Consider the following 56,201-nt stretch of genomic DNA (forward strand, 5'->3'; position numbering starts at 1 on the left):
AGGCGGAGATTTTTCGCGTGCTCGAAGGGCGTTATCTCTACGAGGTCGACGGGCGGCGCTTCTTCGCGCAGGCCGGCGACGTGGTGAGCATTCCCGGCTGGGCGGCGCATGGCTTCGTCAATGTCACCGACGCACCGGCCCGCCAGTATATCCTCATGGCCCCGGCGCTGGACGCGGTCGCCTTCTTCACCGAACTCGCCGGGGTGATGCGTGACGGCCTGCCCGACACCGCCGCGCTGAACGCTACACCTACTGCACGGTGGGTGTGACCGGGCTGCAGCCGCCGGCGGGACCAGCGGGAACATCTGTGCAGATCACCGGGGAGGGCTTTGGCACGAACCCCTCCGTGGCCTTCGGCGGGGTGGCCGCCACCGGCGTGTCCGTTAACAGCGCGGGCACGCAGATCGTCTGCACCGCTCCGGCCGGCAAGGGCGCGGTCAATGTGTCGGTGACGGCGAGCGGGGCGACCAGCCCGGCCGTCGAGGCCAGCCGCTACTGCTATGCCCCGGTTCTCACCGCGCTTTCCAACTACACCGGCAAGCCGCTCATCACCCAGGTCACCCTTATCGGCGAGGGCTTCATCGCGCAGTCGGTGATGTTCGGCGCCTTGTCTGCCCGGCAGGTCCAGCCCTCGACGACAAGCTCGGTCACCGTGTGGGCGCCGGTCACTCTCGGCCGGGTGCCGGTGGTCGTCATGACCCCGGGTGGCACAAGCAATGCGCTGGACTTTACCTATGTGCCGGCGGTGCTCTCGATCACGCCGAGCTATGGCACCCAGGGAACGGTCGTGCGGATCGTCGGGGCGGGGCTGAGCGTGGATGGCCAGCCGCTCAACGTGCAGAGCGTGACCTTCGGCATCACCCCTGCGCTCAATGTCTGGACCAAGGGCACCGATGAGGTATGGGCGGAGGTTCCCGCAGGGGCCGGAACCGTTCCGGTGGTCGTCAAGACCGCCGGCGGCAGTACCGCCAATTGGAGCGGGGCGCTTTTTGGCGGCGCGCCTGCCGGCGGCACGCCGCTGAAGATCACCGGCAGCGGCTTCACCGGCGCGACCGCCGTGATGTTCGACGGTGTCCCCGGCCTCTATCTGAACGTGCCGAACGACAATGAACTCACCGTCACCACCCCTCCCGGGACCGGGGAAGTGCCCGTCGTCGTCCGGCTCCCGCTGGCTGTGAGCGGGCCGCATGAAGGCGCGACCTTCACCTACGGGCCGGTGGTCAAAAGCCTCGATCCCAACAGCCTTTCCGTGCAGCGGAACGGGCGTGTGTGGATCACTGGCAAGGGCCTCGACAGGATCCTCTCCATCGACTTTTGCGGCACCCGCTATGGCGCGGAGACCTATGGCACCTGGTGGGCGCACGGTATGCTGAACGGCGCGCGCACCGTCCATCTGCAGGCGACGCCGCCGACGGACGGTCCCGGCACCTATGACGTCACCGTCACCACGCCGGAGGGCACCAGCGCGCCGGTGAGCTTCACCTGGACCACGTAGAGCTCTTCCCGATCAGGTGGAAGCACCTGATCCGGAAGAAAGTGAGCGTTAGTCAATAAGTTAAAGCGTTTTCTCGTCGCGAACGTCTGTCAATCTTCGCGGAAAACGCTCCAGACACCACAGGCGGCCGCGCCGCCCGCCCGGGGGGAGACCGCATGGAAAGCTATATCGGCGAGGTGCGTGCCTTCGCCTTCGGATTCGCTCCCCAGGGCAATGACGAGGAATGGGCAATCTGCGACGGCTCCTCGCTTTTGATTACCGAGCATGCCGCCCTTTACGCGGTGATCGGCGAAGCCTTCGGCACGGCGGGGCCCGGCACGTTTCACCTGCCGAACCTGATGGGGCGGGCGGTGGTCGGCGTGGGGAAGAACCCGAACACGCCCCGCTACGCCGTCGGCCGGCCGGTCGGGGCGGCGGCCCTGACGGTGACATCCGTGCCCGCCCACAACCATGTGCTCACCGGCGCGGTGGTGGTAAGCGCGCCCTATCCCGGCCTGACCGACACGCCGTCGCCGACCGCGCGGCTGTCGCGGGCGACGCGGCGAAACACGCAGAACCCGGCGAGCCCGGGCACGTTCTCGCGCGCCTATGCGCCCGATGATGGCGAGGACGACACCGTCCTCGGCGCCGCCACGCTGTCGCCGGTCGGCGGGACGGCACAGCCGCATGAAAACCGGCAGCCCTATCTCGCCGTCACCTATTGCATCTGCACGCAAGGCGCCTTCCCGGTGCCCCCGATCGCGCCGGAACCGCCGGCCGCCATCGATTCCTGACGCCCGCGCGAGACGGCCGGGCGAGGGTCTTGCCGGACTGCGGGAATATAGACCGCGGGGCGCGAGAACATATTGCGAACATCGAACAAAACGAGTACGTTCGCGGCAGTCCTTGAGCTATCCCCCTTTTCCCTTGCGTACAGCCCGGAGCCCGGCAATGACTCAGTCCTCACTGCGACTCGTTGAAGGATCTTCCATGGACAAGTCCAAGGCGCTCGACGCCGCCCTGACCCAGATTGAGCGCCATTTCGGCAAGGGCTCGATCATGCGGCTGGGCAAGAACGACAAGATCATGGAGATCGAGACGGTCTCCACCGGCTCGCTCGGGCTCGATATCGCGCTCGGCATTGGCGGCCTGCCGCGCGGGCGGGTGGTGGAGATCTTCGGGCCGGAATCCTCCGGCAAGACCACGCTGGCGCTGCACACCATCGCCGAGGCCCAGAAGAAGGGCGGCGTCTGCGCCTTCATCGACGCCGAGCACGCGCTCGACCCGATCTATGCCCGCAAGCTGGGCGTCGACCTCGACAATCTGCTGATCTCGCAGCCCGATGCCGGCGAACAGGCGCTGGAGATCGCCGACACGCTGGTGCGCTCGGGCGCGGTGGACGTGCTGGTGGTGGATTCGGTGGCGGCGCTGACTCCGCGGGCGGAGCTCGACGGCGAGATGGGCGACAGCCAGCCGGGCATGCAGGCGCGGCTGATGAGCCAGGCGCTGCGCAAGCTGACCGCCTCGATCAACCGCTCGCACACCATGGTTATCTTCATCAACCAGATCCGCATGAAGATCGGCGTCATGTATGGCAGCCCGGAGACCACCACGGGCGGCAACGCGCTGAAATTCTATGCCTCGGTGCGTCTCGACATCCGCCGCATCGGCGCGATCAAGGAGCGCGAGGAGGTGGTGGGCAACCAGACCCGCGTCAAGGTGGTGAAGAACAAGCTGGCCCCGCCCTTCAAGCAGGTCGAATTCGACATCATGTATGGCGAGGGCGTCTCCAAGATGGGCGAGCTGATCGACCTCGGCGTCAAGGCCGGCGTGGTCGAGAAGTCCGGCGCCTGGTTCTCCTATGACAGCCAGCGGCTCGGCCAGGGGCGCGAGAACGCCAAGTCGTTCCTGCGCCAGCACCCCGAAATCGCCGGCCGCATCGAGGCGACGATCCGCCAGAATGCCGGGCTCATTGCCGAGCAGATTCTCGCCGGTCCCAGCGAGAACGAGGACGACGACTCCGAGTGAGCCTGCGGCGGCGGGCTCAGATGGGGCGCGCCATGTGGGGGGGGGCGCTGCGTCTCGCCACGCGCGCCTGATGGCGCCGGTACGTAGCGGTAGGCGTGTCGGGCGGGTCGGCGCCTTGCCGCCAGCCTTGTGGCCAAGCCGTGTGACTTAGTCTTGTGACTAAGCCGTGCCGCGCCGCATTGCCGTCACCTCTTGGCGGCGGCGTTGGCCGGACGAGATGCAGCGCGGCCGGGGACGACGTCCTGCTGCTTTCTGGACAAGGTGTTGATGCGCCGTTAGAACCGTTGCGCCCGCGCCCGATGGTGCGGGCCGGCGCTTCTGCGGCGCCGGTATCTGGCATCGGCGGACCCGGGTTCATGAGCGGCGTAAACGAGATTCGCGCGACCTTCCTCGACTATTTTGCCCGCAATGGGCACCAGGTGGTCGATTCCTCCCCGCTCGTGCCGCGCAACGACCCGACATTGATGTTCACCAATGCCGGCATGGTGCAGTTCAAGAACGTCTTCACCGGCATCGAGAAGCGGCCCTATTCCCGGGCCGTCACCTCGCAGAAATGCGTGCGCGCCGGCGGCAAGCACAATGACCTCGACAATGTCGGCTACACCGCGCGGCACCACACCTTCTTCGAGATGCTTGGCAATTTCTCCTTTGGCGACTATTTCAAGGAGAACGCCATCGAGTTCGCGTGGAACCTGATCACCCGCGAGTTCGAACTGCCGGTCGAGAAGCTGCTCGTCACCGTCTACCATGAGGATGACGAGGCGTTCGGGCTGTGGAAGCGCATTGCCGGCCTGCCCGATTCCCGCATCATCCGCATCGCCACCTCCGATAATTTCTGGCAGATGGGCGATACCGGCCCCTGCGGCCCCTGCTCGGAGATCTTCTTCGATCACGGCCCGCACATTGCCGGCGGCCCGCCCGGTTCGCCCGACGCCGATGGCGACCGCTTCATCGAGATCTGGAATCTCGTCTTCATGCAGTTCGAGCAGCTGCCCGGCGGCGAGCGGGTGCACCTGCCGCGTCCGTCGATCGACACCGGCATGGGGCTCGAGCGCATCTCCGCCGTGCTGCAGGGCACGCACGACAATTACGAGATCGACCTCATGCGGGCGCTGACCGGCGCCGTGGAGGAACTCACCGACGTGCCCGCCACCGGCCCGCAAAAGGCGAGCCACCGGGTGATCGCCGACCATCTGCGCGCCGCCACCTTCCTGGTGTCGGACGGCGTGTTGCCGTCGAATGAGGGCCGGGGCTATGTGCTGCGCCGGATCATGCGCCGCGCCATGCGCCATGCCCAGCTGCTCGGCGCCCGCGACCCGCTGATGCACCGCCTGGTGCCGGTGCTGGTGCGCGAAATGGGCCGGGCCTTTCCGGAAATCGTCCGCGCCGAGGCGCTGGTGTCCGAGACGCTGCGGCTGGAGGAAACCCGCTTCCGCAAGACGCTGGAGCGCGGCCTCTCCATTCTGGAATCGGAGAGCGAGGGGCTCGGCGCCGGCGCCAAATTCTCCGGCGAGACCGCCTTCAAGCTCTATGACACGTTCGGCTTCCCGCTCGACCTCACCGAGGACGCGCTGCGGGCGCGCGGCGTCGGCGTCGATGTCGAGGCGTTCAACACCGCCATGGCGCGGCAGAAGGCCGAGGCCCGCGCCTCCTGGTCCGGTTCCGGCGAGGCGGCAACCGACACGGTGTGGTTCGCGGTGCGCGAGGAGGCCGGGGCCACCGAGTTCCTCGGCTATGACACGTTGAGCGCCGAGGGCACGGTGACGGCGCTGGTCGCCGAAGGACGCCAGGTCGCTGAGCTCGGCGCCGGTTCCACCGGCCTGGTGGTGCTGAACCAGACGCCGTTCTATGGCGAATCCGGCGGCCAGGCCGGCGATACCGGCCTGCTGACCGGCGAGGACGGGCTGCGGGCCCGCGTCATCGGCACCCAGAAGAAGCTCGGCGACATCTTCGTCCATGAGGTCGAGGTCGAGAGCGGCACGCTCAAGGTCGGCAGCGCGCTGGCGCTGGCGGTCGATGCCGAGCGCCGCGAGGCGATCCGCGCCAACCATTCGGCCACCCATCTGCTGCACGAGGCGCTGCGCCGGGTGCTGGGCGACCATGTCGCGCAGAAGGGCTCGCTGGTGGCGCCCGACCGGCTGCGCTTCGATTTCTCGCACCCCAAGCCGGTGGAAGAGGCCGAACTGCGGCAGGTCGAGGACCTGGCCAACCGCATCGTGCTGCGCAATGAGCCGGTGGTCACCCGGCTGATGGCGGTGGACGACGCCATCGCCTCCGGCGCGCGGGCGCTGTTCGGCGAGAAATATGGCGAGGAGGTGCGCGTCGTCAGCATGGGCACCGACCCTGGCAATGGCGCGCCCTATTCGATCGAACTGTGCGGCGGCACCCATGTCGGGCGCACCGGCGATATCGGCCTGATCAGCCTGGTTGGCGAAAGCGCCGTCGGCGCCGGCGTGCGCCGCCTCGAGGCGATGACCGGCGATGCCGCCCGCCACGCGCTGACGGCGGACCGCCAGGCGCTGCAGGCGGCCGCGGGCCTGCTCAAGGCGCCGGTCGGCGAGGTGGAGGCGCGCCTCGCGCTGCTGGTCGAGGAGAGGCGCAAGCTGGAGCGCGAGCTCGGCGAGGCCCGGCGCAAGCTCGCCATGGGCGGCGGTGCCGGTGTGGAAGAGCCGGTGCGCAGCGTCGGCGACGTCAAGCTGCTGGCGCGCGAGGTCACCGGCATTGAGCCCAAGGACCTCAAGAGCCTGGTGGACGAAGGCAAGAAGCGCATCGGCTCCGGCGTGGTGGCGATTGTCGGCATCACCGAAGAGGGCCGTGCCGGTCTCGTGGTCGGCGTCACCGAGGATCTGACCGGGCGCTTCGATGCGGTGGCGCTGGTGCGGCGCGGCGCCGAGGTGCTGGGTGGCAAGGGCGGCGGCGGCCGGCCCGATCTTGCCCAGGCCGGCGGGCCCGATGGCGCCCGCGCCGGCGAGGCGCTCGCGGCCATCGAGAGCGCGCTGGCAGGCTGATCGTCCCAAGCGGGCGGGGGAGTGGCCGTTGATGACGGCACACAGGCGCGAGGGCGGTTGGTTCACGGCATCGCGCTGGCTGGCGCGGCGCCGGCGCTGCTACGAGATTTTGGAGCGCGATGCCGCGCATGACCGCACGGCCTCCCGGGTCGAACTAGGCCTGATCGCGCTGATCGTGCTGAACGTCATCGTCGCCGTGCTGGAGACGGTGCCGAGCCTGTATCTGCGCGATTATGTCGCCTTCCTCGTCTTCGAGCGGCTGTCGCTTCTCGTCTTTGCCAGCGAGTACGCCCTGCGCATCTGGGTCGCGCCGGAAAATCCGCGCTACCGCGGCGTCTCGCCACTGCGGGCACGGCTGCATTATGCCCGCACGGCTGTTGCCATCGTCGATCTCATCGCCTGGCTTCCCTTCGTGGTGTCGGCGCTGTTCGGGGTCAATCTCGTGACCCTCGCCATCTTCCGCCTGCTGCGGTTCATCAAGCTGGTGCGCTATTCGCCGGGCATGCAGTCGCTGCTCGAAGTGCTGCACCGCGAGAGCCAGTCGCTGATGGCGTGCTTCTGGCTGCTCTCCGCCGCGGTGCTGATCGCCGCCTCGGCGATGTATGTCGCGGAAGGGCATATCCAGCCCGAGCATCTCGGCTCGATCCCGGCGGCCATGTGGTGGGCGATGGCGACAGTGACGACGGTGGGCTATGGCGACGTCTATCCGCTCACTGTGGCCGGCCGGATCATCGCCAGCCTGACCATGGTGACGGGCATCGTGATGATCGCGCTGCCGGTGGGCATCATCGCCACCTCCTTTGTCGATGTGATCAAGCGGCGCGACTTCGTCATCACCTGGGGGATGGTGGCGCGGGTGCCGCTGTTCGCCGATCTCGACGCCGCCGGCATCGGCGAGATCCACAAGATGCTCTCGGCCCATACCGCCCAGCCGGGCGAGGTGATCGCCCGCCGTGGCGAGGTGGCGCGCTCGATGTATTTCATCGCCTCGGGCGAGGTGGAACTGGAACTCGACGACGGCCTTCATCTGCTGGGCGAGGGGCAGTTCTTCGGCGAGATGGCGCTGCTGCATTCGGCCCGGCGTGCGGCAACTGCCCGGGCGCACACGCGCTGCATGCTGCTGATGCTGGAGGCGGACGCGCTGGCGGATGTGATCCGCCGCCACCCGGAAATCGGCAAGCGCATCCATGCTATGGCGCGGGATGACGAAGGCCCGCATCCGGTGCGGCGCAGCGCCGATATCGCCGATGATGAGCTGAGCGTCGGGCCGGGCGGCGCGGCGACCTGACCGGGGCGACGTCGTCGCGGCGCGGGAAAGCACGGCGATCAGGCCGGGGCGCCTAGAACAGTGCGGGCGCGCGGGATGGTCGTAGTGCCGGGCGCGCGCGGGCGCGCCTGAAACAAGGGTCGTCTCCGGGGCGCGCCGGCGCGCCCCGGTAACGGGCGAAGGCGGGGCGGCTCAGGCGAGCGCCTTGCTCAGGTTCTCCGAGATCTTGTCGAGGAAGCCGGTGGTGGAGAGCCACTTCTGGTCGGCGCCAACGAGCAGGGCGAGGTCCTTGGTCATGTAGCCGCTCTCGACCGTGTCGATGCACACCTTCTCCAGCGTGGCGCAGAAGGCGGCGAGTTCGGCATTGTCGTCGAGCTTGGCGCGATGGGCGAGGCCGCGGGTCCAGGCGAAGATCGAGGCGATGGAGTTGGTCGAGGTCTCCTTGCCCTTCTGGTGCTCGCGGTAATGGCGCGTCACCGTGCCGTGCGCGGCTTCGGCTTCCACCGTCTTGCCGTCCGGGGTCATCAGCACCGAGGTCATCAGGCCGAGCGAACCGAAGCCCTGTGCCACGATGTCGGACTGCACGTCGCCATCATAGTTCTTGCACGCCCAGACATAGCCGCCGGACCATTTCAGCGCCGAGGCGACCATGTCGTCGATCAGCCGGTGCTCGTACCAGATCTTGTTCTTCTCGAACTCGGCCTTGAAGTCGGCCTCGTAGATCTCCTGGAAGATCTGGCGGAAGCGGCCGTCATACTGCTTGAGGATGGTGTCCTTGGTGGAGAGGTACACCGGGTATTTGCGCATCAGGCCGTAATTGAGCGAGGCGCGGGCGAATTCGGCGATGGATTCGTCGATATTGTACATCGACAGCGCCACGCCGGCGCCAGGGTACTTGTAGACCTCGTGCTCGATCACCTGGCCGTCATCGCCGACGAACTTGATGGTCAGCGTGCCCTTGCCGGGAACGAGGAAGTCGGTGGCGCGGTACTGGTCGCCGAAGGCGTGGCGGCCGACGATGATCGGCTGGGTCCAGCCCGGCACCAGGCGCGGCACGTTCTTGCAGATGATCGGCTCGCGGAAGATGACGCCGCCAAGGATGTTGCGGATCGTGCCGTTGGGCGAACGCCACATCTTCTTGAGGTTGTATTCGGTCATCCGGCCGGCATCGGGGGTGATGGTGGCGCACTTCACGCCCACGCCCACGCGCTTGATCGCCTCGGCGGCGTCGATGGTGACCTGGTCGGCCGTCGCGTCACGATTCTCGACGCCGAGATCGTAATATTCCAGCGCCACGTCGAGATAGGGGTGGATCAACTTGTCCTTGATGTACTGCCAGATGATCCGGGTCATCTCGTCGCCGTCGAGCTCGACGACCGGATTCGCCACCTTGATCTTCGCCATGAATTGTCACCTCGCACGGAAATCGTTGTCGGAGGGGTCGCGGCGCGTGTCCGCGCGGGCAGACGCCGGATGCGCGGGTGATACCGCGCGGGGCGCAACAGGGGAAGCAGGTAACGGGCCAAATCGCGGAGAAAGCGGCGGCAAATGCGCCTTCTCCCCCCAAGCTGTTCTGGCATTCCGTATGCCTTGCGCGTGCCGTGGCGGCGAGACCGCGCCGCTTCGCAAGTGCGACCCGGCCGGCTATAGGAGCACACCCATCGCCACCCAGGAGAAAACCGCCATGTCCGGCACCGACAGCACCAAGCCATGGCTGGAAGGCGGGCCGGTGGTCATCCTGGTCGAGCCGCAGCTCGGCGAGAATATCGGCTCGGCGGTGCGGGCCATGGGCAATTTCGGCCTGTCGCGGCTGCGCCTGGTCAATCCGCGCGAGGGCTGGCCGAACCCGAAGGCCGTGACCTTCGCCTCCGGTGCCGACCGCATCCTCGACCATGCGCAGGTGTTTCCCGATCTGCGCGCGGCGCTGGCCGATCTCAATTTCGTCGTGGCCGCCACGGCGCGCGAGCGCGGCATGCAGAAATCCGTGCTCGGCGCCGATGAAGTCGCGCGCGAAGTGGTGGGGCGCATGGCCGGGGGCGAGGAGGTCGGGCTGGTGTTCGGGCGCGAGCGCACCGGGCTCTATACGGAAGAGGTGTCGCTCGCCGACGTGATCCTCACCTTGCCGGTCAATCCCGCCTTCGCCTCGCTCAATCTCGGCATGGCGGTCGCGGTGGTGGCCTATGAATGGTTCAAGCTTTCCTCTGGCGGCGCGCTGCCGTTCCAGCCGCCGGACCGCTACAAGAACGCCGACAAGGCCGATCTGCTGGCCTTTTTCGACCATCTCGAGCGTGAACTCGACGCGGCGCTGTTCTTCCGCTCGCCGACCAAGAGGCCCGTCACCATCCGCAACATCCGCAACATTTTCCACCGCATCGGGCTGACGCGGCAGGATGTGGCGACGCTGCACGGCATTGTGGGCGCGCTGGTGGAGGGCAGGGGCCTACGCGAGGCACGCACCGCCGCCCGGCTGGAGGGACGGCGCGAGGAGGGCACCGACGCGCCTGGCGAGGGCGAAGCGGACGCCTGATCGTCTGCAACGAAGCGTTCACCAAGATGCGCCACAATGATGCCTGGGATGGAGGACATCAGATGCGTATCGAGGCTTCTCCCGTAACCGCTGCCGGCGTGCACGGCGTCTCGTCACCCGCTTCGTCCACCGGGGCTGCCGCCGTGTCGTCTGTCCGTACGCCTGCCGCCCTGCGCGCGCCGACCATCCTCGTATTCGATTCCGGGCTCGGCGGGCTGTCGGTGTTCCGCGAGCTGGCGCGCACGCGTCCGGATGCGCGTTTCATCTATGCTGCGGACGACGCCGCCTTTCCCTATGGCGCGCTGAGCGAGACGGCACTCGTCGCGCGGGTGATGGCGGTGATGGAGCATCTGATCGCCCGCACCGCCCCCGATGCCGTCGTCGTCTCCTGCAACACCGCCTCGACGCTGGTGCTGCCGCCGCTGCGGGCGCGCTTCCCCATTCCCTTTGTCGGCACCGTGCCGGCGATCAAGCCGGCCTGCGAAAGCTCGCTCACCCGGCAGGTCAGCGTGCTGGCCACCCCCGGCACGGTGCGGCGCGACTACACGCAGAAGCTCATCCATGATTTCGCCGGCGATTGCCGGGTGACGCTGGTCGGCTCCACCCGGCTGGCGCCGCTGGCCGAGGCGGCGATGCGCGGGGACGCGGTGAGCGACGAGGAGATCGCCGCCGAGATCGCCCCCGCCTTCGTGCGCGAGGGGCGCGCGCGCACCGATACCGTCGTCCTCGCCTGCACCCATTACCCGCTGCTGCTCGACCGGCTGCAGAAGGTGGCGCCGTGGCCGGTGCGCTGGATCGACCCCGCGCCGGCGATCGCCCGCCGCCTGTCCTCGCTGATCGGCCCGGTCGCCTTCGCCGCCAGCCCGGCGCCGATGCGGCTGTTCTCCACCGGCCAGCCGCTCGATCCGGCGCTGGTCGAGCGCATTGGCGGGCGGCGCACGCGGGCGGGCGAGATCCTGGTCATGGACGCGCCCGCTCCCGCGTGATCCACTGGCGAAGGCGCCTTGTCGGCGCCGTGATCCCTGCCCAACATGCCGTAACGGCAGGAGCCTTGACGTGACGCGCGATCCTTTCAACGCCCCTCATCCGGCGATGCCTTCAACCCGCCGGGCCTTCCTTTTCGCTGCGGCGGCGAGCCTTGGCAGCCTCGCGCTCGGTGGCGACGCCGGCGCCCAGGTGGCCAAGCAGCGATTCGAGGCCTGGGTGGTGACGTTCCAGTCCCGCGCCCGGGCCAAGGGCATCTCCGATGCCGTCTATGAGCGGGTGATGGGCGGGCTGCGACCCGATACCTCCGTCTACGCCAAGGACAGCGCCCAGCCAGAATTTCGCGAGCAGCTCTGGCAATATCTCAACCGCCGCATTTCTGACTGGCGGCTGATCACCGGCCGGGCGGCGGCGAAGGAGAACGCCGCGCTGATGAAGCGCCTGCAGAAGGACTTCGGCGTCGAGCCGGACGTGCTGCTCGGCCTGTGGGGCATGGAAAGCGCCTTTGGTGAGCTGGTGCTGGACGAGGACCACATGAAGCCGGTCTTCCCCGCGTTGGCGGCGCTGGCCTGGGGCGAGCCGCGCCGGCGCGCCTATTGGGAAACCGAGCTGCTCAACGCCCTCGCCATCGTCCAGCGCGGCTGGGCCAGCGCCGACGAGATGCTCGGCTCCTGGGCCGGGGCGATGGGGCACACGCAATGGATGCCGGAAGTCTGGCTCAATCTCGGCGTCGACTATGACGGTAATGGCGCGCCCTCGCCCTATAGCGTGCCGGACGCGCTGGCGGGCTCCTCGCTCTACCTGATCAAGCGCGGCAAGTACCAGCGCGGCCTGCCCTGGGGCTTCGAGGTGCGGATGGACGGCGTGCCGGAGAAATACGCCGATGCCAAGGCGTGGCGCACCGTGGCGGAGTGGAGCAAGCTCGGCGTGACGCCGGCCGGCGGCGGGCGCTTTTCGCTGCCCAAGGCGCGCGCCCGGCTGTGGGCGCCGGTGGGGCCGGAAGGCCCGTGCTTCCTGCTGACGCAGAATTTCTACGCCGTGCGCAGCTACAACCCGTCGATGAACTACGCCCTCGCCGTCTGCCATCTCGGCGACCGGGTGCTGGGCGGCGATCCCTTTATCACCCCCTTCCCGGGCGGCGAGCGCCCGCTGACCCTGGCCGAAATCCAGGACGTGCAGCGCCGGCTGACCCGTGCGGGTTTCGACACCGGCGGCGTCGATGGCCGGGTCGGCAACATGACCATGCGGGCGGTGGCGAATTTCCAGCGCAAGATGGGGGTGGAGCCCGACGGCTATGCCAGCCTTGAAGTGCTCGCGGCGCTGCGCGGGGGACGGTAAGCGATTTGATCGCGTCATCCCGGCCGCAGCGAACCGGAGAGCCGGGATCTTTCCCATCGCGACGAGCGATCCCGGTTCGGCCTATCGGCCGTCCGGGATGACGGAATGGCGACAGGAGCTTGACCTCCAGGCCTTTTGTGCCTATGCACCCGACCACGCGCGGGGCTGGAAACGGCCCCGTGTCGTGTTTCACGCACCCGTGGGTCGGTCCGGCGCGTTCGGACCATCCTGTCGGCTCCCGAAATGGGGGTAGAGGAGGGGGCGCGATCCAACCCGCAACGATATGCGAGAGGACCAGCGCATGAGCAAGCGCATTTCGGCCAAGCACAAGCTTGACCGTCGTATGGGCGAAAACATCTGGGGTCGCCCGAAGAGCCCCATCAACAAGCGTGAATACGGCCCCGGCCAGCACGGCCAGCGCCGCAAGGGCAAGGTTTCCGACTTCGGCGTGCAGCTGCGCGCCAAGCAGAAGCTGAAGGGCTATTACGGCTCGATCGGCGAGAAGCAGTTCTATGCGGTCTATGTCGAGGCCTCGCGCCTCAAGGGCGACACCGGCGCCAACCTGATCGGCCTGCTCGAGCGCCGTCTCGACGCGGTGATCTACCGCGCCAAGTTCGTCCCCACCGTGTTCGCCGCCCGCCAGTTCGTGAGCCACGGCCACATCAAGGTGAACGGCCGCCGCGTCAACATCCCGTCCTACCAGGTGAAGGTCGGCGATGTGATCGAGGTCAAGGAAGCTTCCCGCCAGCTCGTTCTGGTGCTGGAAGCCGTTGCCTCCGGCGAGCGCGACACCCCGGACTATCTCGAAGTTGACCACTCCAAGATGACGGCCAAGTTCGTCCGCATCCCGGAGCTCAACGAGGTGCCCTATCCGGTCGTGATGGAGCCCAACCTCGTCGTCGAATTCTATTCGCGCTGATCCCTCATCGGATCGCGAGAAACGAAAAGCCGCCCGGTTGGGCGGCTTTTTTGTTGGGCGGGCGTCGGGGCGGCTTCCCCATGAGGATGCCAGCATCCGCCGCATGAGCGTCCTGCCGCTGGAGCCGAATGACGAGGGAGCCATCCAGCGTGCCCGCCACAGGACACTTGAAACCACCGCCCCGCTGTGGTCGATGGTGCCGGCGTCAGCATGCCCGCTGCGGCACCCTGATCAGCAAGGTCCGCGCCGGGCGGCACGCTGACGGCCAAAGACAGCCTCACCAGCTGGTGGGACACGATCTGGTTAATGGAAGTGAAGTGCACATGAGTGGAAATAAAGTGAGCGTCATCCGGAAGATCTGGCGCGCGCCGCAGCTGAAGGTCATCGGTCTGCCTGTCGCGACACTACAGTTTAACGGTGGCGCGGGGGATGCCACCACCGGCAGCTGAGGTGCCTCTGGCGCGTCTGCCCAAGGTCCCGGGCGGGTGTTCCACAGCCGCCCTTGTGTGTCACACGGTCGTCTTCACCGTGCCTCTGCGAACTTCCCGCAAGCTGGCCGGGTCACGCGGGCTGTATCCAGCTCTCTCGTACAAAAAGCCGCCCGGTTGGGCGGCTTTTTTGTTGGGCGGGGCGGCCAATATGTCTCACTCCGTGGCTGGCAACCGCGGCGCAGATGGAATGCGCCGCCGCTTTTGCCTGAGGTGGAGAGAGTGTTCCAACCCGCACAACACGAAGCTGTCTTCTTCCGCAATCGTGGTTCGAATGTTGCGAATGCTCTCTCCTGACCTTACACGCCGTGCAATGGCGAGCGCTCGATCGGATCGCTGAAGGGCCTCGGCCCGCCAGATGTCCAGCCATCGACGGTTAGAGGGCCTCGGTGTTGGTAAAGATAGGCCAGCCCCGGTGCTTACCAGCGTGCAGAAGTGGTCGAACGAGCCGGTGGGTGCATCTATCGCCCAACGGATGCTGCACAGCCGTACGGTCAAATCCCTATCGTGAAGGCATTTTGCCAACGCGTCGGCGATCCTCGCATCGTACAGGCGCGTATCTGTCACGAACTTTACGAAGGCGCGGCGGCAGTCGGAGAGGTTGTCATCGGCGAAGCCGACAATAGCCTCGTACAGCGCCTCGTGAGCGGTTGCGGCTTCCTCAATGAGGAAGGCTGCCCGGCTCCGCGCGGCACTGCTTTCCGATTGCATCAGCGCGACCAACAGCGGCAGATCGATGCCTGCCCTGCAGCGCTTGATGAGTTCCCAATCGGCTTCGTATCGCGAGTCGGGGTCGCACGAGGGCGACGCACCTTGGGCGATCAGTTCGGCGGTCGAAACGCCGGAGATTGCGCTGGGCATGCATACAGCCCGCGAGCGCACGGGCGATTAGAGCAAAAAGCCCCGCCACTCGAACACGAATGGCAGGGCTTTGCAATGTTTGGCCTCGGACAGCCCGCTGTCAGAAAGCTCCAGCCGCAGTAGAGTCAGAAACCTCAGGCCGTCGCCTTGCCCATCACCGGGACGCCCTTCTCTTCCAGCAGCGTCTGCAGCTCGCCGGACTGGTACATCTCGCGGACGATGTCGCAGCCGCCGACGAACTCGCCCTTGACGAAGACCTGCGGAATGGTCGGCCAGTTGGTGTATTCCTTGATGCCGGTGCGCATCTCGTCGGAATCGAGCACGTTGATGCCCTTATAGTCGACGCCGAGCAGGGCGAAGACCTGCGCCACCTGGCCGGAGAAGCCGCACATCGGGAATTGCGGCGTGCCCTTCATGAACACGACGACGTCGTTGCTCTTCACCTGGCTGTCGATGAAATCCTGAATGCTCATGGCGTGCCTTTCGCCCTTGCGGGCCTCACGAGAGGGGGTCGTGGCGGCGCGGGTGGGGGGCGCCGGCCGCCTTCAGTCGGGTACATTGGTCTGAAGGGCGAGGGCGTGCAACACGCCGCCCATCTGGCCCTTCAGCGTCGCATAGACCATCTGATGCTGCTGCACGCGGCTCTTGCCGCGAAAGCTCTCGGCGATCACGGTCGCGGCATAGTGATTGCCGTCGCCGGCGAGATCGCGAATCTCGACCGAGGCGTCCGGCAGGCCTTCCTTGATCAGCCTCTCGATTTCGGCTGCTTCCATTGCCATCAGACAGGCTCCCTCACATCAAGCCCGCGCCCATATAGATGGGCAGCCAGGCCTCGTGCCGCTCGCGCAGCGCGTCCACTACAATTGGGCGCTCGCCCGCGATATGCAATCGGTCGCCGCCTGTTGTGCCGAGCTTGGCGACGGGGATGCCGGCCAGTTCCGCCCGGCGCAGCACCAGCGCCTTGGCGCTGCTCTCCACCGTGACGATGTAGCGGGCCTGGTCCTCGCCGAACCAGAAAGCGAAGGGGTTCATGTCCGGCGGCGGGGCGGCGAGGTTGGCACCGATGCCTGACGCCAGCGCCATTTCCGTCAGCGCCACCAGCAGGCCGCCATCGGAGACGTCATGCACGGCGGTGACGAGGCCGTCATTGATCAGCCCGCGCACGAGGTCGCCGGTCTTGCGCTCCAGCGCCAGGTCGACGGGCGGCGGGGCGCCGTCCTCGCGGTCGAGGATTTCCGAGAGGAAGGCGGACTGGCCGAGCCAGCCCGTGGTGGCGCCGAGGACGAGAATGGTCTCGCCATTGGCCTTGAAGTCCAGCGTCGCCATCTTGGCGATGTCGTCGAGCACGCCGACGCCGCCAATGGTCGGGGTCGGCAGGATGCCGCGCCCATTAGTCTCGTTGTAGAGGCTGACATTGCCGGAGACGACCGGGAAGTCCAGTTCCAGCGCCGCCGCGGCGATGCCGCGCAGGCAGCCGACCAGCTGGCCCATGATCTCGGGCTTTTCGGGATTGCCGAAATTAAGGTTGTCGGTCAGCGCCAGCGGCCGGGCGCCGACGGCGGTGATGTTGCGCCAGGCTTCCGCCACCGCCTGCTTGCCGCCCTCGAACGGGTCGGCCTCGCAATAGCGCGGGGTGACGTCGCAGGTCATGGCGAGGCCCTTGGGGCCGTCTTCCACCCGCACCACCGCCGCGTCGCCGCCCGGGCGCTGCACGGTGTTGTTCAGGATCAGATGGTCATACTGCTCCCAGATCCAGCGCTTGGACGCGAAATCGGGCGAGCCGATCAGCCGCTCCAGCGCGCCGGGAAGGGTGGCGGTGATGTCGAGCGCGGCGGGGTCGATGCGCTGCTGCTTGGGCGTTTCCACCCAGGGGCGGTCATAGAGCGGGGCCTCGTCGCCCAGTTCCTTGATCGGCAGGTCGGCCTTGATCTCGCCCTTGTGGCGGACGACGAAGCGCAGCGTGTCGGTGGTGTAGCCGACGATCGCGAAGTCGAGGCCCCATTTGAGGAAGATGGCTTCCGCCTGTTCTTCCTTGCCGGGCGCGATCACCATGAGCATGCGCTCCTGGCTCTCCGAGAGCATCATCTCATAGGCGCTCATGCCGGTTTCGCGGCAGGGCAGCTTGTCGAGGTCGAGCTCGATGCCGAGGTCGCCCTTGGCGCCCATCTCCACCGCCGAGCAGGTGAGGCCGGCCGCGCCCATGTCCTGAATGGCGACGACGCAGCCCGCCTCCATGATTTCCAGGCACGCCTCCAGCAGCAGCTTCTCGGCGAAGGGATCGCCGACCTGCACGGTGGGGCGCTTTTCCTCCGCGCCCTCGCCGAACTCGGCCGAGGCCATGGTGGCGCCGTGGATGCCGTCGCGGCCGGTCTTCGAGCCGAGATAGACCACGGGCAGGCCGACGCCGGTCGCCTTGGCGTAGAAGATCTTGTCGGCGTCGGCGAGGCCGACCGCCATGGCGTTCACAAGGTTGTTGCCGTCATAGCGGGTGTGGAAGCCGACCAGCCCGCCCACGGTGGGCACGCCGAACGAATTGCCGTAGCCGCCAATGCCGGCGACCACGCCCGCCACGAGATGGCGGGTGCGTGGGTGCTTGGGGTCGCCGAAGCGCAGCGCGTTCAGCGCCGCGATCGGGCGCGCGCCCATGGTGAACACGTCGCGCAGAATGCCGCCGACACCCGTACCGGCGCCCTGATAGGGCTCGATATAGGAGGGGTGGTTGTGGCTCTCCATCTTGAACACGGCGGCCTTGCCGTCGCCGATGTCGATGACGCCGGCATTCTCGCCCGGGCCCTGGATCACCCAGGGCGCCTTGGTCGGCAGGCCGCGCAGATGCAGGCGCGAGGATTTGTACGAGCAATGCTCGTTCCACATCGCCGAGAAGATGCCGAGCTCGGTGAAGGTCGGCTCGCGGCCGATCAGCGTCAGGATGCGCTCATACTCGTCGGGCTTGAGCCCATGCTCGGCGACGAGTTCGGGGGTGATTTTCGGTTCGGAGGGGATCATGCGAAGGCCGTCATTCCGTTACGCGGTCGGGCAGGGCGGGCGAGGTCACGCCTTTTCCAGCGCGCCGACGAGGCTCTCGAACAAAGCGCGGCCGTCGGTCGGGCCGACCAGCGGGTCCACATGGTTTTCGGGGTGCGGCATCAGGCCGAGCACATTCAGCTTCTCGGAGACGATGCCGGCAATGGAATTGGCGGCGCCGTTCAGCACCTGCGCGTCGTCGCGGTGCCCGTCCGGCATCACATAGCGGAACAGCACCCGGCCTTCCTCCTCCAGCCGCTTCAGCGTGGTGGCATCGGCGGTGTAGTTGCCCTCGCCATGGGCGACGGGATAGCGCACGATGGCGCCCCGTGCGTAGCGGCGGGTGAAGGGGGTGTCGTTGCGCTCGACCTTCAGCAGCGCCTCGCGGCAGATGAAGCGCAGCCGGGCATTGCGCACGAGCACGCCGGGCAGCAGGCCGCTCTCGCACAGGATCTGGAAGCCGTTGCAGATGCCGAGCACCAGCCCGCCGCGCGCGGCATGGGCGCGCACCGCCTCCATGATCGGGGCGCGGGCGGCGATGGCGCCGCAGCGCAGATAGTCGCCATAGGAAAAGCCGCCCGGCAGGACCACGAGGTCGGTGCCCTGGGGGAGCGCGGTGTCGGCGTGCCAGACCATGGCCGGCTTGACGCCCGACACCATGTGGAGCGCGCGTGCGACATCGCCCTCGCGGTTGGAGCCGGGAAAGACGAGGACGGCGGATTTCATGGCGTCAGTCCACGAGCTCGATGCGGTAGGTTTCGATCACCGTATTGGCGAGCAGCTTCTCGCAGGCGTCCTTGAGGGTCGCCTCGGCCTTGGCCGCATCGCTGGTGTCCAGCTCGACATCGAAGACCTTGCCCTGGCGGACACTGGAGACGCCGGGGACGCCGAGCGAGCGCAGGGCGCCCTCAATGGCCTTGCCCTGCGGATCGAGCACGGCGGATTTCAGGGTGACGAGGACGCGCGCCTTCATGGATCACTCTCGGGCAGGTTCGTGCGACAGAAGCAGCGGAAAAAACAGAAACGGGGGCTTTGAGGCCCCCGCCTACCATTTGGCCGCGAACGGCTCAATGCTGGAATGCGGAATGGCTGACCCGAGGGCAGCGCATCGCGCATCCGGCATCATCACTCTTCGGGTTCGGACTTCACCAGAACCGGGCCGCCCGTCTGGACGCGCTCGTTCTCGGACATGATGCCGAGGCGACGGGCGACTTCCGAATAGGCTTCGACCAGCCCGCCCATGTCGCGGCGGAAACGGTCCTTGTCGAGCTTGTCGTTCGACTTGATGTCCCACAGCCGGCAGGAATCCGGGCTGATCTCGTCGGCGACGACGATGCGCATCATGTCGTTTTCCCATAGGCGGCCGCATTCCATCTTGAAGTCCACAAGACGGATGCCGACGCCGAGGAAAAGGCCGGAGAGGAAATCGTTGACGCGGATCGCCAGGGCGATGATGTCGTCGATTTCCTGCGTCGTGGCCCAGCCGAACGCGGTGATGTGCTCTTCCGACACCAGCGGGTCGTTGAGCGCGTCGTTCTTGTAATAGAACTCGATGATCGAGCGCGGGAGCTGGGTGCCTTCTTCGATGCCGAGACGGGTCGACAGCGAGCCGGCGGCGACATTGCGCACGACGACTTCCAGCGGGATGATCTCGACCTCGCGGATGAGCTGCTCGCGCATGTTCAGCCGCTTGATGAAATGCGTGGGGACACCGATCTCGTTCAGTCTCAGGAAGACATATTCCGAGATGCGGTTGTTCAGCACGCCCTTGCCGTCGATGACATCGTGCTTCTTGTTGTTGAAGGCGGTGGCGTCATCCTTGAAGTGCTGGATCAGGGTGCCGGGCTCAGGACCTTCATACAGGACCTTCGCCTTACCTTCATAAATGCGGCGGCGGCGGCTCATGGGTGGGTACCGTCGGTTGAGGAAGTCCATTAGGATGCCGGGGCTCCGGTTCCGGGTTCACGGCTGGGGGCGCCGCACGTCTGCGCGAACTCTCGGCGCTCTGACGATTCGTCTCGCATTGGTGCTGACACCCACGCGCGGACACTAGCCCATCGGGGGGGCGGATACAAACGCCGCCACGCGCTACCGCGCCAGAGGTGCCGGCCGGTGCGGCGTCATCCACCGCGAAGCGATGCCGGTGAGCGTCACATTGCCGTAGGGCAATGCGCGCGGCGTCGACGGCGTTGATTTGGAACCGGGGTCGCGATAATCAAGCCCACGCTTTTACCGAGACACGGGGCGATCACATGAGCACGTTCGACGAGCGCGGAGATGCGTTCGAGTCCAAGTACGCCCACGACCAGACCCTGCGCTTCAAGGCGATGGCGCGGCGCAACAAGGCCCTCGGCCTGTGGGCGGCCGAGAAGCTCGGCCTGACGGGCGAGGAGGCGAGCGCCTATGCCGGCTCCGTCGTCGCGGCCGATCTGGAAGAGGCCGGCGACGAGGACGTCTACCGCAAGCTGAAGGCCGACTTCGACGCCAAGGGCGTCGATGTTTCCGAGCACCGCATCCGCCGGACCATGGACGAGCTGCTGGCCGAGGCGATCGAGACACTGAAGAAGGACGGCTGACGCTTCGCTCCAGCTGCCACGAGGCACGAGCGCCGGCCGGTGACACCCGGCCGGCGAGGCATTACCGGCCGGCCCAGCTCGCGCGCCGTGCTGCCCATGGCGGGCCCGTTCGCCCCGCCCGGCAAGACCCTTTCCCTGTAGCTCTCTCCCGCCTGCCGCCCCGCTTCGGATGCGGGACGCAGGCGCCCGCCCACCGTCTCGCCGGCTGCGGCCCAGACGCCTGCGCGGCCCGCGCTGCCGGCAGTCGATAGGTAATGCAACCAATTTCGCCCGATTCGATTGGTACCGAGGATGGATATCGATCGGGTCCGCCGGGAAACGTGGCCTCAGGCGCTCCCGCAGGGAGGTTCACATGCAAAAAATCTTCAAGACGCTGGCACTCGCGGCCAGCCTGCTCGTCGGCGGAGCGGTGTTCACTGCCGCGTCGGCGGCCGTGGTGACGCGCGATCTCAATGTACGCAGCGGCCCGGGGACAAATTATCGTGTCATCGGCACGCTGCCGGGCGGCACGCGGGTCGCCGTGGGTGGCTGCCGCGGCAATTGGTGCCAGGCGGCCGGTGGCTGGGTGAGCGCCAACTATCTCGCCGGCGGCAACCAGACTGTGATGGTCAACCCCAACTATGTCGCTGACGATGTCGCGCTCGGCGTCGGCGCCTTCGCGCTCGGCGCGGTGGCCGGCTCGGCCTGGGGGCCGGGCTGGGGCGGTTATTATGGCCCCGGTCCCGGCTGGGGCTATTACGGTCCGGGCTGGCGCCCGCGTCCGGTGTGGTGGGGCCGTCCGGGCTGGGGTCCGCGCCCGGGTTGGGGGCCCCGTCCCGGCTGGGGTCCGCGTCCGGGCTGGAACGGCCCGCGCCCCGGTTGGGGACCGCGTCCCGGTCGTCCGGGCTGGGTGGGTCCGCGTCCGGGTCGCCCGGGCTGGGGAGGTCGTCCCGGCTGGGGCGGGCGCCCCGGCATGGGTCCGCGTCCGGTCATCGTTCGCGGCGGCGGCTTCGGTGGCGGCCCGCGCGGCTTTGGCGGGCGGGGCGGCTGGCGCTGAACGTCAGCCCTTAGCGTTCAAGAAAAAGGCCGGGGAAACCCGGCCTCTTTTTTTGGTGCGTTCAACTGCGGCCGAAAACCCGCTGGAAGATCGTATCGACATGCTTGAGGTGGTAGCCGAGGTCGAACTTCTCGGCGATTTCCTCTTCCGACAGATAGTTGCGCACATCCGGGTCGGCGGTGAGCAGCGTCTGGAACTCGCCCTCGCCGCGCCAGACCGGCATGGCGTTGCGCTGCACGAGGCGATAGGCGTCCTCGCGGCTGGCGCCCTTCTGGGTCAGCGCCAGCAGCACGCGCTGGGAATGTACCAGCCCGCCGAGGCGGTCGAGGTTCTTCTGCATGGTCTCGGGATAGACCAGCAGCTTCTCCACCACGCCGGCCAGCCGGTTCAGCGCGAAGTCGAGCGTCACCGTGGCGTCGGGGCCGATCATCCGCTCCACCGAGGAGTGCGAGATGTCCCGCTCGTGCCAGAGCGCCACATTCTCCAGCGCCGGCGTGACCATGCCGCGCACGAGGCGGGCGAGGCCGGTGATGTTCTCGGTCAGCACCGGGTTGCGCTTGTGCGGCATCGCCGAGGAACCCTTCTGGCCGGCGGAGAAGAACTCCTCGGCCTCCAGGACTTCCGTGCGCTGCAGATGGCGGATCTCGATCGCCACCCGCTCCATCGAGGAGGCGACGACGCCGAGCGCGGCGAAATAGGCGGCGTGGCGGTCGCGCGGGATGACCTGGGTCGAGACCGGCTCCACCGTCAGCCCCATCTTGGCCGCGACATGTTCCTCCACCCGCGGGTCGATCTGGGCGAAGGTGCCGACCGCGCCTGAAATGGCGCAGGTCGCCACTTCCTCACGCGCCGCGACAAGGCGGGCGCGGTTGCGCTGGAACTCGGCATGGGCCTGGGCGAGCTTGAGCCCGAAGGTGGTCGGCTCGGCATGGATGCCATGCGAGCGGCCGATGGTGGGGGTGAGCTTGTGCTCGAAGGCGCGGGTCTCCAGCGCCTTCAGCAGCCGGTCGACATCGGCGATGAGGATATCGGCGGCGCGCACCAGCTGCACCGAGAGGCAGGTGTCGAGCACGTCCGAGGAGGTCATGCCCTGATGGACGAAGCGCGCCTCCGGGCCGACGATCTCGGCCAAATGGGTGAGGAAGGCGATGACGTCGTGCTTGGTGACGGCCTCGATTTCGTCGATGCGCGCGACATCGAAGGTCACGTCCTTCGCCATCTCCCAGATCTTCGCGGCGGCTTCCTTCGGCACCACGCCGAGCTCGGCCAGCGCGTCGGTCGCGTGCGCCTCGATCTCGAACCAGATGCGGAAGCGGGTCTGCGGCTCCCAGATGGCAGCCATTTCGGGGCGGGTATAGCGCGGGATCACGGGCGGGCTCTTTCGTCGTGGGCCGGGGTCAGGCGCGGCATTAGCAGGGCGTCGGACCGCACGCAACCAAACCGGGCTGTCTGGGCGTCGGCAACTATTTAGTGTATTTAGTTACCCCTCAACTAGGGGGGGTGAAATGGGTTTCGACATAAAGGGACACAGGCTCCGTCGGGACGGCGAAAATGTGCGCTTTGTCAGCACGCCCAATCAGGGTGGCAAGGTGCAGCCGCTCTATCTCATCATGCACTACACGGCGGGGCCGGCCGCGGAGGGGGCGATCAGCTGGCTGGCGAATCCGGCGGCAAAGGCTTCGGCGCATCTCGTCATCGACCGCGACGGCACGGTCACGCAGATGGTGCCGTTCGACCGCGTTGCCTGGCATGCCGGCAAGTCGCGCTGGCAGGACCTGGAGGGCATGAACAGCTATTCGATCGGCATCGAGCTGGTGAATGCGGGCAAGCTGAAGAAGGTCGGGGGCAAATGGGTAAGCTGGTCCGGCAATGTCATTACCGATGCCGACGTGATGGAGGCCACCCACAAGAACGAAACCAGCCCGGCCGGGTGGCACACCTATCCGCAGGCGCAGATCGAGGTGGCGATCGACGTCGCGGTCGCGCTGAACAAAAGCTACCGATTTCTCGACGTGCTCGGGCATGAAGATGTCTCGCCCAAGCACAAGGTAGATCCTGGTCCGGCCTTTCCCGTGGGGAGTTTCGAGTCCCGCGTGATCGGCCGCGCCTGAAGGCTCACACCAGCTCGCCGCGCGCCCGCAATGCGGCGCTGCGGATGGCGTCGATATTGCCGGCATAGGCGTCCGCGCCGCCCTTGAACACGGCGGAGCCGGCGACCAGCGCGTTGGCGCCGGCCTTGATGCAGGCGGCAGCGGTGTCCTTGGTGACGCCGCCGTCGATTTCGATATGGATCGGCCGCTCGCCCACCATCGCGGCCAGCTGGACCACCTTGTCCATGACCGAGGGGATGAAGGCCTGGCCGCCAAAGCCGGGATTGACCGTCATCACGATGATGACGTCGATCAGGTCGAGCACATGTGCCACCGCATTCGCCGGGGTGGCGGGGTTGAGCGCGACGCCGGCCTTCTTGCCCAGCGCCCGGATCGCCTGCAGCGAGCGGTGCAGATGCGGCCCGGCCTCGGCATGGACGGTGATGTGGTCGGCACCCGCCTTGGCGAAGGCTTCCAGATACGGGTCCGCCGGCGCGATCATCAGATGTACGTCGAAGGGCTTGGTAGAATAGGGCCGCACCGCCTTCACCACGTTAGGGCCGAAGGAGATGTTGGGCACGAAATGCCCGTCCATCACGTCGATATGGATCCAGTCCGCGCCGGCGGCGTCGACCGCGCGCACTTCCTCGCCAAAGCGCGCGAAGTCGCAGGCGAGGATGGAGGGGGAGAGGATCAGCGGGCGTGTGGTCATGGCGCGGGGCTCCGGCTGTTTGCCGGGGCGTAGCATCAAGGCGCCGGGGCGGCAATGCCGTCCCGGCGTTCTCCAGGGCTCAGAGGCCGCAGGAGGCGGAGAGCGTGCCGGCCGGCACCGTGGCGCCGCCGATGGCGAAGACCTGCCCGCCGGTCTGGATCAGCTCGGTGCCGGACCATTGGCCGGCATCGGCCGAGCAGGGGGCGGGGACATCGGTGGTGGCGATGTCGCCGGAAATGTCCTGGATCGGGCCCGAGACATAGACGGCGGAGCTGCCGCTGCCGCTCACCTCGACATCGGTGAAGCTCACCCCCGTCACCGGGCCGCCGGCGAAGCCATAGGCGTCGCCGTAGAAATAGACGCCATAGCTGCCGGGATTGACGATGGTGACATTGGTGAAGCGGATGTCGCTCGACGGGTTGAGGAAGATGCCGGAGCGGTAGGTATCCTCGATCCAGGCATTGGACACCGCGATGTCGGTGGTCTCGCCCGGCAGGTTGAAGGAGGAGGCGAACATCAGCCCGTTAATGCCGCCCTTCAGCGTCAGGTCGTCGAGCGTGGCATGCGAGGTCTTCTGCAGCACGATCAGGTCCATCGAGCGCTCCATGGCGGAGTTGTCGATGCTGACCGAGCGCAAGCTGGCGCCGTCGACGCCGACCAGCAGGATGCCCTCGCGGCGGCTGTTGACGATGGAGAGGTTCTCCACGGTGAGGTTGCCGCTCTGGCCGGTGATGGTGTTCTCCCAGTCGATCTCCTCATACTGGCTGCCGACGAAGAGGCCGTAGGTGACATTCTCCATCGTCACGTCGCGGATCGTCAGGTCCTCCACCGCCAGCGCGGCGATGCCGGCATTGCGCACCACATTGGGGTTGAAGATCGACCATTCGCATTCCGTGTTGTTCTCGCAGAAGGCGAGGTTGTGGATACGGGTGGCGGCGATGGTGGCGCCGGAAACGCTTTCCAGCGCGATGCCGTGCTCTTCGGTGCCGGAGATATCAAGATCGCGCATGACGATGTTGGAGACGCCTTCCGCCACCACGCCGGAGCGGCCGCCACGGAGGGCGAGCGAGGCCACCGCGCTGCGGTCGCCGTCGAGGGAGAGCACATCGTCGAGCGGGTCGGTGCCGTTCAGCGTCGCCGCCGGCAGGGCGTTGCGGAACACCGCCGTGCCGCCGCTCACCGCGCCGCGCACGGCGAGCGCGCCGCCGCCGCCGAGCAGATACTGGTCGGTGCCGAGCGAGACGGTGGAATCGACATCGACCGTGCCGGAGGCCAGCACCAGCGCGCCATCCCCGGCCGTCACCAGCCGGGCATTGATGGTGCCAGCATCGTCGCCGGCGCCGATCGCGACCACCCGGCCGGCAACCGCGCCGGTCTCGGTATAGACCGCCGCTTCCGCCGCGCCGGTGGCGCCGACATGGGTGCGGATCGCGTCCGAGCGCTCGACCCGGCGGTAGAGCGGATCATAGGGCGCCTGGCCAGAGGTGTCGCCGAGCGGCACGCGCAGCCGGGCGAGGAAGATGCCCTGCGTGTCGTACTGCTCGTCATAGGTCAGGCCGGCGACAAGGGTGAGGCGCGAGCCATTGCCGAAGGCGGGAAGGCCGGCGCGCGACAGTTCCACCCGGGCGGAGACGCCCGGCGCGTCCTCGACACCCTCGCCGGTGTACCAGTAGCCGCCGGCGAAGAGCTTGATCTGGGTGAGATCGTCCGGGGTGAGGAAGGGCAGGCGATAGCCGATCTCGCCGTCGAAGCCCTGCAGCGCGGTTTCCTCGCCAGCGCGGAACACCAGCCTCCCGGCTTCGATCAGCGCGGCATTGGCACTGGCCAGCGCCGCCTCGATGTCGCCGACCGGGAGATAGCCATTGGCGCGCAGCTCCCAATCCTGGCTCAGCGCCTCGACGCCGACGCCCAGCTGGGTGAAGCCATTGTCGTACTGGCTGTTGAGATAGTCGAAATAGCCATTGAAGCCGTAGACCCAGCCATTCTCGTGCCGGAAGCGGTAGCCGAGGCCGACCGAGCCCTGCTCGATCTCCTGCTCGCTGCCGAAGCTGGCGCGGGCATCGAGGAACAGCAGCCTGTCCGTGTCGCCCAGCATGGGCAGGAACAGGTCGAAGCTGCCAAAGGCTTCGTCTCCAACGCTGCCGAGCGTGGCTTCCACCGAGGCGGGGGAAATGCCCCGCGGGTCGGCCATCGCCGGCAGACTCACCGTTGCCGCGAGCATCACGGGAAATACGGCGCGTCTCATGTGCACTCTCCTGGGAATGTGTCGGAGCGTTTCCGAGCCCCGACCCAGCGCGTGCGATAGCACCTCTTTCCGCCACAAAGAACGACGAAAGACTCTAAGTTATTGATAACAAATGTATCTTAGAATTATTCGTACTCTAATGAAGCCTTGCTCGACAAGCGTCTCAGGCAGGAGCTGCGGGCCGCACGGGACGTTGCGGAACTCCCTTATTGCCGTGCGGGGGGAAAAGGCGTCCCATTACCGCAGCGAATCCGCTGCGCGCGAGGCGGCGCCGGAGGCGTGGTCCTGAGGAGGGAAATGTCATGATGAAGAAGAGCGTGCTTGCCGCGCTGGCGGTGCTGTCCACCGCCGGTCTGTTCGGCATGGTGCAGGAAGCCAGCGCCTGGCGCGCCGCCGGTTGCGGCGGACGCGGTTGTGGCGTTGCGTGGGGCGGTGGCTGGCATGGCCCCGGCCATTATTACGGCCCTGGCCGCTATTACGGCCCGGTGCCGCGCGGTGGCGGTGTGGTCGTGGTCAATCCGCGCCCCTATTGGCCGCCCGGCGGCGCGGTCGCGGCCGGTGCCGCCCTCGGCTTCCTTACCGGCGTTGCCGCCGCCAATCTCGCCGGCCCGCCGCCGCAGCCGAACTATTGCTGGTTCTACACCAACCCGCAGCGCACCCAGGGCTTCTGGGAGCCGTGCCCCTGATCCTCGCCTGACAAAAAAGGGCGGCCGGAACATGCCGGCCGCCCAAGGGGAGGCAAACCCGACCGGCACGACCCGGTCGGGCTCGTTCACGAGAGCGGGGCGAGGCCCGCGCACTCGTGCCGACGCTCGCGCGTCGATTTCGTTGCGGCCGGCGCGGCATGGCGCCCGTGCTGTTCCTAAGCGGGCACGTCGTCGCGCCCGCTTCGCTTCATGAAGGCTGACGCGGCATCCCGCGCCTGGATCACTTCATCCAGGCGTCGACCTTGGCCTTGTTGGCGGCGACCCAGGCCTTGGCGGTGGCGGCCGGATCGGCGCCGGGCTTGTTGTTCTCGACCATCACCTTCTGCTCGTCGTCGAGCGACAGGCTGAAATTGTCGAGGATCTTGTAGGCCTCGGGCGCCTCTTCCTTCAGCTTGGTGGAGACGATGGTGTTGACCGTCTCCTCGCCGCCGAACACGTTCTTCGGGTCGGCGAGGTACTTCAGGTCCCACTCGGCGAACATCCAGTGCGGCGTCCAGGTGGTGATGACGATCGGCTCCTTCTTGGAATAGGCGTCCTTGAGCGCGGCGACCATGGTGGCGTCCGAACCCTCGACCAGCTTCACCTTCAGGCCGTATTCCTTGATCGCGTTTTCCGAGGCCTTCATCAGCCCGGCGCCGGGGTCGATGCCGATGACCTTGCCGTCGAACTTGGCCGGGTCCTTGTTGATGTCCTCGATCGAGGTGATGTCGACATAGGTCGGCACGGCCCAGCCGATCTTGGCGCCGGACAGGTTGGGGCCGAGATTGACCACCTTGTCCTTCAGCTTGGCGTTGTAGGCCTCATGCGTCGCCGGCAGCCAGCCGGCCACCATCGCATCGGCCTCGCCGGTCGCCACCGCCTGCCACATGGCGGCGCCGGAGAGCGGCACGAGCTTGACCTTGTAGCCGGCCTCTTCCAGCACCGTCTTGACGATGTTGGTGGCGACCACGGTGTCGGACCATTCGACATAGGCGAGGGTGAGGTCCTTCTTCTCCGCCTGCGCGGCACCGGCGGCAAGGCCGAGCGCGGTGGCGGCGACGGCCGCGGTCTTCAGGAACTTGGCGAGGAATGCCATTGCGTTTCTCCATTCCGAGGGTTGTGAGGTCGGAAGTCTCGATCTGCTTCCGTTGGCGAAGGGTTCAGCCCTGCTGGCGGTCGCGCCGCATATGCCGGGCGATGTGCTGGGTGATGCGGTCGAGGATGACGGCGAGCACGACGATGGCGATGCCGGCCTGGAAGCCCTGGCCCGCCTCCAGCCGTTGGATGGCCCGCCACACCTCGCCGCCGAGCCCGCCGGCACCGATCATCGCGGCGATGACGACCATGGAGAGCGCCAGCATGATGGTCTGGTTGACGCCGGCCATGATGGTGGGAATGGCGAGGGGCAGCTGGATCTTGAACAGCTTTTGCCAGCGGCTGGAGCCGAAGGCATCCGCCGCCTCCACCAGTTCCGGCGGCGTCTGCATGATGCCGAGCGCGGTCAGGCGAATGGTCGGCGGCATCGCGAAGACGATGGTGGCAAAGCAGGCCGACACCGCCCCCAGCCCGAAGAACGGGATGGCGGGGATCAGATAGACGAAGCTCGGCATGGTCTGCATCATGTCGAGCCCCGGCCCGACAACGCGCCAGAACCGCTTGCTCAGCGCCGCCGCAATGCCGATCGGAATGCCGATGGCGAGGGCGAACGCCGTCGACACCAGCACCAGCACCAGCGATTGCAGCGTTGCCCGCCACAGTTCGAGGTTCCACAGAAAGGCGAAGCCGAGCACCGTGCCGAGGGCGATGCGCCATGTGGTCAGCCGCCACACCAGCAACCCGCAGGCGATGATGACCAGCCAGGGCGGCAGGCCGACGAGAAAGTCGGTCGTCGTCTCGATGGCGGTGCCGACCACCGCGCTCATCGCGCGGGTGACGCCGGAAAAGTGCTCCGTCGCCCAGTCGAGCGCGATGTCGCACCATTCGGCGAGGGGAATGTGCGGGATGTCGAACTCCATCATTCCCTCCCGTCAGTGCGCCGTCTCGACCCGCCGCCGCGCCAGGGCGGCGATGAGGTCGGCATTGGCGATGACGCCGAACAACTCGCCATCCGGCCCGGTCACGGCGATCTCGCCGCGCCCGGAGGCGAGGCGGGCCACCGCCTCGTTCAGCGTGGCGCTGCGCGGCACGCAGGCGTCGCGGTCGCTCAGCAGCAGGCGCAGCTCGGTGGCGCCGGCGCGGCGGAGCGTGTCGGCATCCACCGTGCCCTGGAAGCGCCCCATCTCGCAGACCACGGTCACAACGGGCTCGCCGGACTGGGTCAGGATCGCCAGCGCCTCGTCGGCGCTGCTCTGCCAGGGACGGACGGCCACCGGCGGGCGCATGGCATCGCCGGCGGTGACGACCCCGAGCACGTCGATATGCTCGACGAAGCGGCGCACATACTCGTCCGCCGGGTCGGCGAGGAAATCGGCGGCGGTGCCCTGCTGCACCACGCGCCCGTCCTTCATCAGTACGATCCGCCCGCCAAGCGCGATGGCCTCGTCGAGGTCGTGGCTGACGAAGACGATGGTCTTCTTCAGCCGCTTCTGCAGCGCCACCAGTTCCTGCTGCATGTCGCGGCGGATCAGCGGGTCGAGGGCGCTGAACGCCTCGTCCATCAACAGCACGTCCGGGTCCAGCGCCAGCGCGCGGGCGAGGCCGGCGCGCTGCTGCATGCCGCCGGAAAGCTGCGAGGGAAAATGCTGGTCCCAGCCCTTCAGCCCTACCGTCTCGATGGCCGCCATCGCCTTGTCGCGCCGGGCGGCGGGCGGCACGCCCTGCACCTCGAGGCCGTATTCGACATTGCGCTGGATGGTACGGTGGGGGAACAGCGCGAATTGCTGGAACACCATGCCGAAGCGGGTGCGGCGCAACTCCATCAGGTCGCGCTCGCCGAGCGCGGTGACATCGGTGTCGTCGATATGGACCGAGCCGGCGGTGGGCTCGATCAGCCGGTTGATGCAGCGCAGGCAGGTGGACTTGCCGGACCCCGAAAGGCCCATGACGACGAGAATCTCGCCCTCGTCGACGTCGAAGGTTACATCCTGCAGGCCGATGACCGCGCCGGTGGCCTTCTGCACCTCGTCGCGATTCTTCCCGGCCTGCAGCAGCGGCAGGGCGACGTGCTGCTCATCGCCGAAAATCTTGGTGAGGCCGCGAACCCGGATGCGTGGCTTTTTCTCGCTCATGCGCTCCCCTCATTATTGAGGTGAGTGTCAAACGCATGGCTGCCATGCAGATTGGACAGATGCGACAAGCCGGGCTGCAAACACGACAGTAAAGGTGCAGGCACGGCGAGCGAAGATGACGGCGACGAAGCAGGCAAGGCGATAGTCAGCGATCTTGTCCTCTGTCTGACCCGGAGGCGGGCATCAGTTGGGGATCAGGGGCCATGCCCCCAGCGATCGCGCCAAGCGGGAAGTGTTCCCGGCTGCGGAAGGGCGATCGCCTCGTAAACCGCCCGGGCACAGGCGCGGGCAAGGGTTCGAACCACTGTGTCGCCGATCAGTGCGAGATCGAAAATCGGATCGGCGAGGGGTTTCTTGCTCGTGGCCGCGGCGAAAATCGTGTCGCCATCGAGCGGTGAATGGACCGGCCAGATGGCGTGTGCATACCCATCATGGGCCATTACCGCAAGCCTTTTGCACTGCGCCTTGGTGAGAACCGCGTCGGTGGCGACGATGGCGATGGTGGTATTGGCCCCCGGCGGCAGCCCCTTCAGCGGTGGCCGCGCCGGTAGCGGCGGCAGCGGATGGGGCAGGCCGAGGCCGCCGAATTCGCCCGCCTGCTCAAAGGGCGCCGCCCAGAAATGCGCTCCGCCGGGGAAGTTGGTGGCGCCGCAGGCGTTGACCGCCACAAGGGCGCCGACGGTGTGGCCAGTGGGGGCGATCATTGAGGCGGAGCCGAGCCCGCCCTTGAGGTCCACCGTCGTCGCCCCGGTGCCGGCGCCCACCGTGCCCAGCGGGAAATCGAGCCCGGCCGCGTTGGCGGCGGCATAGCCGAGATCGCGATAGGGCGGGAAGCGGCCCCAGTTCTTGTCGCCGCCATTGATGAGGTCGAACAGCACCGCCCCGGGCACGATCGGCACCCGTGCCTCGCCGACGGGAAAGCCGATGCCGCGCTCGGCCAGCGCCGCCGCCACCCCGCCGGCGGCATCCAGCCCGAAGGCGGAGCCGCCGGAGAGGGTAAGGGCGTGGATGGCGCCCACCGTCTCGTCGGGCGCCAGCAAATCGGTCTCGCGCGTGCCCGGCCCGCCGCCGCGCACATCGACCGAGGCGACGGTGGGTTCGTCGAACAGCACGACGGTGACGCCGGAGGCCAGGACCAGATCGGTAGCATTGCCAACCGTCAGTCCGGCGACGTCGGTGATCAGGTTACGCATGGGATCCTCGTTCTCGGCGCATCACGTTTCGGCGCATCACATCACGGGTAGAGGCCAAGCCGCCGCATTGCGCAAGCCGGTATGGCGGTGCATTGGGAGGCTTCGGACAAGGCTAGGGTTGCTCATTTCATGGCTGACGTCACTCTTCCGGCCGCCTTCCTGGCCGGCATCGCCAGCTTCGCCTCCCCGTGCGTGCTGCCGCTGGTGCCGCCCTATCTGTGCTATCTCGCCGGGACCAGTCTCGACCAGATCACCCACAAGGCGCCGACCGATGCCGCCGCGCGGCGCACGCTGGGGGCGGCGGCGCTGTTCGTCGCCGGCTTCTCCACGGTGTTCGTGGCGCTGGGGGCGGGCGCCTCGGTGGCGGGGGCGTATCTGCGGCTGTACTCGCAGGAACTCGCCATGGTGGCGGGCGTCGCCATCCTGCTGATGGGCCTGCACTTTCTCGGCATTCTGCGCTTCGGTTGGCTGACCCGGACCAAGCGGGTGCATGTCGACGCGCCGACTACCTTCCTTGGCGCCTATGTGATGGGGCTGGCCTTCGCCTTCGGCTGGACGCCCTGCATCGGCCCGGTGCTGGCGGCGATCCTCGCCGTGGCGGCGAGCGAGCAGACGCTGACCCATGGCGCGGGGCTGCTGGCGGTGTATTCCGCCGGGCTCGGCGTGCCGTTCCTGGCGGTGGCGGCGATGGCGCGGCCGGCGCTGGGGGTGCTCGGCCATGCCAAGCGCTACCTGCCGGTCATCGAGAAGGTGATGGGCGCGCTGCTGGTGCTGACCGGCATCGGCTTTCTCTCCGGCTGGATGGCGCAGGTGAGCTACTGGCTGCTGGAGACCTTCCCGGCGCTTTCCGCTTTCGGCTGAGCGGCATCGGGCCTTTCCCGCGCTGCCTTCCCTGCATCGTGCAAAGAAAAACCCGCCGGATCGCTCCGGCGGGTTTCGTCTGTTCGCGGTGAAGGCCGGTCGCCGCGCCACAGGGGACGCGGCGGTTCGGCTCACATCTGCGAGTAACCGCCGTCCTTCCAGACGTACAGCACGTAGTCGAGGGTGGTGCGGTCGCCCTTCTTGTCGAAGATCAGGTCGCCAAGAACGGTCTTGAAGGTCGCGCCCGAGTGGATGTACTCGGCCAGCTTGGCGTTATCGAGCGACTTGGTCGCCTCGGCAGCCTGCTGGAACACCTGGCCGGCGGCGTAGGTGTAGAGCACGTAGCCTTCCGGATCGATGCCCTTCTTCTTGAACTCGGCGACGACCGCGGCGGCCGCCGGGCTGTTGCGCGGGTCGGGACCGAAGGTCATCAGCGTGCCGGCGGCGCCCGGACCGGCGATGGTCCAGAACTCCTTGTCGGTGATGCCGTCGCCCGAGAACAGGACGGTGGTCATGCCCTGGTCGCGCATCTGGCGCACGAGCAGGCCGGCTTCGGTGTGCAGGCCGCCGTAATAGAGCACGTCGACATTGGCGGCCTTCAGCTTCGACACGAGCGCGGAATAGTCCTTCTCGCCCGGGTTGATGCCTTCATAGACCACTTCCGTGACGCCGGCGGCATTCATGGCTTTCTGGGTCTCGTCGGCAAGGCCCTTTCCGTAGGGGGTCTTGTCGTGGACGATGGCGACCTTCTTGTCCTTCAGGTTCTTGGCGATGTAGTCGCCGGCGACGGCGCCCTGCTGGTCGTCACGGCCGCAGACGCGGAACACGGTGGTGAGGCCGCGCTCGGTGAAGGTCGGGTTGGTCGAGGCCGGGGTGAGCTGGAGGATGCCGGCTTCGGCATACTGCTCCGAGGCCGGGATCGACACACCGGAGTTGAAGTGGCCGAGGACGACCTTGACGCCGTCGGAGATGAACTTGTTGGCGACCGACACGCCCTGCTCGGGCTTGGAGGCGTCGTCGCCGATGATCAGCTCGACCTTCTCGCCGAGGATGCCGCCCTTGGCGTTGACGTCAGCGGCCCACTGTTCGGCGCCGTTCTTCAGCTGGGCGCCGAAGGTGGCGTTCGCGCCCGTCATGGGGCCGCCCACGCCGACCTTGATCTGCGCCGACGCCGGAGCGGCCAGCGCCGCCATGGCGCCGAGCGCGAGGCCGGCAATCAGAAGCTTCTTCATGAACGTCTCTCCTGGTTCTGGAAGGGTGGAAAGCACGGACTTTACGGCTCGGCGGCTGTCCCCCGGGCCGATATCATGCCTTTTTCGATGCTCTTGTCGACGAGCAAGCGAAACATGGTGACGGCGCCTGTCAGGACCCGCCGGAACGGGTGCCGGCGCCGCCTTCGAGCCAGCCGAAGAACCCCGACTGGCGGTAGATCCAGCCATAGCGGGTCGCCATCTGCCGCGCCCGCTCGGCACGGAAGCCGAGGGTGGCGATGGCGACCAGGAAGGCCGTATCGGTGAGGAAATAGTGCAGCGAGAGCAGCGTGCCCTCGAACAGCGCGAAATGGAAGAACCGCACCACGCAGCCCAGCAGCAGCGCATAGAGCACCGCCTGCCGGTAGGGCCGCCAGGTTGTGGCGATGGAGCGGCCGGTCAGCCATGCCGCGCCGCCGCCCAGAAACAGGGAGACCAGCACGAAGTCGGCGCGCGACACCTCGACCACCAGCTCGGGCCTGAACGCGGCCGAGAGCAGGACGAGGGCCACCACCAGCAGCGGCAGGGCGACGGCGAGGCTGGCCGAACTGCCCTTGGAAACGAGGGTGCCGGAAACGGGTGCCATCAGTGCGCCCCTCCTTCGAGATAGGCGGCGCGCACTTCCGGCCGCTCCAGCAATTCGCGGCCCTCGCCGGAGAGGGTGATGGCGCCGTTGACCAGGACATAGCCGCGATGGGCGAGCTTGAGCGCGTGGAAGGCGTTCTGCTCGACCAGGAACACGGTGAGCCCTTCCGTGCGGTTGAGCTCGCGGATGGCGTCGAAGATCTGGCGCACCACCAGCGGCGCGAGGCCGAGCGAGGGCTCGTCCAGCATCAGGAGGCGCGGCCGGCTCATCAGCGCCCGGCCGATGGCCAGCATCTGCTGCTCGCCGCCCGACAGCGTGCCGCCGCGCTGGTTGATGCGTTCCTTCAGCCGCGGGAACAGCACGAAGACCTTTTCGAGGTCGGCGTCGAAATGGGCGAAGCCATCCACCGCCGCGCCCATCTGCAGGTTCTCGAACACGCTCATGCGCGGGAAGATGCGCCGCCCTTCCGGCGACTGCGCGATCTTGAGATGGGCGATCTCGTGGGTCGGCACCTGGGTGATGTCGCGGCCCTCGAACAGGATCGAGCCCTCGCGCGGGCGCGGCTGGCCGAAGATGGTCATCATCAGCGTCGACTTGCCGGCGCCGTTGGAGCCGATCAGCGTGACGATCTCGCCCTTGTAGACGTCCACATCGACGCCGCGCAGGGCCATGATGTTGCCGTAGAAGGTCTTGACGCCGCGCACCTGCAGCATCGGCGCGTCGGTGCGGGCCGGCGTGGCGAGGGCGGGCGTGGTGGCGGTGAGAGTCTCGCTCATGCGCCCGCTCCCGTCGGGTTGGTGTCCAGGTGAAGCTCGGCCTCGACCTCCTCCACCGCGTCCTCGTCGACGCCGAGATAGGCGGCGATGACGCGCGGGTCGTTCTTCACCGCCTGCGGCGTGCCGTCGGAGATCTTGGTGCCGTAGTCGAGCACGACTACATGGTCGGAAATCTCCATCACCACACTCATGTCGTGCTCGATCAGCAGGATCGAGGTGCCATGTTCGGCGCGAATGGCGCGCAGCAGCGTGTTGAGTTCGAGGCTTTCGCGCGGGTTGAGGCCGGCGGCGGGCTCGTCGAGGCAGAGCAGGATCGGCTCCGAGCACATGGCGCGGGCGATCTCCAGCCGGCGCTGGGCGCCATAGGGCAGGTCGCCGGCCGGGTCGTCGGCGCGGTCGGTGAGGCCGACCTTGTCCAGCCAGTACTCCGCCTTGGCGGTGGCGGCCTTCTGGGCCTTGGTCCAGCCGGGCAGGCCGAACAGCCCCTTGAGCGAATAGCCCGAGGCGGCCATCAGCGCGTTGTGCTGGGCGACCATGAGGTTTTCCAGCACGGTCATGCCGGTGAACAGCCGGATGTTCTGGAAGGTGCGAGCGACCTTGGCACCGCCCGAGACCAGGTAATCCGGCATCCGCTCCAGCAGGAACACGCCGGCGTCGCGCCCGACCAGCGAGCGCTCGCCGATGCGCGTCACTTCGGCGATCTCGCCGGGCGTCGGCGCGCGGCCATGCGCCAGGATCAGACGGCCCTCGCTCGGCTTGTAGAAGCCGGTGATGCAGTTGAACACCGTGGTCTTGCCGGCGCCATTGGGGCCGATCAGGGCGGTGATGTCGCCGCGCCCGACCTTGAAGCTGAGGTCGTTGACCGCGATCAGGCCGCCGAAGCGCATGAACAGGTGTTCGACGATGAGGATGGGGTCGGCTTCCCAGCGCGGGAGGCCGTTTGCGGGAGAGGTTGCCATCAGCCGTGGCCCTCCTTCACGAGATCGCCCGATACCGCCTTGCGTTCCTTGAGGAAGATCGTCGGGTCGCGGGTGGAGACGAGGCCGCGCGGCTTCCACACCATGATGGCGACCATGGCGAAGCCGAAGATCAGCATGCGGTAGAGGCTGGGGTCGAAGTCATTGCCGAAGATCTGCGTCAGGAAGCCGAGATTGCGCAGCATCTCCATGCCGCCCATCATGACCGCCGCCGCCACCGCGACGCCGATCTGCGAGCCCATGCCGCCGAGCACGACGATGGCGAGGATCATCGCCGACACGTCGAAGGTGAAGCTCTCCGGGCTGACGAAGCCGGCGCGCACGGCGAAGAAGCAGCCGGCGAAGCCGCCGAACATCGCGCCGGTGGCGAAGGCGGACAGCTTGGTCGTCGTGGTGTTGATGCCGAGCGAGCGGCAGGCGATCTCGTCCTCGCGCAGCGCTTCCCAGGCCCGCCCGACCGGCAGGCGGCGCAGGCGCACGGTGACGAAGGCGGTCAGGAGCGCCAGCGCCAGGATGACGAAATACAGGAAGACGATGCGGTGCATCGGGCTGAAGGGCAGCCCGAACAGCGCGGCAAAGCCGTCCGGCCCGGCATTGAAGGGAATGCCGAAAAAGGTGGCGCGCGGGATCGAGGCGATGCCCGCCCCGCCATTTGTGAAGTCCACCCAGTTGATCAGCACCAGGCGGATGATCTCGCCGAAGGCCAGGGTGACAATGGCGAGATAGTCGCCGCGCAGCCGCAGCACCGGAAAGCCCAGGATCATGCCCCAGACGCCGGCGAAGATGCCGGCCATCGGCAGGCAGATCCAGAACGCCCAATTGGCCCAGAAGGTGGCGCCGAACAGGCCGGCGAAGAAGTCGTTGATCGGCGCCGAGGTGGCGAGCAGGGCATAGGTGTAGGCGCCCACCGCGTAGAAGGCGACATAGCCGAGATCGAGCAGGCCGGCGAGGCCGACGACGATGTTCAGCCCCCAGCCAAGCATCACATAGGTGAGGATGAGGATGCCGAGATCGATGAGATAGCGGCTCTCGTTCAGCCCGCCGAGCGAGAAGATGGCGATGGCCGGAAACAGCACGGCGAAGGCCAGCAGCGCCGGCTTGACGCCGGGGCCGATGAACGTTCCGGCCCGGTCGAACAGGGTCGGGCCGGTGTGGGTGGACGGCTTGCGGTTCGGCGACCACAGGGTGAGGTTCAGCAGCAGCCGGCCGAAGAAGATGATGCCGACCATGATAGCCAGCAGCGAGGGCCGGTAGGCCAGCCCCAGCGCGCCGTCGATGATGACGGTTTCGAACCCGATGAGCGGGCCGAACAGGCCCAGCGCGATCAGGCCCGCGATCAGCGCGTCCTTGAAGGCGGGGCCCAGCACGGGGATGGCAGCCGCGGGCGGAGCGGTTTCGGCGGTCTGGACAGCCATGATGCGCGACCTCAGACCTTCTCGACCTCAGGCCGGCCCAGTAGGCCCTGCGGCATGAAGATCAGCGTGATGGCGAGGATGGAGAACGCCGCGACATCCTTGTACTCGATGGAGAAATAGGCCGACCAGAAGGTCTCGATCAGCCCGATCAGCAGCCCGCCGAGCACGGCGCCGGGAAGCGAGCCGATGCCGCCGAGCACCGCCGCGGTGAAGGCCTTGACGCCGGGAACGAAGCCGTCGGCGAAGTTCGCTACCCCGTAATACATCAGGTAGAGCGTGCCGGCGACGGCGGCCAGCGCGGCGCCGATGACGAAGGTCAGCGAGATGGTGTGGTCGACATTGATGCCGAGCAGCGCCGCCATCTTGCGGTCCTGTTCGCAGGCGCGCTGGGCGCGGCCGAGCGAGGTCTTCTGCACCAGGTACCAGAAGCCGCCGAGCAGCGCGGCGGTGATCACCATGATGATCACCTGCTTCCAGGCCAGCGTGACCTGGTAGGAGCCGTTGTCCATGAGCACGATCACATCGGTGATCATCGGCGGGATCGGCTTGTTGCGCGGACCCTGCGTCACCTGCACGAAATTGGCGAGGAAGATCGACATGCCGATGGCGGAGATCATCGGCGCCAGCCGGAACGAGCCGCGCAGCGGCCGGTAGGCCACACGCTCGATCGCCCAGTTCAGCAGCGAGGTGAACACCATCGCCACCACAAGCACGATGGCCAGCGCCAGGAAGATGGAGGTGATGCCCATCACCGTCGTGACCAGCAGGAAGCAGATCAGCGCGATGAAGGCGGAGACCATGAAGACGTCGCCATGGGCGAAGTTGACCATGCCGATGATGCCGAACACCATGGTATAGCCGATGGCGATCAGCCCGTAGATCGAGCCGAGCGTCAGCCCGTTGATGAGCTGCTGAACAAAGATTTCCATGATTGTGCCGGCTCCCCTCAGCCGCATTTGCGCAAGCGCTGCCGTCGGGCTTTTGCACAGTTTGTAACCGTGCCCGTACGGTGTGCGCCTCTGACTCTTAGCCTGCGCCACGTTCCGATACAATTCGATCGAAAGACGAAATGCAATCGATCGAAAAGCATGATACCAGGGTATTTAAATACCTTTTTCGTGAATCTCCTTGCAACTCAAACGGTTAATGTGGTGGCGCTGCGTCCGCACTGTGGCGGGACCTGTCATTTTTGTCTTCACAACGTCATGTACGAGGCTGGGGCGCGCGCGGATTTCAAATGCGCCCCGCAGAGGTTATGCACAGCGCAGCCGCGTGGCGTGGATCGTCGCCCCACGCGAGGCCGCAGGAGGCAACGCAGCTTGGACCAGCCCAAGGCACATGAGGGGGCACATCACGACGCGGCGCACGCGGTCGAGGCCGGGCTCTATCGCGAGGCGATGAGCCGGCTGGTGGCCGCCGTGCATGTGATCACCACCCACGGCCCGGACGGGCGGGCCGGTTTCACCGCGACCGCCGTCGCCTCGGTGTCCGATAGCCCGCCCACATTGCTGGTCTGCCTCAACCGCCGCATCCGCTCCGCCTCCGCCTTCCGCCAGTCCGGCCGGTTCGCGGTCAACATGCTGGGCGCCGAGCAGCAAAGCGTGGCGGAGAGCTTCGGTGGGCGTGGCGGGCTGGAGGGCGAGCAGCGATTCGGCGTCGGCCACTGGCATGAGGGAGCGTTGGGCCTGCCCTGCCTCACCGGGGCGATCGCGGTGTTTCAGTGCCGCATGGTGGAAATCCGCACCGTTGCGACCCATGACGTGCTGGTCGGGCGGGTCGAGGCGGTGACGCTCGGCCCGGACAAGGCCAAGCTCGCCTATCTTGGGCGGGGGTTCCTGTCGGTCTGAGCCTCGGCTCAGGCAAACTGCCCGGCGACCCAGCCGGACGACCAGGCCCATTGGAAATTATAGCCGCCGAGCCAGCCGGTGACATCGACCACCTCGCCGACGAAAAAGAGGCCCGGCACGGTGCGCGCCTCCAGCGTGCGCGAATCGAGGCCGGCGGTGTCGACGCCGCCGAGCGTCACCTCGGCGGTACGGTAGCCTTCCGAGCCGGTCGGCTTCAGCCGCCAGCCATTCACCGCCTCGTCGATCCGCCGCAGCGCCTTGTCGGAGAGGTCGGCGAGGTTGACCGCGCCGGCCTCGCGCTCGGCGATCAGCTGGGCGAGGCGCTTGGGCAGCAGCGTGGCCAGCGCGGTGGCGGGCGACTGCCGGCCATGGGCTGCGCGTGCCTCCCTCAGCCGGGCGAAGATATCCGCGCCGGGCGCCAGGCTTAGCGCGATCTCGTCGCCCTCGCGCCAATAGGAGGAAATCTGCAGGATCGCCGGCCCGGACAGGCCGCGATGGGTGAACAGCAGCCCTTCCTCGAACCGCGTCTTGCCATGGCTCACCCGCGCTTCCACCGCCACCCCGGCGAGCGGGGCGAGGCGTTCCAGCAGCGTGGGATCGAGGGTGAGTGGCACGAGGCCGGGCCGGGTGGGCTGCAGCGTCAGCCCGAAGCGCTCCGCCACCTCATAGCCGAAGCCGGTGGCGCCCATTTTCGGGATCGACTTGCCGCCCGAGGCGATGACCAGCGACGCGCAGGCGAAGGTGCCGGCGGCCGTCGCCACGGTGAAGCCATCGGCGGTACGCTCGATGCCCGTTATGGAGGTGGCAAGCCGCAGCTCGCCGCCGGCCTCGCGCAGCTCGTCGGTCAGCATGTCCACCACCTGCCGGGCCGAACCGTCGCAGAACAGCTGGCCGAGCGTTTTCTCGTGCCAGGCGATGCCGCGCCGGTCGATGCGGGCGATGAAATCCTGCGCGCTGTAGCGCTTCAGCGCCGAGATGGCGAAGCCGGGATTGGCCGAGAGATAATGGCGCGGGGCGGCGTCGCGATTGGTGAAGTTGCAGCGGCCACCGCCTGAGATGCGGATCTTCTCGCCCGGTGCGCGGGCATGGTCGAGCACCACCACCCGGCGCCCGCGCCGTCCGGCCTCGATGGCGCACATCAGCCCGGCCGCGCCGGCGCCGATCACCACCACATCGACGGGGGTGGGGCGGCTCACACGCCCTCTCCATAAGCGTGCACGCTGCCGCAATAATCGGTGACGCGCCAGCCCTCCGGTGCGGGCTCCAGATAGCCCGGCCCGATCGGCACCTTGCCGTGGCCGCCGGGGATGTCGAGCACATAGGTCGGCAAAGCGAGGCCGGAGACGCGCCCGCGCAACGCCGCCATCAGCTCCTGCCCGCGGGTGATCGGCAGCCGGAAATGGGCGGTGCCGGGGGCGAGGTCGGGATGGTGGAGATAATAGGGCTTCACCCGGCATTCCACGAGGGCGCGGAACAGTGCCGCCAGCGTCTCCGCCGCGTCATTGACGCCCGCCAGCAGCACGCTCTGGCCGACCAGCGCGATGCCGGCATCCGCCAGCCGGGCCAGCGCCGCGCGCGCCTCGGGGCCGAGTTCGCGGGCGTGGTTGGCGTGGACGGCGACATAGGTGGTCACGCCGGGCACCCGCAGCGCCGCCACTAGCGCCGGCGTGACGCGCTCGGGCGCGGCGATGGGCACGCGGGTGTGGAAGCGCACGATCTTCACATGGGGAAGAGCGGCGAGCCGGGCCATGAGGTCGGCAAGGCGGCGCGGGGCGGCGATGAGCGGGTCGCCGCCGGTCAGCACCACCTCCCAGATTTCGGGACGGGCGGCGATATAGGCGAGGGCGGTCTCCAGCGCCTCCTCGGAAAGGCTGGTCTCCGCGCCCGGCCCGACCATTTCGCGGCGGAAGCAGAAGCGGCAATAGACGGCGCAGACCCCGACCAGCTTCAGCAGCACCCGGTCGGGGTAGCGGTGGACGATGCCCGGCACCGGGCTGTGCGCGTCGTCGCCGATCGGGTCGCCGCGCTCTTCCGGCCGCGTCTCCAGCTCGCGCGGATCGGGCACGAACTGGCGGGCGATCGGGTCGGCGGCGTCGGTCGGGTCGATCAGGCCGGCCAGCACCGGCGTCACCGCCACCGCGTAGCGCGCGGCGACCGCCTCCAGCGCCGGATCGGCGTGCGCCAGCCCGGCCTGTGCCAGCTCGTCGACGCGGCGCAGCGTCCGTCCCGGCAGCGAAGCGGGGGCGGGCGGGGCGAGGTGGGAGCGGGCAGTGGAGGTCATGCGCGGTCTTGTGATCGTTTCCGCGCGCGCCGGCAAGGCGCAGCCGCGTTGCCGCGCTATAGTGCGGCGAATGGTCGAACGCGAAGGAGGAGCCGATGCTCACGCGCGAGGAAGATGTGCTGCAGGCGGCGGCGAGCTGGCGGCAGGAGGGCAGGGGCGTGGCGCTGGCGACGGTAGTGGAGACCTGGGGCTCGGCGCCGCGTCCGGTGGGCAGCCATCTCGCGATCGATGAGGACGGCAATTTCCTCGGCTCGGTGTCGGGCGGCTGCGTCGAAGGCGCGGTGGTGGCGGAAGCCGCCGAGGTGATCGCCGATGGCAGCCCCCGGCTGCTGGAGTTCGGCGTCGCCAACGAGACCGCCTGGCAGGTCGGCTTGTCCTGTGGCGGGCGCATCGCCGTCTATGTCGAGAAGGTTTCCTGATGGATCTGTCGCTGCTCAATGCGCTGAACAGCGAGCGCGCCGCGCGCCGCCCCATTGTCCTTGTCACCGATCTCGATAGCGGCGGGCAGCGGCTGGTCCGTGCCGCCGAGGTGGCGGGCGACACGCTGGCGGAGCCTCTGGCCGAGGCGCTGCGCAGTGGCCGCAGCGGACGGGTGGAGGTGGAGGGTTCGCGGCTGTTCCTCACCGTGCATCTGCCGTCGCCGCGCCTTGTCATAACTGGCGCGGTGCACATCTCGCAGGCGCTGGCACCGATGGCCAAGGCCGTCGGCTTCGAGGTGATCATCGTCGACCCGCGCACCGCCTTTGCCACGGAGGAGCGTTTCCCCGGTGTCGAGGTGCGGGCGCGGTGGCCGCAGGAGGCGCTGGCCGACCTGGCGCTCGATCCGTTCACGGCGGTGGCCGTGCTGGCGCATGACCCGAAGATCGACGACCCCGCGCTGGAAGCGGCGCTGGCGGCGGGGTGCTTTTATGTCGGCGCGCTCGGCTCGCGCAAATCCCATGCGGGGCGGGTGGCGCGGCTGGCGGAACGCGGCGTGCCGCGCGCGGCGCTGGAGCGTATCCGCGCGCCCATCGGCCTCGATATCGGCGCCGCCAACCCGGCCGAGATCGCCGTGTCCATTCTCGCCCAGATCGTCGGCGAGCTGCGCCGCCGTCCGGCCCGCCCGCCGGCGGCGCTGGTGCTGGCGGCCGGGCAGGGCACGCGCATGCCGCAGGCGCACAAGCTGACCGCGCCGCTCGGCGGGGTGCCGCTGGTGCGCCGGGTGGTGGAGACGGCGCTTGCCGCGCGGGCGCGGCCGGTGATCGTGGTGACGGGGCATGAGGGGGAGGCCGTGCGGGCGGCGCTGGCCGGGCTCGACGTCACCTTCGCGCACAATCCGGATTTCGCCCAGGGGCTGTCGACCTCGCTGAAGGCTGGCGTCGCCGCGCTGCCAAGGGAGGTGGAGCGGGTGGTGGTGATGCTGGCCGACATGCCCATGGTCGAGCCTTCGCTGGTCGACCGCCTCGCCGATGCGCTCGATCCCTCGCGCGGGCGGCTGGCGGCGGTGCCGGTGGCGGAGGGGCGCCACGGCAACCCGGTGGCGCTGGCCCGCGCCCTCTTCCCGGCGCTGAAGACGCTCGCCGGCGATGTCGGCGCCCGCCAGATCCTGGCGCAGAACCCCGATTTCGTGGTCGAGGTGCCGGTGGAAGGCGAGGGCGCCTTTCTCGATATCGACACCCGCGAGGATCTGGAGGCGCTGGAAATTCACGCCATCGCCGCCGCCTCGGATATCGATGCGGATGCAGCGCTGGAGGCGATGAAGGCGGAAGACGCCTGAACCGGCGCGGCGCGCGGGTCAGAACGGCATGTAAAGGGACAGCGTGCCATAGGGACTGTCGTCGCTGTCGCTGCTCCAGCGCCAGCCGGTGGCGGCGCGCAGCTCCCAGCCTTCCAGCGGGCAGGCGATGAACAGGCCGAGACGGGCGCTCTCGTCCAGCCAGTCGGTGGTGACGCCGGTCTCCATGCCGACATTCAGCCAGCGGATGGCCTGCCAGCCGGCGGTGGCGCGGCCGTTCACGGTGCCGTCCGCGGTCGAGGCGCTGATGGCGGCGGTGAGCGTCCAGCGCTCATCCAGGCGGTAGAACCATTCGGCGACGATCTTCGCCCCGAACTGCGTGCCCTGGTCGCGGTTGCCGGGGTCGGGATCATCGAGCCGGTTGTCGACCACATTCACCCCGCCATAGAGGGCGAGAGCATGGGCGCCGCGCAGGAACTGCCAGCCTATCAGCACCTCGCCATCCGTCTTGTTGCCGGTGTTCCAGCCCCCCGGCACGGCCTGCGTGCGGTACTGGTAGCGCCCGCCGCCGGTCTGGGTGCGCAGCCGCAGCCCCTCCTGGTCCATCGGCGCGAACGGGGCCCACGCCATGCCGCCCCAGCCATAGCCATTGTCCCGCGCGATATCGAGGCCGGTGTAGAAATAGAGCCGCCGACGCAGGGCCGCCTCCGCACTCTCCTCGGCTGCCGCGCAGGACATTGGGCACGCGGCGGACAAGGCCGCGAGGAGGGGCGCGAGGGTTCGCGCCGGCGAAGAAAACATCGCCGCGCTCACGGTTGCAGATGGTCAGGAATTACCCCTCATCCGAGCACCGTATCGGAACACCCTCAATCAACCGTGGGGCGAATTCATCCACCGATACACGCCCTGGCATGGCGCATTTTGTCGCAGGGGCTGGGCGAGCGGGCTCAGACCGGCGGCGCCATCAGGTGCTCGACATTTAGGCCGACCCGCTCGCAGATGAGATCGGCCACCATCTGCCGGTGGCAATGCTCGGGATGGCGCTCGAAGCAGAGCACGCAGACCCGCCGGCCCGCTTTCACCAGCGCCGTGAGTTCGTCGAGCTGTTCCTGCGCGGTGGGGGTGGCGAGGTGGGCGTCGTAGATGCGCCGCAGCTCGTCATAATGGCCGCTGCGCGCCGCCTGCCGGCCTTCCGCCGGCGTGCCAAGGCCGCGCAGATGCAGATAGCCGATGCCGCGCGCGCTCACCCCGGCGGCGAGGTGGCTCTTGGAAAAGCCGGCGCGGCGCGAGGCGGCGACGGCGCGCACATCGACCAGAAGATCGACCCCGGCCCCGCTCAGCGTGTCGAGCACGGCGGCGGAGGAGACCTGTTCATAGCCGATGGTGAAGAAGGGCGGGGGCGACATGGAGGGAAGATGACCCTAAGGACGGGGCTTGTCGAGCCGGGCCGAATCTGTGGAGTTCTTGCGCGCGCTCGGCGCGGGTCCTTGTCGCGTGCTAAAGGCAGGGCCGGGCGAGCCCTTCCGGCCGGATCCATCGGCCGAGGGACCGGATAGCGAAGCGTGCGGCCTTCACCTCGCGGGGTGAAACGTTCCAGGGATGCGTCATCGCAGATGAAGATCGGTATCGAGCTCGGAAGCAGCAACGCCGGACAGCCGGTTCGGCTCGATCTGGAAGAGCTCCTGTCCACGCGCCTGCTGGTGCAGGGCAATTCCGGCTCGGGAAAATCGCATCTGCTGCGCCGCCTGCTCGAACAGAGCGCCGGCCATGTGCAGCAGGCGATCATCGATCCGGAAGGCGACTTTGTCGGGCTGGCCGAGCGCTTTGGCCATGTGGTGATCGACGCCGAGCGCACCGCCGGCGAAATCCAGCGCATCGCTGCCCGCATCCGCAAGCACCGGGCCTCGGTGGTGTTCAACCTCGAAGGGCTGGACGCCGACGCGCAGATGCGCTCGGCCGCTGCCTTCCTCAACGGCCTGTTCGACGCCGACCGCGAATACTGGTTCCCGATGCTGGTCGTGGTCGACGAGGCGCAGCTCTTCGCGCCCTCCGGCGGCGGCGAGATTTCCGACGAGGCGCGGCGCATCTCGCTTTCGGCGATGACCAATCTGATGTGCCGTGGCCGCAAGCGCGGACTCGCCGGCGTCATCGCCACCCAGCGCCTCGCCAAGCTGGCCAAGAACGTGGCGGCGGAGGCGTCCAACTTCCTGATGGGCCGCACCTTCCTCGACATCGACATGGCCCGCGCCGCCGATCTGCTCGGCATGGACAAGCGGCAGGCGGAGAGTTTTCGCGACCTCAACACCGGCTCCTTCGTGGCGCTCGGCCCGGCGCTGTCGCGTCGCCCGCTGCCGGTGAAGATCGGCCATGTCGAGACCGCCAGCCGCAACGGGCGGCCCGCGCTGCTGCCGCCGCCTGAGATCGCCATGGCGGATCTGCAGGACCTGATCTTCGACGATCTCGGCACCGAGCCGCTGCCGGCCCCGCCGCCGCGCGCCGAGCCGCGTGCCACCGACGCCATTCTGGAGACGCTGGAGGACGCGCCGGCGCCCGAGCCGGTGCCGGTGGATCCCGAGGCCGCGGCGGCGTTCGAGGCCGAACGCGAGGCGCTGGTCGAGGAGATCGTGCGCCAGTTCGTGTCCGATCCGGAAGCGCCGTTCCGCTCCGCCGCGGCGCTCTATCCCGATTTCCTCGTGCATTGCCGGGTACGGCGGGTCGGCTCGAAAGTGCCTGATCTCGCCGCCTTCACCCGCCGGCTGGCCATTGCCCGGGCCGGGCTGGATTCCCGCCCCGGCGACGAGGGCTGGGCGCGGGCGATAGAGCAGGCGACCGGGCTGCCGGAGGAAATGCAGGGCGTGTTTCTGCTGCTGGCGCGCGCCGGCATGGAGGGCGCGCCGTCGCCCGCCGACGAGGCGCTGGCGCGGGCCTATGGCAGCCGCTCGCCCTCGCGCGGGCGCTGGCTGCTGACCTATATGGAAGAGCGCGGGCACCTGGTGTGCGAGGCGGATTTCCGCGGCCGGCGGGTGGTGCGCTTCCCCGCCCTCGGCTGGAAGACCGCGCCGGGCGACCCCAAGGCGCTCAACGCCTGAGGCGTCCTCGCCGCCGCACATGAAAACGGGCCCCGTCGGGGCCCGTTTCCGTTTGGCGTGGCGCGGAATTCAGCCGCCATAGAGATAGTTCGGCAGCCACAGCGCGAAGTTCGGGAAGGTGTAGAGCAGGATCATCGCGAAGACGACGATGAAGATGAACGGCATCACGCCGGAGAAGATTTCCTCGATCGTCACATGCTTGGGCGCCACGCCTTTCAGATAGAAGGGCGCCATGGCGACCGGCGGGGAGAGGAACGAGGTCTGCAGGTTCAGCGCCACCAGCACGCCGAAGAAGATCGGATCGATGCCGAAATGGTCGAGCAGCGGCAGGAAGATGGGAAGGAAGATCACGATGATCTCCGTCCATTCCAGCGGCCACCCCAGCACGAAGATGATGATCTGGGTGAGGATCAGGAAGCCGATCGGCCCGATGTCCAGCCCCATGATGAACTCTTCGACCACGCGCTGGCCGCCGAGCAGCGCGAACACGGCCGAGAACACCGCCGAGCCGACGAACAGCCAGCACACCATCGCCGAGGCGCGGGCGGTGAGGAACACCGAATCCTTCAGCTTCTCGATGCTGAAGGTGCGGTAGGCCAGCGCCAGCAGGATGGCGCCGGCGGCGCCGATGGCGGCGGCTTCCGACGGGGTGGCGAGGCCGAGGATGATGCAGCCGAGCACCGAGACGATCAGGGCGACCAGCGGGAAGAAGGAGGTCAGCAGCGCCCAGATAATGGTGAGCGCGGGAACGTTGCGCTCCGACGCCGGCAGCTTCGGCGCCAGCGATGGGTTGAGCATCGCGCGGATGATCACATAGGCGATGTACATGCCGGCCAGCGCGACGCCGGGAAAGAACGCGGCGGCATAGAGCTTGACCACCGAGACGCCGGCGGTGGCGCCATAGAGGATGAGCATGACGCTGGGCGGGATGAGGATGCCGAGACAGCCGCCGGCGCACACGACGCCAGCGGAGATCTTGGTGTCGTAGCCCGCCCGCAGCATGGCCGGGAAGGCCAGCAGGCCCATCAGCGTCACCACGGCGCCGACAATGCCGGTGGCGGTGGCGAACAGGGCGCAGGTGATGAGGGTGGCCACCGCCAGCGAGCCGGGAACCCAGCCGGCAGCGAGCTGGATGGCGCGGAACAGCCGGTCGAGAATGTTCGCCCGTTCGATCACATAGCCCATGAACAGGAACAGCGGGATCGAGATCAGCACGTCGTTCGCCATCACCGAATAGGTGCGCTGGACGAAGAGCTGGAAGATGCCGTCGCCGATCGAGAGGTAGCCGAAGGCCACGCCCAGCGCCATCAGGGTGAAGGCGATGGGGAAGCCGAGCATCAGCAGGATCAGGAAGACGACCAGCATCAGGATGCCGAGCGCGGGATCGGAAAGAAACATCACAGGGACCCCCGCGTGGTGGATTCGCGCTCAATGGCGTTGAGCCGGGCCTCTTCCTCGGCAGCCCTGGCGGCGGCCTCGTCGAGAATGACCTTCTCCAGTTCTTCAACGTCATGCAGGCGTTGCGGCCAGTCGCCGTCGCGCAGACACATCCAGCAGCGCACCACCTCGACCATGCCCTGCAGCAGCATCATCACGCCCGTGATCGGGATCAGCGCCTTGAACGGCCAGATCACCGGCCCGTCCGGGCTGAAGGAGGAGTGCTCGTTCAGCAGGTAGGACAGGTAGAAATAGCCCCAGCCGGAATAGATCAGCGCCAGGATGCCCGGGAAATAGAACAGGAAGTAGAGAACCAGGTCGGTTTTCGCCTGGGTGCGCGGATGCCACTTCCGGTACAGGAAGTCCGCCCGCACATGGCCGTTGCGCGACAGCGTGTAGGCGCCCGCCATCATGAACAGCGCGCCATAGAGCATCAGGCTGACATCATAGGCCCAGGTGGTGGGGTCCCGCAGCACATAGCGGCAGAACACTTCGTAGCAGATGGCCGCCATCAGGATGACGATGCACCAGGCGAAAATCTTGCCGATGAGGCCGTTCAGCCGGTCGACGCCGAGTAGGATGGATTGCATGGGGAGGGGCCTCTTCGGGCAAGGCAAGGTCAGACGGGGCCAAATCGGGCAGAGCAGCGCGGGCAAACCAGGCTCTGGCGAACCAAGGATGGACAAGCCAAGAGAAGGCAGCCCAAGCGATGACGCGCCCGACATCACGGTCGCGCAGCGGCGCCGTCGCACGCCATCGCGGTCCATTGCAGGGATCGCCAATGCTTTGCCGAAACCAAAAGCCCCTCTCCGTTGCCGGAGAGGGGCGCACGCGCAGGCAGGTCAGGCTGACTTGAAGAAGTGATCGTAGGCGAACTTGGAGTCCGGCTCATATTCGAGGCGGAAGCCGACGATGCGCTTGGCCCATTCCTTCTGGCTGTCCACGACCTTCTTGAACACCGGGTCCGCCGAGAGATTGGCGATCACTGTGTCCCAGGCCTTGAGCTGGGCTTCCAGCACGGCCTTCGGCGTCGGCAGCACCTTCACGCCGCGCGCCTTGATCGCCTCAAGGTCCTTCGAGTAGCGGTCCTGCGCCTTCCACATCATGGTGGAGGAGGTGGCGTCGGACGCGCCCTTGAGGATTTCCTGGACGTCGGACGGCAGGCTGTCGAACTTGGTCTTGTTGAACAGGATCTCGAAGCATTCGAGCGCCTGGTGGTAGCTGCCGAGCATGTAGACCTTGGCCACGTCGGGGAAGCCGAGGATCAGGTCGGAGGAGGGGTTGTTGAACTCGGCGCCGTCGAGCAGGCCGCGATCGATGGCCGGCACGATTTCACCGCCCGGAACGATCGTCACCGCCGCGCCGAACTCCTTGAACAGGTCCGCGCCGAGGCCGACGGTGCGGTACTTCATGCCCTTCATGTCGTCGGCGCTGGTGATTTCCTTCTTGAACCAGCCGAGCGGCTGGCTGGGCATCGGCCCGGTCAGCATGCCGACCACGTTCAGCTTCAGCGTGTTCTGTACCAGGTCGTCATAGAGTTCCTGGCCACCGCCGTAGCGCACCCAGCCGAGCAGTTCGTCCGCATCCCAGCCGAAGGCGGGGGCGGTGCCGAACAGCGAGAACGCCTTGCTCTTGCCGTACCAGTAGGCGGCGACGCCGTGGCCGCCGTCGAGAATGCCCGACGATACCGCGTCCAGCATCTGGAAGGCCGGGACGACCGAGCCGGCCGGCAGGATTTCCAGCTCGACGCGCCCGCCGGTCATGGCGTTGACGCGCTTCACATAGTCGCCGGCAAACTCGTGGAAGATGTCCTTGTTCGGCCAGGTGGACTGGAATTTCAGCTTGATGGGCGCCTGCGCATGGACCGCCGGGGCGGCGATGGTCGCGCCGGCGGCTGCCACGGCGGCGGTGGCGATGAAGCGGCGGCGGCTGGTACGGACATCCTGACGCGCGTCCGTGCTCTTCCCTGACGTGTCGGTCATGGGCGGTTCCTCCTATGGCGTTTCCTTGCGGGTCGAGCCCGCCGGGCGGCGCTTCAGCGCCTTGTCCCGATGACGCAAGGAGACGATGCCGCAGGGGCGAGTGCAAGCCCTAATTTCAGGCTTTCAGGACGATTTCCCTCGTCCGAAAGTCGAAGGTGGGCAGGCGCTGGCGCCGTCCGGCGCGGCGGGGGGCCTTTCGCCGACGCAACAGGCCTGTGCGGGCCGCCCCCGAGGGCCGCTGCGGTGGAATTCCCGCTCCAGCCGCCGCGTCGTCATCCGTCTGTCATCGGCGGGGACTTGAACCGCAGCAGCGCGGGCTGCCGGCCCGCTTCCCGAGAGGAGTTTCCCGCCATGCGCCCTCTGTTCCTCGCCAGCGCCTCCGTCGCGGTGCTCGCGCTCGTCGCGCTCGCGTCGCCGAGCGTCGCGGCCGACGCGGTGTTCAACCGCATCGGCACCTTCAACGTGGTCGACAACCTGCCCGCCGGTGCCGCCGCGGCCAAGTCGACCGCCGCCGAGATCATCACCTTCACCGAGGACGGCAACACGCTGATCTACAGCGACAGCCCCGGCCAGCGCATCGGCTTCATCGACATCACCGATCCGGCGGCGCCGAAGTCGGCGGGCGTGGTCGCCCTCGACGGCGAGCCGACCACCACGGTCGTGATCGGCGCCAAGGCCTATGTCGGCGTCAACACCTCGGAATCGAAGGCCAAGCCCTCCGGCCATCTCGCTGTGGTCGACCTCGCCACCCGCAAGGTCGAGGACAAGATCGACCTCGGCGGCCAGCCCGATTCGATCACCAAGAGCCCGGACGGCAGCTATCTCGCCATCGCCATCGAGAATGAGCGCGACGAGGATCTCAATGATGGCGCTCTGCCGCAGCTGCCGGCGGGCAACCTCACCACCTTCGAGGTCAAGAATGGCCGCGTGGTCGACGCCTCCCGGAAGGTGATCGACCTCACCGGCCTCGCGACGGTGGCGCCGGAGGACCCGGAGCCGGAATATGTCGACATCAATGCGCGCAATGAGGTCGTGGTCACGCTGCAGGAGAACAACCACATCGTGGTGGTCGACCTGCCCACCGGCAAGATCCTCGCGCATTTCCCCGCCGGCACGGTCGATCTCGACAAGATCGACACCAAGAAGGACGGCGTGATCGACCTCTCCGGTTCGGCCGAGGGCGTCGCCCGCGAGCCCGACACCGTGCAGTGGATCGACGACGACCGCTTCGTGATCGCCAATGAGGGCGACTGGAAGGGCGGCTCGCGCGGCTTCTCCATTTTCGACAAGACCGGCAAGCTGCTGTTCGAGAGCGGGACGGTGCCCGAGCACATGGCGGTGCGGCTCGGCCACTATCCCGACAAGCGCAACAAGAAGGGCATCGAGATGGAGGGCGCGGAGGTTGCGACCTTCGGCGATGACCGGCTGATCTTCGTCGCCTCCGAGCGCGGCTCGCTGGTCTTCGTCTATCGTGACAAGGGCGCCGGCGCCGCGCCGGAGTTCCTGCAGGTGCTGCCCGCCGGCGTCGGGCCGGAGGGGCTGATCGCCCTGCCCAAGCGCGACCTCTTCGTCACCGCCGCCGAGACCGACAACCGCGAGGATGACGGCATCGGCTCGGTCGTCACCCTCTACCAGCGCCAGCCCGGCGCCACGCCGGCCTATCCCACGATCGTCTCCGCCGACGGCCCCGACGGGCTGCCGATCTGGTGGGGCGCGCTGTCCGGCTTTTCGACCGACGCAAAGGAAGCGGGCAAGCTCTATGCCGTGACCGACAGCGCCTATGCGCAGGCGCGCATCCTCACGATTGACGCCAATGCGAAGCCGGCGAAGATCACCGCCGCCACCGTGCTGACCAAGGACGGCGCGCCGGCCAAGGGCCTCGACCTTGAAGGCATCGCGGTGCGTCCCGAGGGCGGCTTCTGGGTCGTCTCCGAGGGCAATCCCGAGAAGAAGGAGAAGGCGACGCAGAACCTTCTCCTGCGTGTGGGCGCCGATGGCGCCATCGCGGAAGAGATCGCGCTCCCCGAGGCGGTGGCAGCGCAGGCCGGCCGCTTCGGCTTCGAGGGCGTCGCCGTCCTCGGCTCGGGCGCGGACGAGACGGTGTGGATCGCCGTGCAGCGCGAATGGAAGGACGACCCGAAGGGCTTCGCCAAGCTCATCGCCTACAAGCCGGCCGACAAGAGCTGGGGCGCGGTGCGCTACCCGCTCGACAAGGCTGCCAAGGGCTGGGTCGGCCTGTCCGAGCTGACGCCCTACAAGGACGGCCTGATCGTCATCGAGCGCGACAACCAGATCGGCACGGACGCCGCGATCAAGAAGCTCACCTTTGTGTCGCTGAAGGACGTGAAGCCGGCGCCGCTCGGCAGCGAGGCCGCCCCGCCGGTGCTGGTGAAGAGCGAGGTGAAGGACCTGCTGCCGCTGCTCAAGGCCACGAACGGCTATGTGCTCGACAAGGTCGAGAGCTTCGCCATCGACGCCGCCGGCAATGGCTTCCTCGTCACCGACAATGACGGCGTCGACGGCTCCTCCGGCGAGACGCAGTTCATGGCGATCGGCAAGATGAACTGAGGGAGGGGCCGGCGCCTCAATCTCCCGCCCCTCTTCCCCGGGTGTGACCCGGGGACCCGGCCTTGCCGGTTTCTCCCGGTTAAAGTCTGGGTGGCCGGGTCAAGCCCGGCCATGAGGGGTAGGTGATCGGTCGGCTGGGGCATCTATCCCCGGCCGATCTCACTGCCGCCGTCATCCCCGGCTCTCATGGTTCCCTCATCCCCGGGCTTGACCCGGGGACCCAGCCTTGCCGGTGGGCGCGGCCAAGGGCTGGATGGTCGGACAGGAGCGGTGGTCAACGTCCATCGCCAGGCACCACGGACGGGCGCCCTCGGGCGCCCGTTTGCGTTGCCGTGGCGTCAGTCGAGCACGGCGGCCTTGAGCAGGCAGACCATGGTGGCGTGGGCGGGCTCGCTGGTGAGGTTGCGGATGACGTGGCGACGGTCGCAACGGTAGCGCAGCGTCTCGCCGGCGCGGGCGGTCTCGATCACGTCGCCGCACTCCACCTGAAGCTCGCCGGCCAGCACGGACAGGCATTCCACCGAGCCGCGCTGATGGCCGTCGGAGATCAGCTCGCCGCCCGGCCCGGCGACGAAGTCGAACCACTGCAGCCATTCCACCGTCTTGATCCAGCCGGTGATGGTGAGGCGGCACTTGCCGTCCTCCGACAGCAGGATCGGCGTGTCGGCGCGGGTGAGGTGCTCGACGAAGGGCTCGTCATCGGTGGCGGCCATGAAGCGGTCGATCGACATGTCGAGCGCCTGCGACAGCCGCCAGACGGTGGCGAGCGTCGGGTTGGTCTCGTTGCGCTCGATCTGGCTGATGATCGACTTGGCGACGCCGGACTGCTCGGAAAGCTCGGACAGCGAGAGATTATAGGCCTTGCGCAGGCGCTGGATGGTGCGGCCGAGCTGGCCGGTGATCGCCTGCGCCCCGGCATCCATGTCGCCGCGGTCGAGGCTGCGTGTCCGGCCCGACATGCCGTCTCCTGTTTGGCTTGTGAGGCCTGTATTTAGGTCGCCCGGGCACACCGGCGCAAGCCAATGCGAAAAAGCGGCGGGAGGGTACGGAAAGCGCATGCGCGCCTCACCCGGCCGGATTAAGCTGGCGCCATGATGCAGAGCAACGCCCTTCCGACCTATGACGACGTGACATCGGCCGCCGAACGCCTCGCCGGCGTCGCGGTCCGCACGCCGCTCCTCTCCAGCGCCCGCCTCGACGCCCTCACCGGCGGGCGCGTATTCCTGAAGCCGGAAGCGCTCCAGCGCACCGGCTCGTTCAAGTTTCGCGGCGCCTATAACCGCATCTCGCGCATCCCGCAGGACCAGCGCGAGGGCGGCGTGGTCGCCTGCTCCTCCGGCAACCACGCGCAGGGCGTGGCGGCGGCGGCGACGCTGATGGGCATGGCGTCGGTGATCGTGATGCCGACCGACGCGCCAGCGATGAAGAAGGCGCGCACCATCGCCTTCGGTGGCGAGGTGGTGGAGTACGACCGCGAAACCGACGACCGCGACGCCATTGCCGGCGCGATCGCGCGGGAGCGAGGGGCCATCTTTGTGCCGCCTTATGACGATTTCCACGTCATCGCCGGGCAGGGCACGGTGGGGCTGGAGATCGCCGAGGACCTGCTGGCGCTCGGCCTGACCCCCGATGTGGTGGTGGCCAACGCCTCGGGCGGCGGCCTCGTCTCCGGCATCGCGCTGGCGGTGCGGCATCATTTCCCGGACGCCCGGGTCCTGACCGCCGAGCCGGCCGGCTTTGACGATCACGCCCGTTCCTTCCGCTCGGGCGGGCGCGAGCGCAACAACCAGGCGACCGGCTCGATCTGCGATGCGCTGCTGGCGGCGACGCCGGGGCGGCTGACCTTCGAGATTTCGTCGCGCCTCGTCGGCGAGGGCGTGTCCGCCACCGACGAGGAAGTGGCGCGGGCGGTGGCCTTCGCCTTCGAGGAACTGAAGATCGTCGTCGAGCCCGGCGGGGCGGTGACGCTCGCTGCCGTGCTGGCGGGCAAGCTCGACCTCACCGACAAGCTGGCCGTGCTCGTGCTGTCGGGCGGCAATGTCGACGCGACCACCTTCGCCCGCTGCCTCGCGGTGGCGTGAGCCTCAGCCCGCCGCCACGGCGGGGATGACGTGGGCGCGGGCGTGGGCAACCTCGATATTGTGCAGGAATTGCTCGGTGCAGGCGCGCCAGGAAAAGCGCAGCGCATAGGCGCGCGCCGCCGCGCGGTCGATGTCGAGCGCGCCGAGCGCCGCCTGCCGCAGATCCGCGCTGAGCACGCCGACGGAGAGGTCCGCCTCGCCGATCACGTCCTTCGGCCCGGTGACGGGGAAGGCGGCGACGGGGAGGCCGCTGGCCAGCGCCTCCAGCAGCACGATGCCGAAGGTGTCGGTCAGGCTGGGGAACACGAACACATCCGCCGCCGCATAGATGCGGGCGAGCGCCTCGCCTTCCCGCAGGCCGAGGAAATGCACGTCGGGGTGCCGGGCCTGAAGCTCCGCGCGGGCCGGGCCTTCGCCGACCACGACCTTCGAGCCGGGGAGGTCGAGATCGAGGAAGGCGGAGATGTTCTTTTCCACCGCGACCCGGCCGACCGAGAGGAAGATCGGGCGGGGCAGGGCGGCAACCAAGGCGTCCATCTCGGGTTCGGGGCGCGGGTGAAACAGCTCGGCATCGACCCCGCGCGACCAGCGCATGATGTTGCGGAAGCCACGCCCGCGCAGTTCCGTCTCCAGCGTCGGGGTGGAGACCATGATGCCGGCGCCGGCATTGTGGAAGCGCCGCAGCCAGGCATAGGACAGCACTTCCGGCACCGGGGCGCGGGCGGAGAGATATTCGGGAAAGCGCGTGTGGTAGCTGGTGGTGAAGCTCTGCCCGCGCGACAGGCAGGCCCGGCGGGCCATGATGCCGATCGGGCCCTCGGTGGCGATGTGCACGTAATCGGCGCCGATCTCGTCCATCCGGCGGCGCACCCGCCCCGGGGTGGCCAGCGCCAGCCGGATTTCCGGATAAGTCGGCATCGGCACGGTGCGGAAATCGGCGGGGGTGAGGAAGTCGATCCGCGCGCCCAGCGTGGCGGCCTCGCGGGCGGTGTTCTGCAGCGAGCGGACAACACCGTTCACCTGCGGCAGCCAGGCATCGGTGGCGACGAGAATGTGCATCAGGCAGCGACCTTCGGTCGTTCGAGCAGCAGCGGCGCCTTCACCCGCGCCCGTGTCTGGCGCGCCCAGTCGATCAGCTCGAAGCGCCCGTCGGCATGTTCGACGATTGCCGTGCAGCTCTCGACCCAGTCGCCGCAATTAATGTACTCGACGCCGAAGCTGTCGTGAATGACCGCGTGGTGGATGTGCCCGCACACCACCCCGTCCACCTTGTGCCGGCGGGCCTCGGTGGCCACCGCTTCCTCGAAGCGGCCGATGAAGTTGACCGCGTTCTTCACCTTCAGCTTGGCCCACTGGCTCAGCGACCAATAGGGAAAGCCGAATTTGCGGCGGATCCAGTTGAGATAGGTGTTGAGTCCGAGCGCGGCGGTGTAGGCGCCATCGCCGAGGAAGGCGAGCCAGCGGGCGTGGCGCACCACGACATCGAACACGTCGCCATGGATGACGAGATAGCGCTTGCCGTCGGCGCCTTCATGGATCGCCGTCTCGACCACTTCGATGCCGCCGAAATGATTGCCGTAATAGTCGCGGAGGAACTCGTCGTGGTTCCCCGGCAGATAGACCATGCGCGTGCCCTTGCGGCTCTTGCGCAGCA

At 67.8% G+C, this 56,201-nt stretch carries 51 protein-coding genes and 2 pseudogenes (2 of these 53 running past the window's edge); 22 read left to right on the plus strand and 31 right to left on the minus strand.

Going from position 1 to position 56,201, the window contains the following annotated elements; genetic code table 11:
* From BLO63_RS02285 to BLO63_RS02310, 6 genes are all read left to right on the plus strand, one after another.
* Nucleotides 1-269, plus strand: the 3' portion of a protein-coding gene (locus BLO63_RS02285) for a cupin domain-containing protein (RefSeq protein ID WP_091436386.1). It extends 169 nt beyond the left edge of the window; 269 of the gene's 438 nt are visible here — the last part of the coding sequence; its start codon lies beyond the left edge, outside the window; it ends in the stop codon at nt 267-269.
* 38 nt (nt 270-307) lie between these two features.
* Nucleotides 308-1,495: an IPT/TIG domain-containing protein gene (locus tag BLO63_RS02290; protein ID WP_244517558.1), complete on the plus strand. Its 1,188-nt coding sequence runs from the start codon at nt 308-310 to the stop codon at nt 1,493-1,495.
* A gap of 155 nt (nt 1,496-1,650) precedes the next feature.
* Nucleotides 1,651-2,268, plus strand: coding sequence for a phage tail protein (locus tag BLO63_RS02295; RefSeq protein ID WP_091436389.1), 618 nt, complete (start codon nt 1,651-1,653; stop codon nt 2,266-2,268).
* Nucleotides 2,269-2,425: 157 nt separating this feature from the next.
* Nucleotides 2,426-3,502: a recombinase RecA gene (gene recA, locus BLO63_RS02300; RefSeq protein ID WP_091436390.1), complete on the plus strand. Its 1,077-nt coding sequence runs from the start codon at nt 2,426-2,428 to the stop codon at nt 3,500-3,502.
* A gap of 356 nt (nt 3,503-3,858) precedes the next feature.
* A complete protein-coding gene (alaS, locus tag BLO63_RS02305; RefSeq protein ID WP_091436392.1) occupies nt 3,859-6,510 on the plus strand; it encodes an alanine--tRNA ligase in 2,652 nt (883 codons plus the stop codon).
* A gap of 31 nt (nt 6,511-6,541) precedes the next feature.
* Nucleotides 6,542-7,798, plus strand: coding sequence for a cyclic nucleotide-gated ion channel (locus BLO63_RS02310; protein WP_091436394.1), 1,257 nt, complete (start codon nt 6,542-6,544; stop codon nt 7,796-7,798).
* A 171-nt stretch (nt 7,799-7,969) separates the two neighbouring features.
* Here the strand turns inward: BLO63_RS02310 and BLO63_RS02315 are convergent, their stop codons facing one another.
* A complete protein-coding gene (locus tag BLO63_RS02315; RefSeq protein ID WP_091436396.1) occupies nt 7,970-9,181 on the minus strand; it encodes an NADP-dependent isocitrate dehydrogenase in 1,212 nt (403 codons plus the stop codon).
* A 280-nt stretch (nt 9,182-9,461) separates the two neighbouring features.
* Between BLO63_RS02315 and BLO63_RS02320 the strand changes: the two genes are divergently transcribed.
* The 4 genes from BLO63_RS02320 to rpsD all read left to right on the plus strand — a co-directional run bounded on the left by BLO63_RS02320 (nt 9,462) and on the right by rpsD (nt 13,545).
* Nucleotides 9,462-10,304, plus strand: a complete 843-nt coding sequence (locus tag BLO63_RS02320; protein ID WP_091436397.1) for an RNA methyltransferase — start codon at nt 9,462-9,464, stop codon at nt 10,302-10,304.
* Nucleotides 10,305-10,447: 143 nt separating this feature from the next.
* Nucleotides 10,448-11,290, plus strand: a complete 843-nt coding sequence (murI, locus tag BLO63_RS02325; RefSeq protein WP_091436399.1) for a glutamate racemase — start codon at nt 10,448-10,450, stop codon at nt 11,288-11,290.
* A 106-nt stretch (nt 11,291-11,396) separates the two neighbouring features.
* Nucleotides 11,397-12,626 (plus strand): lytic murein transglycosylase, encoded by a 1,230-nt coding sequence (locus BLO63_RS02330; protein ID WP_425284316.1) that lies wholly within the window; start codon nt 11,397-11,399, stop codon nt 12,624-12,626.
* A gap of 301 nt (nt 12,627-12,927) precedes the next feature.
* Nucleotides 12,928-13,545, plus strand: coding sequence for a 30S ribosomal protein S4 (gene rpsD / locus BLO63_RS02335; RefSeq protein ID WP_091436402.1), 618 nt, complete (start codon nt 12,928-12,930; stop codon nt 13,543-13,545).
* Between the two features lie 644 nt (nt 13,546-14,189).
* Here rpsD and BLO63_RS02340 read toward each other — a convergent pair.
* The 7 genes from BLO63_RS02340 to purC form a co-directional block, all read right to left on the minus strand.
* The gene (locus BLO63_RS02340) at nt 14,190-14,894 is read right to left on the minus strand and encodes a hypothetical protein (protein ID WP_091436403.1); all 705 of its coding nucleotides are present in this window, start codon (nt 14,892-14,894) and stop codon (nt 14,190-14,192) included.
* Between the two features lie 134 nt (nt 14,895-15,028).
* Nucleotides 15,029-15,367, minus strand: a complete 339-nt coding sequence (grxD, locus tag BLO63_RS02345) for a Grx4 family monothiol glutaredoxin (RefSeq protein WP_018391434.1) — start codon at nt 15,365-15,367, stop codon at nt 15,029-15,031.
* 72 nt (nt 15,368-15,439) lie between these two features.
* Entirely contained in the window at nt 15,440-15,673 is a 234-nt protein-coding gene (locus tag BLO63_RS02350; protein WP_018391433.1) for a BolA family protein, read from the minus strand.
* A 13-nt stretch (nt 15,674-15,686) separates the two neighbouring features.
* Nucleotides 15,687-17,900: a phosphoribosylformylglycinamidine synthase subunit PurL gene (gene purL, locus BLO63_RS02355; protein ID WP_091436405.1), complete on the minus strand. Its 2,214-nt coding sequence runs from the start codon at nt 17,898-17,900 to the stop codon at nt 15,687-15,689.
* Between the two features lie 45 nt (nt 17,901-17,945).
* Nucleotides 17,946-18,644, minus strand: coding sequence for a phosphoribosylformylglycinamidine synthase subunit PurQ (purQ, locus tag BLO63_RS02360; RefSeq protein ID WP_091436406.1), 699 nt, complete (start codon nt 18,642-18,644; stop codon nt 17,946-17,948).
* A gap of 4 nt (nt 18,645-18,648) precedes the next feature.
* Entirely contained in the window at nt 18,649-18,891 is a 243-nt protein-coding gene (gene purS / locus BLO63_RS02365; protein WP_091436408.1) for a phosphoribosylformylglycinamidine synthase subunit PurS, read from the minus strand.
* 152 nt (nt 18,892-19,043) lie between these two features.
* On the minus strand, nt 19,044-19,853 hold the full coding sequence (gene purC, locus BLO63_RS02370) for a phosphoribosylaminoimidazolesuccinocarboxamide synthase (RefSeq protein ID WP_026221476.1): 810 nt from the start codon (nt 19,851-19,853) through the stop codon (nt 19,044-19,046).
* Nucleotides 19,854-20,170: 317 nt separating this feature from the next.
* Between purC and BLO63_RS02375 the strand changes: the two genes are divergently transcribed.
* Both BLO63_RS02375 and BLO63_RS02380 read left to right on the plus strand, forming a co-directional pair.
* The gene (locus tag BLO63_RS02375) at nt 20,171-20,494 is read left to right on the plus strand and encodes a DUF1476 domain-containing protein (RefSeq protein ID WP_091436409.1); all 324 of its coding nucleotides are present in this window, start codon (nt 20,171-20,173) and stop codon (nt 20,492-20,494) included.
* Nucleotides 20,495-20,846: 352 nt separating this feature from the next.
* Nucleotides 20,847-21,530, plus strand: a complete 684-nt coding sequence (locus tag BLO63_RS02380; RefSeq protein ID WP_091436411.1) for an SH3 domain-containing protein — start codon at nt 20,847-20,849, stop codon at nt 21,528-21,530.
* A gap of 61 nt (nt 21,531-21,591) precedes the next feature.
* On the opposite strand, the gene purB is transcribed toward BLO63_RS02380, so the two are convergent.
* On the minus strand, nt 21,592-22,899 hold the full coding sequence (gene purB / locus BLO63_RS02385; RefSeq protein ID WP_091436412.1) for an adenylosuccinate lyase: 1,308 nt from the start codon (nt 22,897-22,899) through the stop codon (nt 21,592-21,594).
* A 136-nt stretch (nt 22,900-23,035) separates the two neighbouring features.
* On the opposite strand from purB, the gene BLO63_RS02390 reads away from it, so the two are divergent.
* Entirely contained in the window at nt 23,036-23,641 is a 606-nt protein-coding gene (locus BLO63_RS02390) for an N-acetylmuramoyl-L-alanine amidase (RefSeq protein ID WP_091436414.1), read from the plus strand.
* 4 nt (nt 23,642-23,645) lie between these two features.
* Here the strand turns inward: BLO63_RS02390 and rpe are convergent, their stop codons facing one another.
* Both rpe and BLO63_RS02400 read right to left on the minus strand, forming a co-directional pair.
* Nucleotides 23,646-24,332: a ribulose-phosphate 3-epimerase gene (gene rpe, locus BLO63_RS02395; protein ID WP_091436415.1), complete on the minus strand. Its 687-nt coding sequence runs from the start codon at nt 24,330-24,332 to the stop codon at nt 23,646-23,648.
* A 79-nt stretch (nt 24,333-24,411) separates the two neighbouring features.
* Nucleotides 24,412-26,577, minus strand: coding sequence for an inverse autotransporter beta domain-containing protein (locus BLO63_RS02400; RefSeq protein ID WP_091436417.1), 2,166 nt, complete (start codon nt 26,575-26,577; stop codon nt 24,412-24,414).
* Between the two features lie 302 nt (nt 26,578-26,879).
* On the opposite strand from BLO63_RS02400, the gene BLO63_RS02405 reads away from it, so the two are divergent.
* Complete coding sequence (locus BLO63_RS02405; RefSeq protein ID WP_091436419.1) at nt 26,880-27,263, plus strand: hypothetical protein; 384 nt, start codon at nt 26,880-26,882, stop codon at nt 27,261-27,263.
* Between the two features lie 241 nt (nt 27,264-27,504).
* Here BLO63_RS02405 and BLO63_RS02410 read toward each other — a convergent pair whose 3' ends face one another.
* The 4 genes from BLO63_RS02410 to BLO63_RS02425 form a co-directional block, all read right to left on the minus strand.
* Complete coding sequence (locus BLO63_RS02410; RefSeq protein WP_091436421.1) at nt 27,505-28,359, minus strand: glycine betaine ABC transporter substrate-binding protein; 855 nt, start codon at nt 28,357-28,359, stop codon at nt 27,505-27,507.
* A 64-nt stretch (nt 28,360-28,423) separates the two neighbouring features.
* Complete coding sequence (locus tag BLO63_RS02415; RefSeq protein WP_091436423.1) at nt 28,424-29,278, minus strand: ABC transporter permease; 855 nt, start codon at nt 29,276-29,278, stop codon at nt 28,424-28,426.
* A gap of 12 nt (nt 29,279-29,290) precedes the next feature.
* Entirely contained in the window at nt 29,291-30,490 is a 1,200-nt protein-coding gene (locus BLO63_RS02420; protein WP_091436425.1) for a quaternary amine ABC transporter ATP-binding protein, read from the minus strand.
* A 194-nt stretch (nt 30,491-30,684) separates the two neighbouring features.
* The gene (locus tag BLO63_RS02425; RefSeq protein ID WP_091436427.1) at nt 30,685-31,683 is read right to left on the minus strand and encodes a P1 family peptidase; all 999 of its coding nucleotides are present in this window, start codon (nt 31,681-31,683) and stop codon (nt 30,685-30,687) included.
* Nucleotides 31,684-31,812: 129 nt separating this feature from the next.
* Here BLO63_RS02425 and BLO63_RS02430 point away from each other — a divergent pair, with 129 nt between their 5' ends.
* Complete coding sequence (locus BLO63_RS02430) at nt 31,813-32,544, plus strand: cytochrome c biogenesis CcdA family protein (protein ID WP_091436429.1); 732 nt, start codon at nt 31,813-31,815, stop codon at nt 32,542-32,544.
* Nucleotides 32,545-32,675: 131 nt separating this feature from the next.
* Here BLO63_RS02430 and BLO63_RS02435 read toward each other — a convergent pair whose 3' ends face one another.
* From BLO63_RS02435 to BLO63_RS02460, 6 genes are all read right to left on the minus strand, one after another.
* The gene (locus BLO63_RS02435) at nt 32,676-33,776 is read right to left on the minus strand and encodes a branched-chain amino acid ABC transporter substrate-binding protein (protein ID WP_091436430.1); all 1,101 of its coding nucleotides are present in this window, start codon (nt 33,774-33,776) and stop codon (nt 32,676-32,678) included.
* 130 nt (nt 33,777-33,906) lie between these two features.
* A complete protein-coding gene (locus tag BLO63_RS02440; RefSeq protein ID WP_205409257.1) occupies nt 33,907-34,266 on the minus strand; it encodes a DUF6867 family protein in 360 nt (119 codons plus the stop codon).
* Nucleotides 34,267-34,379: 113 nt separating this feature from the next.
* On the minus strand, nt 34,380-35,156 hold the full coding sequence (locus BLO63_RS02445; RefSeq protein ID WP_091436433.1) for an ABC transporter ATP-binding protein: 777 nt from the start codon (nt 35,154-35,156) through the stop codon (nt 34,380-34,382).
* Entirely contained in the window at nt 35,153-36,115 is a 963-nt protein-coding gene (locus BLO63_RS02450; protein ID WP_091436435.1) for an ABC transporter ATP-binding protein, read from the minus strand. The genes BLO63_RS02445 and BLO63_RS02450 overlap by 4 nt, the downstream gene beginning before the upstream one ends.
* On the minus strand, nt 36,115-37,548 hold the full coding sequence (gene livM / locus BLO63_RS02455) for a high-affinity branched-chain amino acid ABC transporter permease LivM (RefSeq protein WP_091436436.1): 1,434 nt from the start codon (nt 37,546-37,548) through the stop codon (nt 36,115-36,117). Before livM ends, BLO63_RS02450 begins: the two co-directional genes overlap by 1 nt.
* Nucleotides 37,549-37,559: 11 nt before the next feature.
* The gene (locus BLO63_RS02460; RefSeq protein ID WP_018391412.1) at nt 37,560-38,477 is read right to left on the minus strand and encodes a branched-chain amino acid ABC transporter permease; all 918 of its coding nucleotides are present in this window, start codon (nt 38,475-38,477) and stop codon (nt 37,560-37,562) included.
* Nucleotides 38,478-38,867: 390 nt separating this feature from the next.
* Here BLO63_RS02460 and BLO63_RS02465 point away from each other — a divergent pair, with 390 nt between their 5' ends.
* Nucleotides 38,868-39,395, plus strand: coding sequence for a flavin reductase (locus BLO63_RS02465; protein ID WP_091436438.1), 528 nt, complete (start codon nt 38,868-38,870; stop codon nt 39,393-39,395).
* A gap of 8 nt (nt 39,396-39,403) precedes the next feature.
* Here the strand turns inward: BLO63_RS02465 and BLO63_RS02470 are convergent, their stop codons facing one another.
* Nucleotides 39,404-40,591 carry a BaiN/RdsA family NAD(P)/FAD-dependent oxidoreductase gene (locus tag BLO63_RS02470; protein ID WP_091436440.1) on the minus strand — a complete coding sequence of 396 codons (1,188 nt, stop codon included), beginning with the start codon at nt 40,589-40,591 and terminating at the stop codon, nt 39,404-39,406.
* Complete coding sequence (locus BLO63_RS02475; RefSeq protein WP_091436441.1) at nt 40,588-41,676, minus strand: lysine-2,3-aminomutase-like protein; 1,089 nt, start codon at nt 41,674-41,676, stop codon at nt 40,588-40,590. The genes BLO63_RS02470 and BLO63_RS02475 overlap by 4 nt, the downstream gene beginning before the upstream one ends.
* 95 nt (nt 41,677-41,771) lie before the next feature.
* Between BLO63_RS02475 and BLO63_RS02480 the strand changes: the two genes are divergently transcribed.
* The 3 genes and pseudogenes from BLO63_RS02480 to BLO63_RS21245 form a co-directional block, all read left to right on the plus strand.
* Complete coding sequence (locus BLO63_RS02480; RefSeq protein ID WP_018391408.1) at nt 41,772-42,095, plus strand: XdhC family protein; 324 nt, start codon at nt 41,772-41,774, stop codon at nt 42,093-42,095.
* Nucleotides 42,095-42,775: pseudogene (locus BLO63_RS21240) on the plus strand (XdhC family protein); the annotation flags it as partial. The gene BLO63_RS02480 and the pseudogene BLO63_RS21240, both read left to right, overlap by 1 nt.
* Nucleotides 42,776-42,796: 21 nt before the next feature.
* Nucleotides 42,797-43,432: pseudogene (locus tag BLO63_RS21245) on the plus strand (nucleotidyltransferase family protein); the annotation flags it as partial.
* A gap of 18 nt (nt 43,433-43,450) precedes the next feature.
* Here BLO63_RS21245 and bcsS read toward each other — a convergent pair.
* Nucleotides 43,451-44,128, minus strand: coding sequence for a cellulose biosynthesis protein BcsS (gene bcsS, locus BLO63_RS02490; RefSeq protein WP_091436444.1), 678 nt, complete (start codon nt 44,126-44,128; stop codon nt 43,451-43,453).
* 209 nt (nt 44,129-44,337) lie between these two features.
* Nucleotides 44,338-44,796 carry a DUF488 domain-containing protein gene (locus BLO63_RS02495; RefSeq protein WP_091436446.1) on the minus strand — a complete coding sequence of 153 codons (459 nt, stop codon included), beginning with the start codon at nt 44,794-44,796 and terminating at the stop codon, nt 44,338-44,340.
* Between the two features lie 207 nt (nt 44,797-45,003).
* On the opposite strand from BLO63_RS02495, the gene BLO63_RS02500 reads away from it, so the two are divergent.
* Nucleotides 45,004-46,479 carry an ATP-binding protein gene (locus BLO63_RS02500; protein ID WP_091436447.1) on the plus strand — a complete coding sequence of 492 codons (1,476 nt, stop codon included), beginning with the start codon at nt 45,004-45,006 and terminating at the stop codon, nt 46,477-46,479.
* A gap of 69 nt (nt 46,480-46,548) precedes the next feature.
* Here BLO63_RS02500 and BLO63_RS02505 read toward each other — a convergent pair whose 3' ends face one another.
* The 3 genes from BLO63_RS02505 to BLO63_RS02515 all read right to left on the minus strand — a co-directional run bounded on the left by BLO63_RS02505 (nt 46,549) and on the right by BLO63_RS02515 (nt 49,898).
* Entirely contained in the window at nt 46,549-47,877 is a 1,329-nt protein-coding gene (locus tag BLO63_RS02505) for a TRAP transporter large permease (RefSeq protein ID WP_091436449.1), read from the minus strand.
* The gene (locus BLO63_RS02510) at nt 47,877-48,506 is read right to left on the minus strand and encodes a TRAP transporter small permease subunit (protein ID WP_091436451.1); all 630 of its coding nucleotides are present in this window, start codon (nt 48,504-48,506) and stop codon (nt 47,877-47,879) included. The genes BLO63_RS02505 and BLO63_RS02510 overlap by 1 nt, the downstream gene beginning before the upstream one ends.
* Before the next feature lie 252 nt (nt 48,507-48,758).
* Entirely contained in the window at nt 48,759-49,898 is a 1,140-nt protein-coding gene (locus BLO63_RS02515) for a TRAP transporter substrate-binding protein (protein WP_091436453.1), read from the minus strand.
* A 351-nt stretch (nt 49,899-50,249) separates the two neighbouring features.
* Here BLO63_RS02515 and BLO63_RS02520 point away from each other — a divergent pair, with 351 nt between their 5' ends.
* A complete protein-coding gene (locus tag BLO63_RS02520; RefSeq protein ID WP_091436455.1) occupies nt 50,250-52,466 on the plus strand; it encodes an esterase-like activity of phytase family protein in 2,217 nt (738 codons plus the stop codon).
* 338 nt (nt 52,467-52,804) lie between these two features.
* Here the strand turns inward: BLO63_RS02520 and BLO63_RS02525 are convergent, their stop codons facing one another.
* Nucleotides 52,805-53,425 carry a helix-turn-helix domain-containing protein gene (locus BLO63_RS02525; protein ID WP_091436458.1) on the minus strand — a complete coding sequence of 207 codons (621 nt, stop codon included), beginning with the start codon at nt 53,423-53,425 and terminating at the stop codon, nt 52,805-52,807.
* A 132-nt stretch (nt 53,426-53,557) separates the two neighbouring features.
* Between BLO63_RS02525 and BLO63_RS02530 the strand changes: the two genes are divergently transcribed.
* Nucleotides 53,558-54,547 (plus strand): threonine ammonia-lyase, encoded by a 990-nt coding sequence (locus tag BLO63_RS02530; RefSeq protein ID WP_091436460.1) that lies wholly within the window; start codon nt 53,558-53,560, stop codon nt 54,545-54,547.
* A gap of 3 nt (nt 54,548-54,550) precedes the next feature.
* On the opposite strand, the gene BLO63_RS02535 is transcribed toward BLO63_RS02530, so the two are convergent.
* Nucleotides 54,551-55,606, minus strand: a complete 1,056-nt coding sequence (locus tag BLO63_RS02535) for a glycosyltransferase family 4 protein (RefSeq protein WP_091436462.1) — start codon at nt 55,604-55,606, stop codon at nt 54,551-54,553.
* Nucleotides 55,606-56,201, minus strand: partial view of a UDP-2,3-diacylglucosamine diphosphatase gene (locus tag BLO63_RS02540; RefSeq protein WP_091436463.1) — the 3' portion only. The gene runs 262 nt beyond the window's last position; the window shows 596 of its 858 coding nt (coding positions 263-858); its start codon lies beyond the right edge, outside the window — the gene reads right to left on this strand; its stop codon occupies nt 55,606-55,608. Before BLO63_RS02540 ends, BLO63_RS02535 begins: the two co-directional genes overlap by 1 nt.

Source organism: Ancylobacter rudongensis, assembly GCF_900100155.1.
GTDB lineage: Bacteria > Pseudomonadota > Alphaproteobacteria > Rhizobiales > Xanthobacteraceae > Ancylobacter > Ancylobacter rudongensis.

Bases quoted from the DNA above. Each gene is read 5' to 3' on its own strand.
- BLO63_RS02295 (WP_091436389.1), top strand. From the start codon at position 1,651: ATGGAAAGCTATATCGGCGAGGTGCGTGCCTTCGCCTTCGGATTCGCT.
- recA (WP_091436390.1), top strand. From the start codon at position 2,426: ATGACTCAGTCCTCACTGCGACTCGTTGAAGGATCTTCCATGGACAAG.
- alaS (WP_091436392.1), top strand. From the start codon at position 3,859: ATGAGCGGCGTAAACGAGATTCGCGCGACCTTCCTCGACTATTTTGCC.
- BLO63_RS02310 (WP_091436394.1), top strand. From the start codon at position 6,542: ATGACGGCACACAGGCGCGAGGGCGGTTGGTTCACGGCATCGCGCTGG.
- BLO63_RS02315 (WP_091436396.1), bottom strand. From the start codon at position 9,181: ATGGCGAAGATCAAGGTGGCGAATCCGGTCGTCGAGCTCGACGGCGAC.
- BLO63_RS02320 (WP_091436397.1), top strand. From the start codon at position 9,462: ATGTCCGGCACCGACAGCACCAAGCCATGGCTGGAAGGCGGGCCGGTG.
- BLO63_RS02330 (WP_425284316.1), top strand. From the start codon at position 11,397: ATGCCTTCAACCCGCCGGGCCTTCCTTTTCGCTGCGGCGGCGAGCCTT.
- rpsD (WP_091436402.1), top strand. From the start codon at position 12,928: ATGAGCAAGCGCATTTCGGCCAAGCACAAGCTTGACCGTCGTATGGGC.
- BLO63_RS02340 (WP_091436403.1), bottom strand. From the start codon at position 14,894: ATGCCCAGCGCAATCTCCGGCGTTTCGACCGCCGAACTGATCGCCCAA.
- grxD (WP_018391434.1), bottom strand. From the start codon at position 15,367: ATGAGCATTCAGGATTTCATCGACAGCCAGGTGAAGAGCAACGACGTC.
- BLO63_RS02350 (WP_018391433.1), bottom strand. From the start codon at position 15,673: ATGGCAATGGAAGCAGCCGAAATCGAGAGGCTGATCAAGGAAGGCCTG.
- purL (WP_091436405.1), bottom strand. From the start codon at position 17,900: ATGATCCCCTCCGAACCGAAAATCACCCCCGAACTCGTCGCCGAGCAT.
- purQ (WP_091436406.1), bottom strand. From the start codon at position 18,644: ATGAAATCCGCCGTCCTCGTCTTTCCCGGCTCCAACCGCGAGGGCGAT.
- purS (WP_091436408.1), bottom strand. From the start codon at position 18,891: ATGAAGGCGCGCGTCCTCGTCACCCTGAAATCCGCCGTGCTCGATCCG.
- purC (WP_026221476.1), bottom strand. From the start codon at position 19,853: ATGGACTTCCTCAACCGACGGTACCCACCCATGAGCCGCCGCCGCCGC.
- BLO63_RS02375 (WP_091436409.1), top strand. From the start codon at position 20,171: ATGAGCACGTTCGACGAGCGCGGAGATGCGTTCGAGTCCAAGTACGCC.
- BLO63_RS02380 (WP_091436411.1), top strand. From the start codon at position 20,847: ATGCAAAAAATCTTCAAGACGCTGGCACTCGCGGCCAGCCTGCTCGTC.
- BLO63_RS02390 (WP_091436414.1), top strand. From the start codon at position 23,036: ATGGGTTTCGACATAAAGGGACACAGGCTCCGTCGGGACGGCGAAAAT.
- rpe (WP_091436415.1), bottom strand. From the start codon at position 24,332: ATGACCACACGCCCGCTGATCCTCTCCCCCTCCATCCTCGCCTGCGAC.
- BLO63_RS02400 (WP_091436417.1), bottom strand. From the start codon at position 26,577: ATGAGACGCGCCGTATTTCCCGTGATGCTCGCGGCAACGGTGAGTCTG.
- BLO63_RS02405 (WP_091436419.1), top strand. From the start codon at position 26,880: ATGATGAAGAAGAGCGTGCTTGCCGCGCTGGCGGTGCTGTCCACCGCC.
- BLO63_RS02410 (WP_091436421.1), bottom strand. From the start codon at position 28,359: ATGGCATTCCTCGCCAAGTTCCTGAAGACCGCGGCCGTCGCCGCCACC.
- BLO63_RS02415 (WP_091436423.1), bottom strand. From the start codon at position 29,278: ATGGAGTTCGACATCCCGCACATTCCCCTCGCCGAATGGTGCGACATC.
- BLO63_RS02420 (WP_091436425.1), bottom strand. From the start codon at position 30,490: ATGAGCGAGAAAAAGCCACGCATCCGGGTTCGCGGCCTCACCAAGATT.
- BLO63_RS02425 (WP_091436427.1), bottom strand. From the start codon at position 31,683: ATGCGTAACCTGATCACCGACGTCGCCGGACTGACGGTTGGCAATGCT.
- BLO63_RS02430 (WP_091436429.1), top strand. From the start codon at position 31,813: ATGGCTGACGTCACTCTTCCGGCCGCCTTCCTGGCCGGCATCGCCAGC.
- BLO63_RS02435 (WP_091436430.1), bottom strand. From the start codon at position 33,776: ATGAAGAAGCTTCTGATTGCCGGCCTCGCGCTCGGCGCCATGGCGGCG.
- BLO63_RS02445 (WP_091436433.1), bottom strand. From the start codon at position 35,156: ATGAGCGAGACTCTCACCGCCACCACGCCCGCCCTCGCCACGCCGGCC.
- BLO63_RS02450 (WP_091436435.1), bottom strand. From the start codon at position 36,115: ATGGCAACCTCTCCCGCAAACGGCCTCCCGCGCTGGGAAGCCGACCCC.
- livM (WP_091436436.1), bottom strand. From the start codon at position 37,548: ATGGCTGTCCAGACCGCCGAAACCGCTCCGCCCGCGGCTGCCATCCCC.
- BLO63_RS02460 (WP_018391412.1), bottom strand. From the start codon at position 38,477: ATGGAAATCTTTGTTCAGCAGCTCATCAACGGGCTGACGCTCGGCTCG.
- BLO63_RS02475 (WP_091436441.1), bottom strand. From the start codon at position 41,676: ATGACCTCCACTGCCCGCTCCCACCTCGCCCCGCCCGCCCCCGCTTCG.
- BLO63_RS02480 (WP_018391408.1), top strand. From the start codon at position 41,772: ATGCTCACGCGCGAGGAAGATGTGCTGCAGGCGGCGGCGAGCTGGCGG.
- bcsS (WP_091436444.1), bottom strand. From the start codon at position 44,128: ATGTCCTGCGCGGCAGCCGAGGAGAGTGCGGAGGCGGCCCTGCGTCGG.
- BLO63_RS02495 (WP_091436446.1), bottom strand. From the start codon at position 44,796: ATGTCGCCCCCGCCCTTCTTCACCATCGGCTATGAACAGGTCTCCTCC.
- BLO63_RS02500 (WP_091436447.1), top strand. From the start codon at position 45,004: ATGAAGATCGGTATCGAGCTCGGAAGCAGCAACGCCGGACAGCCGGTT.
- BLO63_RS02505 (WP_091436449.1), bottom strand. From the start codon at position 47,877: ATGTTTCTTTCCGATCCCGCGCTCGGCATCCTGATGCTGGTCGTCTTC.
- BLO63_RS02510 (WP_091436451.1), bottom strand. From the start codon at position 48,506: ATGCAATCCATCCTACTCGGCGTCGACCGGCTGAACGGCCTCATCGGC.
- BLO63_RS02515 (WP_091436453.1), bottom strand. From the start codon at position 49,898: ATGACCGACACGTCAGGGAAGAGCACGGACGCGCGTCAGGATGTCCGT.
- BLO63_RS02520 (WP_091436455.1), top strand. From the start codon at position 50,250: ATGCGCCCTCTGTTCCTCGCCAGCGCCTCCGTCGCGGTGCTCGCGCTC.
- BLO63_RS02525 (WP_091436458.1), bottom strand. From the start codon at position 53,425: ATGTCGGGCCGGACACGCAGCCTCGACCGCGGCGACATGGATGCCGGG.
- BLO63_RS02530 (WP_091436460.1), top strand. From the start codon at position 53,558: ATGATGCAGAGCAACGCCCTTCCGACCTATGACGACGTGACATCGGCC.
- BLO63_RS02535 (WP_091436462.1), bottom strand. From the start codon at position 55,606: ATGCACATTCTCGTCGCCACCGATGCCTGGCTGCCGCAGGTGAACGGT.